This window comes from Crocinitomix algicola (assembly GCF_001661595.2).
Classification (GTDB): Bacteria; Bacteroidota; Bacteroidia; order Flavobacteriales_D; family Crocinitomicaceae; genus Crocinitomix; species Crocinitomix algicola.
On record NZ_LYPF02000007.1, the window covers coordinates 1 to 57,671 of the forward strand.

The following is a 57,671-nucleotide window of genomic DNA, read 5'->3' on the forward strand; positions in this document are numbered from 1 at the left end:
AAGTGACAGTACCTAGAGCGTCAGGAGTAAAAGCGACACCATCTGTCACGCCCATATCCCAAGTATAAGTTGCAGCACCTTCGCCAGCGAAAACAACAGATTCACCTAAACAAATTTCAGTATCAGAAACACCAGCAACAACATCAGGATATTCATTAACAAGTATCTCGATTTGAGCGCCGCAATCTTCTGGGTCAGCACTTGTAGCGTTAAAAGTATATAGTCCTGGAGCTCCAGGCGTAAACGGAACGTCATTAACTAAACCACCATCCCAAGTTACGGCAGCGCCACTTTCAGAAACTGCAGATGCAGTGAATGATTCACCAATACAAAGACCATAGTCTGAAACGGTTAAATCAAGCGCATTACACAATACGGTAATTATCACTTGACCATTTCCAGTGTTTCCAACAGTATTATCTTGGTCAGCTCCACTATTGAAGGAACCTCCGCCACCACCATTAGTAGGGCCGTGCCATGATCCTCCACCTCCTGAGTAGCCGCCGCCACCGCCGCCGCCCCAGTTGCCGCCGTTGCCTCCACCGCCGTAGCCACCGGGACCTCCAGAACACCCTGTTCCTCCAGCTCCACCAGCTAAGAATGACAGACCATTCCCACCGCAAGCTCCTCCTGAACCACTGGTGTAGAAGCCTCCTCCGTTACCAGCGTGACCGAAACCTAATGGTCCTGAGAGTGTGCTTCCATTTCCGTCAACACCGCCTACGCCATATCGGTCAGGTGATCCGCCGTGTAAACTGTAGCCATCGTTCCCGTTTGTTGTGGTGTTTGCATCAATACCTGGGAATGTAGGAGAACCTGAACCGTCCCAGGCGCGACCTCCACCACCTCCAGCGATAATAATGGGTTCATCATCGGCGTTTACAACAAATGAACCGCCGCCGCCGCCCACTTGATTGTCAGAATTTTTTCCTCCTGCTTGGCCAACTAAAATGGTTAGTACTTCTCCAGGATCAAATAAAAATGATCCGATCATAATGGCTCCTTCACCTCCGTCGTTACCACCTTGTGCTCCTCTGACTTCTATTTGTAATAACGGGGCATCAGCTGGAACAGTGTAATACTGAAGGTCGCCTGTGTAATCGAATGTCTCAACCTGGGCAAATAGATTTAAAGAACCCACAAAGAGACATGCTGCTATTAGTTTAGCATGTAAGTAATGTTTCATAGTGTAAGATGTATTTATTTATGTTATAAATATATGACGTATTAAGAGTATATTAATGGGTATCAATGTTTTATTTTAAATGAATAAACTTTGTTTTGTTAAATTATAGTTAAGCTTGCTTTCTGTTTGGGGGAAGTGTTTCGATTTGCCGTTCGTTTTTTTTTGCAAATTGATGAACAGTTTTCTCTCTAAAAGCGTTATATTATCAGTTACAAATAGTTAAATTTGTTCTTTAATCGTGATCGTATGGGAAAGTATACAGCGGGGGAATTTCTAAGCCAAATAGAGTTTCCAAGAGATTTGAGAGATAAATTTGAGGTAGAACAATTACCTCAGGTTGCTGATGAATTGAGACAATACATCGTTGATGTTATTTCGGAAATCGGTAATTCTCATTTTGGTGCAAGTCTAGGAGTGGTGGAGTTAACAGTGGCACTTCATTATGTTTTTAACACTCCAGATGATCAGCTAGTTTGGGATGTTGGACATCAAGCATATGGTCATAAAATATTGACGGGAAGAAGGAGTCAGTTTCACACAAACCGAATTAAAGGAGGTATTAGCGGATTCCCTAAAAGAAGTGAAAGTGAATACGATACTTTTGGTGTAGGACACTCTTCTACATCAATATCCGGAGCTCTCGGTATGGCAATAGCAAATGATTATCAAAAAATAGATAAACAGCACATTGCCGTAATTGGTGATGGTTCAATGACTGCTGGGTTAGCATTTGAAGGTCTAAATCATGGAGGGTCAACAGATACAAATTTACTTGTTGTTCTCAACGATAACTGTATGTCGATCGATCCAAATGTTGGGGCTTTAAGAGAGTATTTGACCGATATTACAACTTCTCATACGTATAATAAGGTAAAAGATGAAGTGTGGGGGTTGTTAGGTAAGATTTCAAAATTTGGTCCTAATGCTCAGGCGATTGCATCTAAGATTAGTAACTCTCTGAAAGGGAGTTTGTTGAATGATAGTAATTATTTCGAATCGCTGAACTTCAGGTATTTTGGTCCTATTGATGGTCATGATACGATTGGTTTGGTGAAAATCATGCAAGATCTAAAGGATATTCCTGGACCAAAAATCTTGCACGTTTTAACCACGAAAGGAAAAGGATATAAGCCGGCCGAAGAAGGGAATGCAACACAATGGCACGCTCCAGGAGTTTTCAATAAAGAGACAGGAGAGATTGTAAAAGTAATTCCGAGTTCTCCACAGCCACCAAAATTTCAAGAAGTTTTTGGTCATTCTATCGTTGAGCTTGCAGAGAAAAATGAAAAGATAATGGGGGTAACGCCGGCAATGCCTTCCGGTTGCTCACTCAATATAATGATGAAAGCGATGCCAAATCGTGCATTTGATGTCGGTATTGCTGAACAACATGCAGTGACGGTTTCAGCGGGAATGGCTACACAAGGTTTGGTGCCATTCTGTAATATATATTCTTCTTTCATGCAACGGGCTTACGATCAAGTGATTCATGATGTGGCGTTGCAAAATTTAAATGTTGTTTTTTGTTTGGATCGGGGCGGTCTCGTTGGTGCTGATGGAGCGACTCATCACGGAGCTTATGATTTAGCGTACATGAGATCAATTCCTAATATGGTTGTTGCATCTCCTATGAACGAGAGTGAATTGAGGAATTTAATGTTTACGGCTCAGTTAAAAGATCAAGGTCCATTTTCAATTCGTTACCCGCGTGGTAAAGGGGTGATGGCAAAATGGAAAACACCGTTCAAAGAATTAAAAGTGGGCTCAGGTCGTAAGTTAAAAACAGGGGAAGATATCGCCTTTTTGACAATTGGACCAATAGGAAATAAAACGACTGAGGCAATTGATGAACTTGAGAAAAATGGATTGTCTGTTGCACACTATGATATGCGTTTTGTTAAACCTCTTGACGAAATGTTATTGCATGAAGTGTTTTCTAAGTTTGACAAAGTAATTACTGTCGAAGATGGTTGCTTAATGGGGGGGATGGGTTCTGCAATTCTGGAGTTCATGGCTGATCATTCCTATTCTGCTAAAGTAGTTCGCCTAGGTATTCCTGATAAATTTATTCATCATGGCACTCAAGACGAATTATATCATGAATGTTTTTATGATAAAGATGCTATGATTAAATCAGCCGAAGAATTAATGAAAGGGAACGTGCTTAAAGCTTCTTCAATGGTCGGATAGAATATCGTTTTTATCCAAAACCAGATTTCTAGTTAATATTTTTAATACTCCAGTAACATGGCTTAACTCAAGATTAATTTGGGATTAATGCTTGCGTAATTATCTGCAAATACATTTGTTATAAATTGTATAAAAGATTAATTATGAAGAAGATTTACACGAGTATCTTGGCTGTTTTTGGCCTTGTAGCGTCTGCGTGGGGACAAAATCCCGGAATGTTAATTTCCGAATTCCACCAAAACCCGGGTGGTTTAGATTCACCATTTGAATATGTAGAATTGTTAGTTACTGATGATATTGACTTTTCAGTTACCCCATACACAGTTATTGTAGCAAATAATGGTACAGCAACTGTGGATGGTTGGATTGAGGGCGGATCAATTACGTATGCTTTCGAGATAAATACTGGAATTGTAAGTGTGGGAGATGTTGTTTATGTTGGGGGGACAGATATGGCTCCTACGGGAACTAAACTTAGAATGATTGATACAGGCGTAGATGGTGGAGACGGTAGTATAGGTAACAATAATACAGGTGGAGTTTTTGGGAATGGTGGCGGAAATGCAGATGGTATTGCTGTTTTTAATATGGATGTTGCGTCAATTACTTCATCAACTGTTCCTACTGACGCCTTGTTTTACGGTAGTGGAATTGGAGGAGCTGCAATTGATGGAGTTTCGGGTTATCAATTGCCTGTTAATGATCATTACGATGGAGGTAAACTTCTAGAAGAATCATTCTATGGAGCCGATGAGGATTTAACCGAACTAACCGGTGTTTATAATTTAGAAACATTTGAATTTGTTGAAGCAAGAACTTTTACCTCAGGTGAAGGGACTGACGGAGTTTCTTTAATCACTTTTGCTGATGAGGCACCAGCAAAAGTTAGTTTCGTAACAGAAGATATTACTTTAAATGAGAATGCAGGGACGGTAAGCTTTGACCTTGATTTGATAGATGCTAATGGTTCTGCTTCATCATGTGATATAAAAATTGTTTCGATCTCGTCTGCTACCAATGAGGCTGATTTTATTTTATTAGATACCACGGTTTCATTTACTGGTGATGTGGATGAAACAATGTCATTTTCTTTTGAAATTATCGATGATGGAGATGCAGAACAATCGGAGTATATTGTGGTTTCTGCAGAAAATTTCGTAAACGCAGAACTGTTTGACATCACTGAAATGTTTATTTATATAACTGATAATGATCGCGTGATTCCAACGGCAACAAACGAGTTAAATTTTGAATTACTAACAAGTTTCTCTAATGGAGAAGAAGGAGAGGCTTCTGCTGAAATAGTTGCGTTTGATGAAAGTTCAGATCGCTTGGTTATTGCTAATAGTGTGGCGAATGTTATTGATATAGTTGACTTTTCAGTACCTGAATCACCTGTGTTGTTAGAGTCTATAGGATTAGATTCTATTGGTGAAATCAATTCTATCGCGGTTTATGATGGCGTAATTGCAGCGGCTATCGCGGCACCAATACCTCAAGATCCTGGATTTGTCTCGTTTTTCTCAATCGATGGTGATTATTTGAATAGATTAACTGTTGGGGCATTACCTGATATGGTGACGTTTAATCATGCAGGTGATCTGGTTGCTGTTGCTTGTGAAGGTGAGCCAAATGATGATTACGATGTTGACCCATTGGGTGGTGTGTCTTTGATTGAAATTTCTGGTGCTATTGATGCTATCTCTCCAGCTGATGTTACAAATTTGGATTTTACAGCATTTGATGCTGATGCGGCTGATTTAATGGATGCGGGTCTTCGAGTTTTTGGCCCGGAATCTTCACTATCTCAAGATATCGAACCTGAATACGTAACGATTTTACCAGATGATATGACTGCACATGTAGTTTGCCAAGAAAATAATGCAATAGCAGTTGTTGATTTAATAGCTAAAGAGATTACGGAAATTCGCATTTTGGGTACAATTGATCACAGCTTGTTTGGTTTTGGATTGGATGCATCGAACAGAACGTCAGGTATTAATATTGCAAACTTTCCAATAAAAGGATTTTTTATGCCGGATGCAATTGATAATATAACCGTGGATGGAGCAACCTATTTAGTTACGGCGAATGAAGGTGATTCGCGCGATTATGATGGCTATAGCGAAGAAGAACGAATTGATGATTTAGAACTTGATGAAACCTTATTTCCTAACGCAGCATATTGGCAAAATGAATTATTGTTAGGACGTTTGAAAACAACATCAGCAAACGGTGATATTGATGGAGATGGTGATTTTGATGAGTTATATTCGTACGGAACTCGGTCATTTTCTATTTGGAATGAAGCGACGGGTGAGCTTGTATTTGATTCTGGGGACCTAATCGAGCAGATTATTGCGAATGATCCTGTATATGTCGATTTGTTTAATGCATCAAATGAGGACGAAGCTGAAGCTAAAAATAGAAGTGATGATAAAGGTCCGGAACCTGAGGGTGTTTTGGCTACTTTGATTGATGGAAATGCCTTTTTATTTGTTTCTTTAGAGCGAATAGGTGGAGCAATGGCGTTCAATATAAATGATCCAGAAAATCCAATCTATGTTGGTTACCATAACAATAGAGACGCTGAAACAAATGGCCCTGATAGAGGTGCAGAAGGTATGATTTTTATACCTGCTGAATTGTCTCCGAATGGGAATGGTATATTAGTACTGGCAAATGAAGTGTCAAGTAGCTTGTCGATCTATCAAATTAATTCTTGTGTTGAATTATCTGAATTGGAAATTACAACTATCGATGATCAAACAAGTTTTTGTGAGGGTGGTGAATTAGAATTATTTGCTACAGAAGATGAGGATTTGACTTATCAATGGTACTTGAATGAAGAAATGCTCGATGGCGCAATGGATCAATCTTTTATTGCTGAGACGGGCGGTGAGTATAAAGTATCAATTTACAATGCAGAGTATGCTTGTGAGGGAACATCTGAATTCATTGAGATTGAAGAGCTGGATGCTCCAATGCCAATTATTACTGTAACAGATGGTGAGCTTTTTACTGATTCTTATGAAACTTATCAATGGTATTTTGAAGGTGAATTAATCGATGGGGCAACCGAAATGTCGTATTTTCCAACCGAAGATGGCGCTTACACAGTTGTTGTTACAAATGAGGACGGATGTGTAGGTGAAGCTACTTATAATGTGGAATACACAGGTGTAAAGGAGCTTTCGTCAAATACCTTTAATATCTATCCAAACCCAACTAATGGAGTTATAACAATTGAGTTGGGAGAGGATATTAATCAAAATACGGATATTTTAATCTATGATATCGCAGGTCATGTAGCTTATCAAGGACAGGTTAATGGTTATTCTCAGCATATTGATTTGACCGATTTGTCGTCGGGGGTTTATTTTGTAAAAGTTGACTTTGCGACAAAATCCATCAGTAAAAAATTAATTATTAGGTAAGATTAATCACATTTCACTAAAAAAAGGGGCTTCAACCGAAGTCCCTTTTTTTATGTTCGATTTTAAGAGAATATGCGCTTAGTTATCCTTAATAATTCTAGTCGGAATGATTATATTTGTCGCCAATATACGGCTGTTTTAGCTGTGTTAATTCTTAAAAAATAAAAAATGGCAGCTCAAGAAGATAAATTAAAAGATATCATTGGTCACGCGAAAGAGTATGGATTTGTATTTCCGTCAAGTGAAATTTATGATGGACTAAGTGCAACTTATGATTATGGACAACTTGGGGCTGAGTTGAAAAATAATATTAAGAATTATTGGTGGAAATCAATGGTTCAAATGAATGAGAATATTGTTGGGTTAGATGCGGCGATATTCATGGCGCCTGACACTTGGAAGGCTTCAGGACATGTCGATGCTTTTAACGACCCGTTAATTGATAATAAAGATTCCAAAAAAAGATATAGAGCAGATGTTCTCATCGAAGAGCATATTGAGAAGATTCGAGCAAAAATAGATAAGGATGTAACCAAAGGCAAAAAAAAGTTTGGTGATGATTTTAATGAATCCGAATTTAGAGCTACCAATCCAAATGTATTGAGAAGAGAGGGAGAAATTAAAGGGATTGAAGATCGAATGAGAAATGCGTTAAACAACGAGGATTTAGCCGACTTAAAATCACTTATAGAGGATTTAGGTATTGCTTGTCCCTTGAGTGGTTCAAAAAATTGGACCGATGTTAAACAATTTAACCTAATGTTTTCAACTGAGTTAGGATCTGTCTCTGGTGAGTCTGCTAAAATTTATTTAAGACCAGAAACGGCGCAAGGTATCTTTGTTAACTTTCTTAATGTTCAAAAGTCTGGTAGAATGAAAATTCCTTTTGGAATTGCGCAAATTGGTAAAGCTTTTAGGAATGAAATTGTAGCGCGTCAATTTATATTTAGAATGCGTGAGTTTGAACAGATGGAAATGCAGTTTTTTGTGCGTCCAGGTGAAGAAATGAAATGGTACGAGTATTGGAAAGAATACCGAATTAAATGGCATAAAGCACTAGGTTTTGACGATACAGCTTATCGTTTTCATGATCATATCAAATTAGCACACTACGCAAATGCGGCTGCCGATATTGAGTTTAACTTCCCAATGGGGTTTAAGGAGCTTGAAGGAATACATTCGCGGACAGATTTTGATTTAAAACAGCATGAAGAGCATTCTGGTAAAAAATTACGTTATTTTGATCCTGAAATAAATGATTCTTATATTCCTTATGTGGTTGAAACGTCCATAGGGTTAGATAGAATGTTTTTAGCAGTTTTGTCACAGTCTTATAAAGAAGAAACCCTTGATGATGGTTCTACACGAAAAGTAATGTCTATTCCACCTGCTCTTGCACCTTATAAAGTGGCGGTTTTACCTCTTATGAAAAAAGAAGGTATGCCTGAGTTAGCGCGCGAAATTATTGACGGATTAAAAATTGATTTTAATTGTCAATATGATGAAAAAGATAATATTGGAAAACGTTATCGTCGTCAGGATGCAATTGGAACTCCGTTTGCTGTTACAGTTGATCATGAGTCGTTAACGGATCGAACAGTTACAATACGGGACAGAGATACGATGAAACAAGAGCGCGTTTCTATTGCTGATTTACATGCGATCATCGAAAAGAAAGTAAGCCTTAGAAACTTATTGTCATAATTCGAGCTAATTTGATTAGCGCACCAAAATAGGGGTTTGTAAAATTGATATGGCTAGATTTTTCGCTGAGAACTGGGAGGATTATGAGTTGATTGACGCTGGTAATAATCAGAAATTAGAGCGATGGGGAAATGTGGTAACTATTCGGCCCGAGAGAAATGCTTATTTTACCCCTGTTTTAAGTTTAAAAGAATGGAAAAAGGAGGCTGATTTTATCTTTAATGAGGTTTCGCATACAAAGGGTGATTGGAAGGTGTTGAATGCAAATGCTCCAACAGAATGGAAGATATCTTATAAAAATTTGATTTTTAACCTTAAACTTACAAAGTTTAAACATGTTGGTTTGTTTCCAGAACAGGTGTTTAATTGGGATTTTATATCGTCAAAACTAAGTACATCAAGTCGTTTTTTAAATTTGTTTGGATATACTGGAGGTGCTTCTCTTATGGCTAGAAAGTCGGGAGCTGAAGTTTATCATTGTGATTCTGTTCGACAAATAAATGCTTGGGCAAAAACGAATATGGAGGACTCTTCTTTAGATCACATTCGTTGGGTTTTGGATGATGCGCTAAAATTTGCTCAACGTGAATTAAAGAGGGGTAATAAGTATGACGGTATCATAATGGACCCGCCGGCTTTTGGAATTGGGGCGAAAAAAGAACGGTGGAAAATTGAGGATAAATTTCCAGAACTTCTTGAAACAACAACTGGACTGCTCGTGAATAACGGTTTTTTAATTGCGAACACTTATTCACCGCGATTAGATGCGAAAAAAATTAAGGCATATACTTCGTCCGTTGTTAAAGGTAAAACAATAGAAATTGGCACCTTGTCAAGAAAAACCACTACAGGAAAAATATTGGAGTACGGAGAGTTAACTCGAATCTATTAATCTCTTTCTATTTGCGGATTATAATTTTTTCTGTGTTGCGCATATCTCCAGCTTGTACCGTTATTAAATACATTCCATCACTATATTTTTCCAATTCTAATGAATATTCAAAATCTTTTTGATTATCCAAATTGATGTGGCTTATATGTTCAATGATTTGACCAGTTGGTGAATAAATAGTTAAGTTGGCCGGATATTCGTATGGTAAAGACACTTCTATGTTGCCATTGGTATTGAATGGATTAACTAAAATGCTGATAACAATTTCTTCTTTTTTATAATCAGCCTCAACTTCAAAAGTTTCAGTTGTAATACAACCGTTGTTGTCCTTTACGCGGATGGAGTAAATACCTGGACATAAGTCATTTTTATGCGATGGGTCATTGAAGTCTAAATCACCCCAATCATAGCTATACGGTGCAGTACCTCCATCAGGGACAATGTTGGCTGATGCTTTACATAGCTTGTTATTAACTACATGAGTATTGGCAATTAAACTATCAGGTTGCTCAATTGTAATGGTCTCATTGTGTATACAGTTGTTTGCATCAACTGCGAAGACATTATAATTGCCTGCCTCTAAATTATCATGAAAGGCTTCGTTAACACCGTCGTGCCAAAAATAAATATAAGGCGCTGTCCCTCCTTCTATACTCAAAGTGGACGCTGCGTCTGAAAAACCAGAGCAAGTGACATGTTTGGTGGTAGCTTCTAAATGAAAAGGATCAGGTTCAGTTAAAATTATCGTTTCCGATTGAGATGTGCATCCATTGGCATCCCGTATTGTAACAGAGTACTCTCCTTTTGGTAAGTTTATTTGAGTAGAACCAGTTTCACCGTTCGACCATGTATACGTGTAAGGTGGTGTTCCGTGTAAACCTTTGATTGTAATTAATCCAGTTGAATCGCCTGGACATGTCGGTTCTTGGATATTATCTTTAGCCAACCCTACGGCATTTGACGGTTGATCAATTTTTATAACATTAGATGATTTTGAACATCCATAAGAATCTGTAACGATGACATAATATTCTCCTGATGGTAAATCAGATTGTTCAATTCCAGATGCTCCGTTGGACCATTCAAATGTATAACCAGGGGTACCACCAAGAACAGAGGCTCTTGCAAATCCATCAAATCCATCTTTACAAGTCACATCTGTTTTATTAATAATAACTCGATCAATTCCATCTACACGCGCTTTCGTTATGGTGTTAGAATATACCCATGGATCATGAGAAAACTCTCTACATCCTCTTCTGAAATGTGTAGTGACTAAAATTGTTCCGGGATTAAAGGATAATGAGTTAGCTCCTGGAATAACAATCCAATCACCGCCTGAAACGCGCTTTTCCCAACGAACTTGCAGTAATTCAACAAAAGTTCCACTAGGTGACTCGGTATTGATTATAGTAGATCCACTGGACGGATTACACAACGTTTCATCCCCAAGTATTTTACCGCCAGATTCCACCCTACCATCGTTGTCACCATCTTCTTCATTGTCTATACCACCACTGTTTCCAATTTGAGGTGCTGCAGGGTTTATTGCGAAGCTCACCTGGTGAGATAAGCACCCAGTTATTAATAAAATATAGAATAAACTAAATAGTTGCGGTTTCATGACAAAGTTTACGAAACCAAGATAGTACTAATTTTTAATGTAGCGAAATAAAATTTCTTAAAATATGTGTAAATCAATACTTTTAAAGGGATTTCTGCCTAGAAATCCCAATTGTGTACCTCTTTGAATAAGCGATGTATTAAGGAGATGGTTCCTTCATGCTCAATTTCTTCAATAACTTCACCAATAAATGCTGCTACAAGTAATTTTTTAGCATTTTCTTTGGCAATTCCTCTTGCTTGAAGATAAAAAATAGCGTTTTCATCTAATTGTCCAGTGGTCGAACCATGTGAACATTTAACATCGTCAGCGTAAATTTCTAATTCCGGTTTCGAATTAATTGATGCATGGTCTGATAGCAAAATATTACCATTGTTTTGATACGCATTAATTACTTGGGCATCTTGACGAACAACAACTCTTCCATTGAATACGCCTGTAGCTTTACCTTCCAACACATACTTGTAATTTTCATTACTAAAACAGTTCGAAACCTTATGGTCTACAAAAGTGTGATTATCTATATGTTGTTTTTCTTTCGTTACAATGGCTCCATTCATGTGTGTTTCACAATTTTGGCCATTAACAGCAATGTTGATGTTGTTACGAACTAAGGCACCTTTTAATGTCACGGTGTTGATTTTGAACGTAGAATTTTGGTCTTGTTCAATTTCTTCGGTACTGATGTTGTAGTTTGACGGGTTACCAGCCTGAATTTTATTAATGGTTAAGTGCGCGTTTTCAGCTACATCAACTGTCATTACATGGTTATTGAAACTTTCTTTTCCCTCGTTCCCAATATTTGTAATTACTATTGTTGATTTCGAACTTTTTTCAGCGTTAATCTCAAGTTGTGTGTTGGAGATAATTCGATCACTATGATTGAGGTAAACGATCTGTAAAGGTGTGTCAATTACTTTGTTTGCACCAATTGTGATTTTAACATTGTGTATTGCAGCAGCACGATTAATTGTACTGAAAATATCAGAGGAATTAACTTTAAGTGTTTTTGGTGAGGATGCGTCAGAGATTTCAATCTTGTAATCTTTTTGATATTGGCTGATATCTTCTCTTACAATTCCGTTTTCAATTACAATAAACTCGTTGGAAACCAACTGGTCTTCAATGTCAAGCTTCTCTTTTTGTTCAAAACTATCGGTAAAAGCACCCTTACTTATTTTACTAAGTCGAGTATATTTCCAGTATTCATCTCTTGTTGTAGGAAAATCAAGCTGCAATGCGCGTTCAGCAGCGGCCAATTGAAAAGAATTTTCTGGGATTGATAATTGGCTTAAAAAATGATCTGTTTTTTCTGAAATAACTGTAGTCATAATTTAAAGCGTTTTTACATCGGTCAACCAATCATATCCTTTTTCTTCAAGTTCTAAGGCTAAAGATTTATCCCCTGTCTTAACGATTTTACCATCCGCTAAAACATGTACAAAGTCAGGAACAATATAATCAAGCAAACGTTGGTAATGTGTGATTAAAATAACAGCATTGTTTTCGTTTTTAAGTTTGTTAACACCTGCAGCAACAATTCTTAATGCATCAATGTCCAAACCAGAATCAGTTTCATCCAAAATAGCCACCTTCGGTTCTAACATCGCCATTTGAAATATTTCATTTCTTTTCTTTTCACCACCAGAAAAACCTTCGTTCACAGAGCGGGATGCAAGTTTTGCATCGAGTTCAACTAAGGCCGATTTTTCACGAACCAATGCCATGAAGTCTTTTGCTGATATTGGTTCTTCCTTACGGTACTCCTTTATTTCATTTAGGGAAGTTCTCAAAAAGTTTATATTCGAAACACCAGGGATTTCAACAGGGTATTGAAAAGCTAAAAATAACCCTTCTTTCGCTCTTTCATCAGGATCAAGGTCCAATAAATCTTTGCCTTCCATCTCAATTGCACCTTCAGTTACTTCGTAACCATCTTTTCCCGCTACGACTGAAGCTAATGTAGATTTACCTGCTCCGTTTGGTCCCATTATCGCGTGTACTTCACCAGCGTTTACTTTAAGATTTAATCCTTTTAGAATCGCTTTTCCTTCATCTTCAATTTCAGCGTGAAGATTTTTGATGTCTAATAACGTTTTACCCATGTTTATTTGTTTATGCTATCTCATGACTTGCTTTAAAGTGCAAGTACGATATTTTCTACTTTTAGTATAATTAATTATTGAGTTGATTATCCAACACTGTTTTCCAACGATATTGCAAGTAGTTTCTGTGCTTCTACCGCAAATTCCATTGGTAATTTGTTTAGGACTTCTTTTACGTATCCATTTACGATTAATCCTATAGCTTTTTCTTCGGATAATCCCCTTTGTTGACAATAAAAGATTTGGTCTTCTCCAATTTTTGAAGTCGTTGCTTCATGTTCAAGTTTTGCCGAATTATTCGCGCATTCAATGTAAGGGAACGTGTGAGCTCCACAACGATCTGTCATTAACAAACTGTCACACTGTGTGAAATTTCTGGCGTTTTCCGCTTTTTTAGCAATTTGGATTAATCCCCTGTACGAGTTTTGTGATTGTCCCGCCGAAATACCTTTTGAAATTACTGTACTTTTTGTGTTTTTTCCAAGGTGAATCATTTTTGTGCCGGTGTCTGCTTGTTGGTAATTATTGGTTACTGCAACTGAATAAAATTCACCGATCGAATTATCACCTTTTAAAATACAAGAGGGGTATTTCCAAGTTACGGCAGATCCCGTTTCGACTTGAGTCCATGAAATTTTCGAATTCGTATGACACATTCCCCGTTTGGTTACAAAGTTGAAAATTCCACCTTTTCCATCTTTGTCTCCTGGAAACCAGTTTTGGACAGTTGAGTATTTAATTTCAGCATTATCCAAGGCGATTAATTCAACTACGGCTGCATGCAATTGATTCTCATCTCGCATTGGAGCAGTACATCCTTCCAAATAAGAGACATAACTACCTTCATCAGCCACTACTAAGGTTCTTTCGAACTGTCCTGTTCCTGATTCATTTATTCTGAAGTATGTTGATAATTCCATGGGGCATTTTACACCTTTTGGAATATAACAAAACGATCCATCTGAAAAAACGGCAGAATTCAGAGCAGCATAGAAGTTGTCTTGCGTAGGAACAACTGTACCTAGGTATTTACGCACTAATTCAGGGTGGTTTTGAACTGCTTCACTGAAGGAAGAGAAAATAATCCCTAATTCACTTAACTTTTCTTTAAAAGAGGTTGCAACAGAAACCGAGTCCATCACAAAATCAACCGCTACTCCAGTTAATTTTTTCTGCTCATCCAAAGAAATTCCCAATTTGTCCATTGTGGCTTTCATTTCTGGATCAACATCTTCCCAAGATTCATACTGCTTTTTAGGCGCGGAAAAATAACTGATATTTTGAAAGTCAGGTTTTTCATATTTGACATGCGCCCATTCAGGTTCGGTCATTTCCATCCAAACTCTTAATGCATTTAGTCGATATTCTAAAAGCCATTCAGGTTCGTTTTTCTTTGCCGAAATCATTCGAACAACTTCTTCGCTTAAACCTGCTGGAATTTTCTCGGATTCGATATCAGTCGTAAAACCAAATTTATATTCTTGGTCTTTTAACTCTTCTTTTAACTCTTCCTCTGTATACCCGCTCATCTGATCGTATATTGTTTTAGTTGAATTTTAAATTTTGATTAGAGTGAAAATGACTCGCCACATCCACAGGTTCTAGAAGCATTAGGGTTGGAGAAAATGAATCCTTTTCCGTTCAAACCTCCACTGTAATCTAGTGTAGTTCCAGCTAAGTACAAAACACTTTTCTTGTTCATCACGATTTTAATCCCATTGTGCTCAAACTCTTTGTCATCTTCATTGATTTGATTATCGAACTTGAGTTGATACATCAAACCAGAACATCCGCCTCCCTCAACACCAACACGGATGAAAAAACCTTCGTTGTTTTCTTCTCGCATCATACGTAGAGCGGTTTCTTTAGCTATATCTGTAACCGTTATCATATTGTCTTTGTTTAGATTTATTTTAAATAAGGATAAATCACGGTGCAAAAATACCGTTTTTGTGGTATTGCAACAAATATTTCAGCTGAAATTTCAAAGCTTATTTATAGCGGTTATCTTAAACCCTTGATTAGGCAAGGGGTTGGAGTGGTTTTTATTTAGAATCATTCTAAACAGAACTTAACGAATTGATATAAAACCTAATTTTTTGTGATAAATTAAAAACACGATTAATTTTGTATTCGTATAGATGATTATTAAAATATAAATCGAACAAAAAGTTTGTCAAACTGTTGGAATTTAAAACAGTCTTTTGACAAGTTTAAAGATTAAAGAACAACACATGAAAACATCAATTGCTAGAAAAGTATTAATGGCATTATCAGGTTTTTTTCTGATCGTATTTTTACTGCAACATTTCATTATTAATTTTACTTCGGTGTTTGGTCACGGAGAAACCTTCAATTCGCTTTCGCATTTTATGGGAACTTCACCGATGGTTCAGTTTGTCGCGCAGCCTATTTTGATTTTTGGCGTAATTTTTCACCTCGCTATGGGGATGTATTTAGAAGCACAAAATAATAAGGCACGAAATGTAAAGTATGTTATGAATAAGCCTGGAGAAAACGCTTCTTGGATGTCGCGTAATATGATTATTACAGGGGTGATGATTTTACTTTTCCTAGGTTTACATTTTTATGATTTTTGGATTCCAGAAATAAAAACAAAATTCATTGATGGCGATATGTCTGGTGCATTGAATGGAGTGGAAGGAACAAGGTATTTTCATGAATTACAACATAAATTTGTGGATGTTTGGAGAGTAATCATTTACTGTCTTTCATTCGTGTTTTTATCATTGCATTTATTACATGGTTTTCAATCAGCTTTCCAATCAGTTGGATTCAGAAATCATAAATATTTACCTACCATTAAAAAATTAGGAAACCTCTATGCAGTATTAATTCCCGCTGGATTTATTTTTATTGCATTGTTCCATTATTTAACTCAATTATAAAAAATTAGAGATGTCAGTTTTAAACGCAAAAATACCAGAAGGTCCTATTAAAGATAAATGGACAAATCACAAGAATAAAATTAACTTGGTGAATCCTGCGAATAAACGATTGATTGATGTAATTGTCGTAGGAACGGGATTAGCAGGAGGTTCAGCTGCAGCTTCTCTCGCAGAAATGGGGTATAAAGTAAAAGCTTTTGCTTTTCAAGATTCGCCAAGAAGAGCGCATTCAATTGCGGCTCAAGGAGGAATTAATGCAGCAAAGAATTATCAAAATGACGGTGATTCAGTTTACCGACTTTTTTATGATACAGTTAAAGGAGGTGATTATCGTGGTCGTGAGGCAAATGTTTATCGATTAGCAGAAGTTTCAGCAAATATTATCGATCAGTGTGTTGCTCAGGGTGTACCGTTTGCTAGAGAGTATGGAGGATTATTAGATAACCGTTCGTTCGGTGGTGTATTAGTCTCTCGTACGTTTTATGCTAAAGGACAAACGGGACAACAATTATTACTCGGAGCTTATTCGGCGATGAATCGTCAAATTGGTAAAGGGAAAATTCAAATGTATAACCGTCATGAAATGCTAGAATTGGTAATTGTTGATGGTAAAGCAAGAGGTATTATTGTCAGAAACCTTGTAACAGGGGCAATTGAACGACATTCTGCGCATGCCGTGGTGCTAGCAACTGGAGGATATGGAAATGTGTTCTTCTTGTCAACTAATGCGATGGGGTCTAACGTTACAGCGGCTTGGAGAGCACATAAAAAAGGGGCTTTCTTTGCAAACCCTTGTTATACTCAAATTCACCCTACTTGTATTCCACGATCGGGTGATTATCAATCTAAACTGACCTTGATGTCAGAGTCATTAAGAAATGATGGACGTATTTGGGTACCGAAGAAAATGGAAGATGTTGAAGCAATTCGAGCAGGTAGAAAGAAACCTACTGATTTGTCAGAAGATGAACGAGACTATTATTTAGAGAGAAGGTATCCGGCTTTCGGAAACCTTGTTCCTAGAGATGTCGCTTCTCGTGCGGCTAAGGAACGTTGTGATGCCGGTTTTGGTGTGAATCAGACAGGTGAAGCTGTTTACCTTGATTTTAAATCCGCGATTGAACGTTATGGTAAAGAACAAGCAACTGTAAGAGGGGAGAAAAATCCTTCAAAAGAACGCATCATAGAATTGGGCGAAGAGGTCGTTAGAACGAAGTATGGTAACCTATTCCAGATGTATGAAAAAATCGTTGATGAAAATCCGTATAAAACGCCAATGATGATTTATCCAGCTGTACACTATACGATGGGTGGTTTATGGGTAGATTATAATTTGATGACAACGATACCTGGTTGTTATGCTGCTGGTGAAGCAAATTTCTCTGATCATGGAGCGAATAGGTTAGGGGCCTCCGCCTTGATGCAAGGTTTGGCTGATGGATATTTTGTACTTCCTTATACTATTGGAGATTATTTAGCAGACGAAATCAGAACTGGACCAATTTCTACTGATACACCGGAATTTGATGAAGCGGAAAAATCAGTAGTTGAACGTATTGATACCTTGATGAACATTAATGGTTCTCAGTCCGTTGATTCGTTCCATAAAAGATTAGGTATGGTGATGTGGAATAAAGTAGGGATGTCTAGAAATGCAAAAGGATTAGAAGAGGCAATTCAAGAGATTAGAACGATTCGTGAAGAGTTTTGGAAGGATGTACGAATTCCAGGTTCTAAAAATGAATTTAATACAGAACTCGCAAAAGCGATGCGTGTAGCAGATTTTCTTGAGTTAGGCGAGCTATTTGCAAAAGATGCACTACATAGAAATGAGTCTTGCGGTGGGCACTTTAGAGAAGAGTCAGTAGAGTTAGATGGAGAACAAAAAGGCGAAGCTAAGCGTGATGATGTTAACTTTAAATATGTAGCAGCTTGGGAATGGAATGGAGATCCTGGAGCAGCAAACTTGCATAAAGAAGACCTTGAATTTAAAGATATTGAGTTAAAACAACGTTCGTACAAGTAAATTTAGTGACGGATTTAGCAATAATGAGGAATTGTTTGAAGAGAGGTCTTTGCTAAAATCTGAATTACGAACAACTAAAAATAACTATAGACTAACAACTATATAATATGTCAGATAAAACAATGAATTTAACACTCAAAATTTGGCGTCAGAAAGATGCTAAATCGAAAGGAAAAATGGAAACTTATCCAGTGACTGGAATATCAGAACACATGTCCTTTTTGGAGATGTTAGATGTTTTGAACGAACAGCTAGTGGTTGAAGGAAAAGAGCCTGTAGAGTTTGATCACGATTGTAGAGAGGGGATTTGCGGAATGTGCTCATTACATATAAACGGCGAAGCTCATGGTCCTGACCGTAGAGTGACAACTTGTCAATTGCACATGCGAATGTTTAAAGATGGGGAAACCATATATATTGAACCATTCCGGGCAAAAGGATTTCCAGTTGTCAAAGACTTAGTAGTGGATCGATCTGCCTTTGATCGTATTCAACATGCAGGAGGATTTGTTTCGGTAAATACTTCTGGTAACACGATTGACGCAAATGCTATTCCTGTTCCTAAAGATGACGCAGATGAAGCATTTAACGCAGCAACATGTATCGGATGTGGTGCTTGTGTTGCCTCATGTAAAAACGCTTCGGCTATGTTGTTCGTTTCTGCTAAAGTTTCACAATTCTCGCTTTTACCACAAGGGAAAGTTGAAGCAAAGGATCGTGTGATGAAAATGGTGAAACAAATGGATTTGGAAGGTTTTGGGAATTGTACGAATACTGGAGCTTGTGAAGTTGAATGTCCTAAAGGTATTTCCTTAGATAATATTGCTCGAATGAATAGAGAATATTTAAAAGCATCGCTCAAATAATTGAGTAGAGAATGTTTTAAAATCCTGCTTTGGTGAATCTTCCATAGCAGGATTTTTTTTGCAAAAAAAAACTGCCCCATAGGAGGGACAGTTCTTAATTATCAAATCTAAATCTAATTTAAAATTAACCGTTGTGCAAACGAACTTGTTGAGTTGTTAATCACAATGTTGTATACTCCTTTTGATAATTGTTCGTCTAATTCAATTGTAGATTGATTCATGCCAGAATTAGCCTGTATTTGATTCGTGTAAACCAAATTGCCTAACATATCATATATCATTATGTCTAATTCATTTTCCTGAATAGAATAGTACGATAAATTAAGTGTACTACTCGGAGTAGTTGGATTTGGGTAAATTGATATTTGCTGCAAACTTTCTTGATTTTTACCGTTTGATAAAACACCAGCAATATTAAAATCATCGATTAAAAAGTTATTGGAAAAATCTTCGGCAGTTAACTCGATTTTAAATCTAACATTTGATGCGGTGGCACTTGGAGGTAGAGGTATTGAAACAAGTTGCCAAGCCTCTTCATTATTTGGGAAGAACCCCGTAGCTTTATGACCTACACAGTTGATGTCATTATTGGATAGTATCTCTAAAGTAGTCCATGATGATTCACATTCTTTCCAAAATGACACTTTAAGATTAATTTGTTCAGCACTATATACTCCGGCATTAATAGTGGCGTAGATATACTTAAACGACAAAACTGGAGCGCTTGTATTTGACAGATTAAAAGAGGGACTTATCAGGATGTCTTTCGTTCCACCAATTTGCTCGTAATAGTGCGGTTGAATAATTGGATCAGGATCCCCAATAAAATATTTTAATCCTATTGCTTTATTACCAGTAGCCCCTGCAAACTCAATCTCTTCCCATTTTACAGCATTATGTTCTGGATTAATTACTATCCATTCATCTTCAGTAAATCCTTCGCCTTCAAAACTCTCTGAGTATGGTCCTTCATGTTCCCAATAATTGCCTAATGCATGAACAATTTCGTTTTTAACAATAGTTTCTGATCCAGCCTCATTTGAAACTGTAAGCTCCACATTGTAATTTCCAGCAGTATTGTAGGTCACGATTGGAGATGTTTCACTCGAATATTCAGGCGTTCCTCCAGGGAAATGCCAGCTGTATTCGTTTACTGTTGCCCTCGATATGCTTGGAAAAAATTGGATTGAATTACCTGCACAAAAGATGTCTTTATCCATGAAAAAATCTGGTGATGGTGTGCAAGTTACAACTTCATCACCATCAATACCTGCATTTATTGCGCTCTCCTCTGTGACAAGATTATTACGTTGCGATAAATCATTTGCTAATGCAGTGTTCATTACCGCGCTTTGATCTGCGGTGAACATTTTTGAACAATAAGAATATTCCATGTAATTTTGAATGTTCTCGGCAATTCCTTCATTACAATTATCGGTGTCCACTAGTATACATGAACTGTGACCTGCTGTTTCAGGTGTGTCTTCAATTCCATCATCGCCACAAGCAACTTCTGGACTGTTCGTACTTCCCCAGGTGTGAGGAAGGCCTAACCAATGTCCTATTTCATGAGTTAAAGCTCTTGAGTTAGTGCTGTTTGAAGTTCCAATGCTACCGATGTAATTGTGGCGAATTATAATTCCATCTGCATATTTTAATCCTGTAGAAACTGCAGAAGGATAGTAAGCATATCCAGCTACACCACCTTCCATTGATTTTACGACCCACACGTTTAAGTAACGTCCTCTTGGCCATTGATTTAATTTTGAATAATCGTCGCCAATAGTTGTTTCATGACTAAAAATTCGGTCGATTCCGTTTGTACAATTGCCAAAAGGGTCTTTGTTTGCAAGTTTAAATTCAATTCGTGTATCGGTAGCAATTGTTTTAAACTCATCCATAATGTCTACAGTATCCGCATTTAATTTACGGTAATCTCGATTTAGGATGGCCATTTGATCAAATATCTGTTCGTCAGAAATGTTCTCCACACCATTGTCATGGATAATATGAAAAACAACGGGGATGACTAAAACTTCTCCATCGCGATCGTGAGAATAAGTTTTACTTCTTTCAATAAGTTCTTGTTGGTCTCTTTCAAGGTTGGGATAAGCTTCATAAAGTCCTTCCATCTTTTCTGGAAGACCACAATTAAATTGATCTTGACTAAAGGATTGATGCGCAAACATACAACCTGTAATTAAGCCAAGCATTAGGTTTAGCTTTTTCATAATGTAAGCATTTAATTTGTAAATATTTTTCATTTGCAATTTACGGGGGTGCCACTGGAATAACAATTCATACGATATCTCGATTAAACCGTTGAGTCAATGGGGTGTGAGAATAGATGGGTATAAAAATGAACAAATCTGTTGAACTTCTTTTCTTTCCAAGAATTAAAGTAGTTTTGTGGTGGATGGTTAATCAACTTAAAGATATCACAAATCAAAAAATTCTTCTTAGCGCTTTGGATTGGGGAATGGGGCATTTGACCCGCTCAACTGCATTAATGGCGATTTTATTGCATCAAGGAAATGAATTGATTTTTGCCGGAAACAAAAAACAATGTGAATTTATACTGGGCGAATTTCCAAATTTGAAAACGCAGCTAATTCCCGGATATGAAATTCGATTAGACAGCAAAAAGAGTACTTTCCTACAATTGACGATACAGTTTCCACGCATTAAAAAAGTGATGAAGACTGAACAGAATTGGGTCGAATCATTTCTTAAAAATGAACAGGTTGATCTTATAATATCTGATAATCGATATGGTTTTTATAGCAAAAAGGTAAAATCAATCATTTTAACGCATCAAATTAATTTGCAAATACCCAGATTTAAAAAAAGGGTGAACGCTACCCTAAGCAAATGGTTGGATCAATTTAATGAGATTTGGGTACCTGATTATTATAATCGTAAATTAACCGGTGCCTTATCCGCACCAAATAAGCATCAGTGTCTTCGATATATTGGGCCATTATGTCGTTTTAAAAAATTGGAACAGCCAATAAAATATGATTATTTGATTATTTTATCCGGACCAGAGCCTGAAAGAACTAGCTTTCTTGCGCGTATGAAAGAACAATTCCTGAATCGTGATGTTGAAGTTGCTTTTGTTGGGGCTGCGGTAACAAATTGTGACTCTTACCCTAATCCGTCAACTCAAAAATTAAACGAATTGATTGCCCAAAGTAGATGTATTATTTCTAGAGCTGGGTATACAACAATTATGGAAATGGTTACCTTGAAGAAAAAATCGATTTTATATCCAACTAAAGGGCAGTTTGAACAAGAATACTTGGCCAATACAATTCGCAATGAGTGGGTGGAATTTCAAAATTGATACCTAGTATGCACAATCACAACTTTTGTCAAATTCAATTTTCACCCAAGAAAGTCTGTTGTTCCAAGCCCCCTGAAATTTATCATTGAAATTCATACCCCTTAGGTCAAGGTGTTCTAGTTTTTTCAAATGCATTAATTCATCTGGTAAATCAACCAAAACATTTAGCCAAACATCTAAAACAATTAATTCGGACAAGTCACCAATGCACGCAGGAATTTTAGCGATTTCATTTCTCCCTATAAATAGTTGCTTTAATTCAGTGAGCTTACAAATTTCATCTGGAAAAGAAGTGAATTTATTTTTTTCAAGATTTAAGGTCGTGAGCTCATTGAAATGAAAAGACTCCGGAAGGTCGGTGAGTTTGTTTTTGGCTAAATTTAGGTGTTGAAGTTTTTTAAATTGCAAAATTTCAAGAGGTATTTGCTTTAGACGTTGTCCACTCAAATCAAGATTAATTACAGAATCTATAGGTGCTTGTTTGGCTTCTTCTATTGATTTGAAAATCTTATTAGTTTGTGAAAATCCACTAACCATTAACAGGTAAGTCCAAAACAGAAAGACATGTTTTTTTATCATTGTTTAGTTGTGATTTAAGACTTTCTAAAGAATCAAAACTTTTTTCAGATCTAATTCGTTTCACGATAAATATACGAATTGATTTTCCATATAAATCATCTTCAAAATCAAATAAATGCACTTCAATTCTTTTTTCTTGAGTGTCTGAGATTGTTGGTCGCGTGCCGATATTCATCATGCCTTTAAATGAACCAGTTCGAAGTTCAACATTTACAGCGTAAACACCATTAATAGGCGAAATCAAATAAGGTTCTTTAAGGTTTATATTTGCAGTTGGATAGCCCAGTGTTGTTCCAATTTTGTCACCTTCTATCACAGTTCCTTCAAAGTTGAAAATACTGCCAAGGTATTTGTTTGCTTTTTCAATTTCTCCCGCTTGAATAGCCGCTCTAATTTTAGTTGAAGAGATATTGATGTCTTCATCTTGAAAAGCAGGTATTTCTTGGACGTCAAATTCATAAGTTTCACCCAATTGTTTGAGTAAATCTAAATTTCCAGTCCTATTTCTACCAAAATGATGATTGTAGCCAATGGTCATTAATTTGACGTTTACTTTATTGACTAGGATCTCTCTAACAAAATCAACCGCAGTCATTCTTGAAAATTCTTTGGTAAAAGGAAATAGGATTAAATGGTCAATACCAAAGGAGGCAAGTTTGTCAATTCGAGCATCAATGGATTGGATCATTTCAAGTCCATGGTCATTTGGGTGAAGTACCATTCTCGGATGAGGATGAAAAGTAAAAAGCACAGTTTCACCGTCTATTTTTTCAGCACTTTCTTTTAAAAAACGAATGACTTTTTGATGGCCTAAATGAACACCATCAAAAGTGCCAAGTGTGAGAACTGGATTTTTTATTGGAGGAACTTCGTCAATCGAATAATAAACTTTCATTAATCTTTAAAATCTAATTATCTTGATTTTTATCAATGTTCTAAGGGGTTAGGGGGATGTCTTAATGGTGATTTATCCTCAAATGAACTCCTTTTTTTTATCAAAGTTATAGAAAAATCCATCAACAATACTGGTCAAAGAATAAAAAGAACTAAATTTGCACCACGAAATTTTAATATTTATACTAAAAACTAAGGTAATGTCTACTATCAAAGGTAAGATATCAAGGGTAATCGGTCCAGTAATTGACGTGAGTTTTGATAACGGAGTCGAACTTCCTGAAATCATGGGTGCATTAGAAGTTGTAAAAGAAGACGGAACAAAAGTAGTCTTGGAAGTACAACAGCACATCGGAAACGACGCTGTTCGTAGTATCGCAATGGATTCATCTGATGGATTCAAAAGAGGGATGGAAGTAATCGTTACAGGTTCTCCTATTCTTATGCCAAAAGGTGAAGCAGTTAAAGGGCGACTATTCAACGTAACTGGAGATTCTATCGATGGTATCGGAGAAGTATCTAAAGAAAATGGTCTTCCTATTCATAAAGAAGCACCAAAATTCGAAGATTTATCAACTTCTACAGAGGTACTATTTACAGGAATTAAAGTGATTGACCTTATTGAGCCTTATGCTAAAGGTGGTAAGATTGGTTTGTTCGGTGGTGCAGGTGTAGGTAAAACAGTATTGATTCAGGAATTAATTAACAATATCGCTAAAGCATATTCTGGATTATCTGTGTTTGCAGGTGTTGGTGAAAGAACAAGAGAGGGGAATGACCTTTTGAGAGAGATGCTAGAGTCAGGAATTATCAATTATGGTGAAGATTTCTTGCATGATATGGAAAAAGGCGGATGGGACCTTACGAAAGTAGATACTGAAAAATTAAAAGAATCTAAAGCAACGTTTGTTTTCGGACAAATGAATGAGCCTCCTGGAGCAAGAGCAAGAGTTGCATTGTCAGGATTGACTTTAGCTGAATATTATAGAGATGGTGAAGGTGATGGTAAAGGAGCAGATATTCTTTTCTTCGTTGATAATATCTTCCGTTTTACCCAAGCTGGTTCAGAGGTGTCTGCACTATTAGGTCGTATGCCTTCTGCTGTGGGTTACCAACCAACGTTGGCAACAGAAATGGGGGCAATGCAAGAGCGTATTACTTCAACTACTAACGGGTCAATTACTTCTGTACAGGCAGTATATGTTCCTGCGGATGACTTAACAGATCCAGCACCGGCAACAACCTTTGCTCACCTTGATGCACAAACTGTATTGTCGCGTAAGATTGCTGAGTTAGGAATTTACCCTGCGGTAGATCCTCTAGAGTCAACATCTAGAATTTTAACGCCTGCAATTGTTGGACAAGAGCACTATGATTGCGCTCAACGTGTAAAATCAACATTGCAACGTTATAAAGAATTACAAGATATTATTGCAATTCTTGGTATGGATGAATTATCCGAAGAAGATAAATTGGTGGTTCATAGAGCAAGACGTGTTCAACGTTTCTTATCACAACCATTCCACGTAGCTGAGCAATTTACTGGTTTAAAAGGTGTGTTAGTTGATATTAAAGAAACAATTAAAGCGTTCAATATGATTATGGACGGTGAATTAGATCAATATCCTGAAGCAGCATTTAACCTTAAAGGTGGACTTCAAGATGTGATTGAAGCCGGTGAAAAAATGATCGCAGCGAACTAAAAAATTAGCGCAAATGTTATTAGAAGTTATCACGCCAGACGAAACTTTATTTAAAGGAAATGTGTCACATGTAGTTTTACCAGGAATCGATGGTTCATTCGGTATTCTGAAAGGGCATGCTCCTATGATTTCAGCATTAACAGCTGGAAATGTTAAAGTGGATCAAATCGTTGCTGAAAATAATAGCGACGAGCTAGAAGGAAAATACAATATCGAATTTAAAGATCAAACTTCGTTCTCGTTTGAGATTAATGGAGGAGTTATTGAAGTTAAAGCCGATAAGGTAATCGTACTAGCAGAATAAGGTTTGGTACTGAATTATATTTAAAAGGGATCCCTTGCATGGCGATCCCTTTTTGCATTCAAAACACTGTAAGGATCCTGAGTAGTTTCCTGTTAAGCTTTGTTAATAAAACAATTTAATCAATATAAACACGTTTAGTTTTCGTTGATTTGTGAAAAAAATCTTGCAAATTTGTTCTCCTTTTGAAAATGAACTATAAAGAGAATTTAGATACTAGTAATATTCCTGAACATGTGGCTATTATCATGGATGGTAATGGTCGTTGGGCGAAGGAAAAAGGCCAAATGCGTCTAGTAGGCCATGCAACCGGTGTGGAATCTGTTCGTGAAGCATTAACAGCCGCTTCTGAAATTAATGTAAAATACCTCACATTATACGCGTTTTCAACGGAAAATTGGAATCGGCCTAAATCTGAAGTAGACGGTTTAATGGATCTGCTTGTAACGACTATTGCGAATGAGCTGGAGTCTTTAAATAATAACGATGTTCGATTAATGACCATCGGTAATACAGATGATTTACCTGACGGATGTAGAAATGAATTGTTAAAGGCGATAGAAAAGACAGCTAACAACAAAGGGACAGTTTTAATTTTAGCCTTGAATTATAGTGCTAAACTTGAAATAAAAGAGGCAATTAAACGTATTGCAAAAGAATATAAAGAAGGAAATATCGGATTAGAAGATGTAAACGATGAACTTGTTTCAAATCATTTATATACGGCTGGTATTCCTGATCCGGAGTTGATGATAAGAACAAGTGGTGAAATACGAATTAGTAACTTCTTGTTGTGGCAACTAGCGTATAGCGAATTGCATTTTACACCAATTTATTGGCCCGATTTTAAAAAAGAAGACTTTTACAAGGCTATCTATGAATACCAAAATAGAGAAAGACGTTTCGGTAGAATTGGAGAGCAGTTGAATGAATTAGATAAGAATGATTAAATACCTCGCACTTCTCATAGCAACAATTGCTGTTGTAAACGTTAACGCTCAAATTTTAGGTGATCAAATTGTAGGTGGTGACAACTCTTTTTTGAGTCCTCAAAAATATACAATTGCGGCAGTTAGAGTGGAAGGAGTCGATGAGCTTGGTATTGATGATGTTGTGCGGTTGGTTTCTGGACTGAATGTCGGTAAGCAAATCACGGTTCCCGGTCAAGATATATCAAAGGCTATTCAAACGCTTTGGGAATATGACATGTTTTCAGATGTCCAAATATTAGCAGATGATGTTAAGAATGGAGAGATCTTTTTGACGATTAAATTAAAAGGTAGACCAAAGCTAGGCGGATATCGATTTGTTGGAATTCGAAATGGAGAAGAAGATAAATTGAGGGATATAATCAGTCTTAGAAAAGGTCAAAATATAACAGAATCATTAAAATCAAATACCGAAAATATCATTCGAAACTATTATAAAGACAAAGGTTTTTATAAAGCGAAAGTGGATATTGTTGAAGAGTTTGATACCATGTCGGGAATAAATTTTAGAGGTTTTGTTATTAATATCGAAAAGAATGACCGAATAAAAATCAAACACATTCAGATTACTGGAAATGAGGTTGAACCAAATGAGGATGCTAGCCTTTTTAAAAAAGTAAATACGAAGTTTTCTTATTCGAATTCTGGGATAAAACGGAGCATGAAGGATACCAAAGAGAAGGGTATCATGCGTATTTTTAAACGCTCAAAGTTTAATAGAACGGCTTACGAACGCGATAAAGCAGCAATCATCGAAAAGTATAATGCTATTGGATTAAGAGATGCTGCCATTATTAGAGATACGGTTTATCAAATTGATAAAAAACATTTAGGTATTGAACTCGTAATTGATAAAGGTGATGAATACTATTTTGGAGAAATTACTTGGATAGGCAATACGAAATACCGTTCTGGTCAGTTGGACACTTTAATGGGGATAGAGAATGGCGATGTTTATAATAAAGCTCTGCTCGAACAAAGACTATATTCTAGCCCTGATGGTAGGGATGTAACTTCTTTGTATATGGATAAAGGTTATTTGTTTTTTAATGTTGTTCCTGTTGAAATGAATATTACAGCTGATAATCGTATTAATTATGAGATGCGAATAACAGAAGGGAAAGAAGCTAGAATTAGAAATATAATTATCAAAGGAAATACGAAAACAAATGATCATGTCATCTTACGTGAAATTAGGACTAAACCAGGTGACTTATTCAATAGGAATGATATTATGCGAACCCAAAGGGAATTGGCAAACTTAGGTTATTTTGATCCTGAGCAATTTGGCGTAAATCCAGTTCCTAACCCAATGGATGGAACAGTAGATATCGAATATACGGTGGTTGAAAAATCCTCAGATCAAATTGAGCTTTCGGGCGGTTTCGGTGGCGGTCGATTGATTGGTACACTTGGATTGTCATTTACGAACTTTTCAACAAAAAATTTCTTTAAAAAAGGGGCTTGGCAACCATTACCAGCCGGAGACGGACAAAGTTTAAGTTTAAGAGGACAAACTTATGGGCGTGGTTACCAATCGTATAACCTCTCTTTTACAGAACCTTGGCTAGGTGGTAAAAAACCAACCTCACTTACCGTTTTTAGTTCTTATTCTTTATTGACCAATAGTTTGGACCGCGATGATGCGAGTTATAGTCAAACGTCAATCACTTCAGTTGGTGTTGGTTTAGGATCTCGCTTAAAATGGCCGGATGATTATTTCCAAATTTATGGAGAATTTAATTATCAATATTACGATTTACAGCAGTCTCAATATTTTATTTTTACAGACGGGTATTCAAATAATATTTCGTTGAAAGGGGTGTTAACAAGAACTTCTGTGAGTGAACCAATTTATCCACGCTCAGGTTCAAAATTTACCTTAACAGCAAAAGCTACATTGCCATACTCTTCATTCGACGGAATTGATGATGCTGCCTACGCAGGTCTATCCGCTCAGGAAAGATATAAATTTGCTGAATATTATAAGTTGAAATTTACGGGTGAATGGTATGCGCCTTTAACGAAAGATAAAAAACTTGTCTTAAGGCCTAAATTTGGATTTGGTTTCCTAGGAGCATATAATTCTGCCAAAGGTTATTCGCCATTTGAAAGATTTTATTTAGGTGGTAGTGGATTGAATGGAACTTGGCAGTTCGATGGACGTGAAATTATTTCTTTAAGAGGTTATACAGGTCAAACGCCAGTATCGTCTGAAACAGGAGGAACTGTAATTGCCAAATATTCAATGGAACTTCGTTACCCAATATCGCTTAACCCTCAAGCAACTATTTATGGATTGCTATTTACCGAAGCCGGAAATACATGGGATTCTTTCAATAAATTTGATCCTTTTGACGTTAAACGTTCTGCCGGATTTGGTGTAAGACTGTTCTTACCAATGTTCGGAATGCTAGGGGTTGACTTCGCATGGGGATTCGATCCTTTAGATGATGGGGCCGCTGGATTTGGTAGCGGAGATTCTGATCCAGGTGCTAATGTTAAAGGGTACACTTTTGGATTCTTCCCAATCATTGGTATGAATATTGGAGACTTATAAATAAAATTGTAAATTCGCCCCTTGTTCGTTCGGCACAAACTTTGCTAGTTGTGTAATGTAAGTAGGAAGCGGCGATTAATTGATGATTAATTTTTTAGACAAATGAAAAAAGTACTGCTGATTTTATTCGTATTTTTTGGATTGGTTAATAGTGCAACAGCACAGCGTTATGCCTTTGTTGATTCGCAATATATCCTAGATCAAATGCCTGAATATGCCGAAGCACAAGCAGAATTAGATAAAGCTTCTGAGGATTGGCAAAAAGAAATTGAACAGTTGTTTTTAGATGTTGAGCGAAAAAGAAAAGAGTATGCAGAAGAAGCCATTCTTTTACCTGCCGAGATAAAGAAGCAGCGTGAAAAAGAAATTGAAGCGGCTGAGCAAAAAGCAAAAGAAATGCAAAAACAAAGGTTTGGAGTAGGTGGAGACTTATTTGCTAAGCGTGCGGAACTTATAAAACCTATTCAAGATAAGATTTTTAATGCAATTCAAGCAGTTGCATCAAGTAGTAATTTAGCTTTTGTTTTTGACAAAGCAAATCAATCCAACTTGTTATATGCTGATCAAAAATATAACATCAGTGATCGAGTGTTAGCAGAGATGGACATAAAACCTAAAAATTAATTAGAAGTACTAACAAGGTAATAAATTTAAGAATGAAAAAAATAGTTTTAATTGTAGTCGCAATGTTTTCAATTGGTATGTATTCTGCTTCAGCGCAGAAGTTTGCTCATATCAGCTATGAAAGTGTAATGGATACTTTGGCAACCTATAAAAAGGCCATGAAGATGCAAGAGGAGTTTGAAGGAAATGCACAAACTACTGCTCAAATTCTACAGAAAAAAATGCAAGAAAAATACATGGAGCTCGAGAATGGTAGAAATACACTTTCTTCTATCGAACTTGATATCTTGCAAAATGAGTTCGAAGATTTACAAATGCGTTTACAAGGGGTGGAGCAAGAGTATCAAAAAAATATGCAAATCATCCAAGAGCGTTATGTCGTTAAAATTGATAAATGGTTGAAAGAAGCCGTTGACGCCGTAGGAAAGGAAAAAGGGGTTGATTACATTTTATACCACAGTGCTGAAGGTGGTTTCTTTTGGGTAAATCCAAATAAAGGTGTGGATTTAACAAATGCTGTAATTACAAAGATGTTAGAGCTAGAGAAAATTGATCCGGTCAAAGAGCCTGGTAAATAATCAGCCAATCGGCACAAATAATTAAGTAATTTTATAAAAAGGTTGTGGTGGATTTTCATCACAACCTTTTTTTATATTTTAGCACAGTGGAAAAACCAATAGGCATATTTGATTCTGGTATAGGTGGACTAACGGTGGCAAAAGCAGTTTCTAAAATATTGCCAAATGAACGTTTTATTTATTTTGGTGACACAGCTCATTTGCCTTATGGCGATAAATCTAAAGAAGCGATTCAACGTTACTCTAAAGCGATTACTAAATTTTTACTGGCAAATAACTGTAAAGCAATTGTTATCGCTTGTAATACGGCCTCAGCTGTATCGTACAAATACTTGAGGGATAAATATCAGGGAACAATTCCTATAATTAATGTAATCGACCCTATTATTGAAGAGGTTGTTCGTTTTGGTGACCACAAAAAAGTAGGGCTCATAGCAACCCGAACAACTGTTGCTTCTGGGGTTTATCAAGAAAAGATGAGTCGAAGAAACCCTTTGGTAGAAATGGCTGTTTTACCAACACCCCTTCTGGCTCCAATGATAGAAGAAGGATTCAGCAAGGATAAAATTAGTAAATCAGTGATCGAAAATTATTTAAGTAATCCGATTTTTGAAGGAATTGATGGTCTCATTCTTGGTTGTACTCATTATGTGCTAATTAAAGAGGAAATAAATGAGTTTTTTAATGGACGAATCAAGTTATACGACTCGACGGATATCGTCGCCCTTAAAATGAAGCAAATTTTTGAAAAGGAAGAAATGCTTTGTGATAGTAAACAAGGAGTAAACCACTTTTATGTGTCGGATATTACGGAAGGATTTCAAGATTCTACACTTCGTTTTTACGGAGATAATCTAAAACTTGAATTGCTAAAACTTTAATTGCTATGGCCGGTTGTAAAGGTGTGCATTTGTACCTTAAAAATACTGACGATGTTAATTGTGAACTGATTCCCTATGTCCAAGCGCTGCGGGTACCAGCTTCGATTTCGAAAAAGGATTATCACTCAATTTTAGATAAAAACAGACAAAATATCCCTGTTTTACTAATTGAAGAAAATATAAAGTTTCTTAATCAACACACGAAAGACGTCTTTTATTTGAATCCAGAGGCTGCTTTAAGCAATTTTAATTCAAAATCAAACTCAATTATCGGGGGCTTAGCCAAAACCTATGCTGATGCAAAAAATTGGGAACGATGGAATATTGACTTTATTGATTTTAATCCTCAGCCGAAAACCATAGAAAATTCAATATTAGGGAGTGAAGGCTGGAACTTTATTCCATCTAAAAACGAATTGTATGGATGGATGATAACTAGTCTTACTGTTCCTGTTTTCTTTCATTGTCCAAGAGCGTTAAGTGAAATTCAGGAGGTTATCCAAGAAGTCGACTTGAAAGGGGTTTATATCGGAGAGAATTACAATTGGTCTTCGAATAAATTAACTGAATTAAAAACAATTATTGACTGGTTAGGGTAGTTTTTAAAATGGCAGTGTAAATCAAAATAAATTCGTTCTGAATTCATTCTTTCTTCTCACATAATTTGCCTAACTTAGATAAGATTAATTAAATTTGTGTCGTCTCTAAGGGGTGTCCGTTTGTAAATGGACTGAGATTATACCCATTGACCTGATCAGGTTAGAACCTGCGTAGGGAAGGTGACTTTTAAAAGACATATCTATGTCGAGCAAATTTCGAATCAAGAATTTGCCCCTTGTTTTTGCGTCGAGTGGAAGGATGCCTCGAATAGCAAAGTAAAAGGCGTTTTTCAAAAATAGTATAGGATGAAGATTGAACTGAATAATACGGTGCACGAAGTAAATGAGGAAACAACTGTTCAACAAGTGCTTGAGAAAGAAGGGTTTTTAAATAGGACAGGAATCGCTGCTGCTGTTAATCAAGAAATTATTTCTAAAACAAATTGGGCAACTCATCAGTTAAAAGAGAACGATAAAATATTAATAATAACAGCAACTGCTGGTGGATAAAGATCAAAGAATAAATTAGAGGATATGAGCAAAAAGGAAATTAAAATACCTAATGCGGGATCGCAAATAACACGTGACCCATTTCCGGCATCGGAAAAAATTTACGTAAAAGGAGAAATCCACGAAGATGTAAACGTAGCGATGCGTCAAATTTCATTGACCGATTCGAAAGCGATGTTTACAAAAGGACAATTTGTAAAAGATAAAAATGAACCAGTTGTGGTTTACGATACTTCTGGACCATTTACAGATCCTAGTGTGGAAATAGACGTGAAAAAAGGAATTCCAGCAATTCGTCAAAAGTGGATTGAAGGTAGAAATGATGTCGAACAATTGGACGAAATATCTTCTGACTTTGGTAAAGAACGACTCTATAACTCAGATTTAGATCACTTAAGGTTTGAACATTTAAAAAAGCCTTTGCGTGCGAAAAAAGGACATAATGTGAGTCAAATGCATTATGCGAAAAAAGGAATTATTACACCCGAAATGGAGTATGTAGCAATTCGAGAAAACCAAAAAATCCAAGAGATTAAAGAAATCGCTCCGCAACACCCCGGAAATTCTTTCGGTGCTAATACACCTAAAATTATAACACCAGAATTTGTAAGGGATGAAATCGCTGCAGGACGCGCAATCCTTCCAAATAATATCAATCACCCTGAAAGTGAACCGATGATAATTGGCCGTAACTTTTTGGTCAAAATTAATGCGAATATTGGTAATTCAGCTTTGTCATCTTCTATTGAAGAAGAAGTAGAGAAAATGGTTTGGGGAATTCGCTGGGGAGCAGATACAATTATGGATTTGTCAACAGGTAAAAATATTCATGAAACACGTGAATGGATTATAAGAAATGCTCCAGTTCCTGTTGGTACTGTTCCAATTTATCAAGCGCTTGAAAAAGTTAATGGTAAAGCTGAAGACCTTACATGGGAATTATTTAGAGATACTTTGATTGAACAAGCTGAACAAGGGGTGGATTACTTTACAATTCACGCGGGTGTTCTTCTTCGTTACGTGCCAATGACAGCGAATCGTTTAACGGGTATTGTCTCTCGTGGTGGATCTATTATGGCAAAATGGTGCTTGGCTCATCACAAAGAAAATTTCTTGTACACACATTTCGAGGAAATTTGTGAAATTATGAAAGCTTATGATGTTGCTTTCTCTCTTGGTGATGGCTTACGTCCAGGGTCAATTGCGGATGCAAATGATAGGGCACAATTTGCAGAATTAGAAACCTTAGGTGAGTTGACAAAAATTGCTTGGGAACATGATGTTCAGGTGATGATTGAAGGTCCAGGTCATGTTCCAATGCACATGATTAAAGAAAATATGGATAAAGAGCTGCGCGATTGTTTTGAAGCTCCATTCTATACTTTAGGGCCATTGACAACGGATATTGCACCTGGCTATGATCATATTACATCGGCCATAGGAGCCGCTCAAATAGGGTGGTATGGCACGGCAATGTTGTGTTATGTAACACCAAAAGAACATTTAGGTTTACCTAATCGTGATGATGTTAAAGAAGGGGTGATTACTTATAAACTTGCTGCTCATGCGGCGGATTTAGCAAAAGGTCATCCAGGCGCCCAACATCGGGATAATGCAATGTCTAAAGCAAGATTTGAGTTTAGATGGGAGGATCAATTTAATTTATCTCTTGATCCTGATACGGCTCGAGCATACCACGATGAAACCTTACCGAGTGATAATGCCAAAGTTGCTCACTTTTGTTCAATGTGTGGCCCTCACTTCTGCTCTATGAAGATAACTCAGGATGTTCGTGATTATGCAGCAGAACACGGTTTAGACGGCGAAAAAGCAATTGAAGAAGGAATGAAGGATATGGCTGAAACTTTCAAAAATAATGGAAGTGAAGTCTATGTAGAACCAGAAAAGTTAGGAGAATAAATAAACAGATTGATATTCTTTACAAGAGGTGATTAAAATTTTGTTTACATATCCGGAAACCTTACCGCATGAAACGTTGCTCATAAAAAACCTAATGGTTGATGATTGGGATTTTCTACACGTGCGAAAACCGGATTATGATATAAATGAAATGATAAATTTTCTTGAATTGATACCAGAATTTCACCATAAAATTGTTCTTCATTCTCATTACGAATTGATTAAGAAGTTTGATTTAGCGGGTATAAATCTTAACCGCAAAGCTTTAGCAAATATCTGTTTTGAAGATGAGTTAACAAGTAGCTGTGACATTCGTGAACTTAGCGTCGATAAAGGTAGGTTAAGTGTACTGGGCTCAAGGCCAGACCTTATCTCTTATTCGGCGCATAGTTTTTCAGAAGTTTTGAATTTGCCATTGGATACGGATTATGTTTTTTTAAGTCCCATTTTTGATAGCTTTTCTAAAGAGAATTATCAATCGGCTTTTGAGGATCATGACATACTTAAATCGTTCCTCAAAGATGTCGATGACAAAATAATTGCACTGGGAGGAATTAACGAAGACCGTGTAAAATTATGTAAAAATTTAGGTTTTGATGGTTATGCCGTTTTAGGTGATATTTGGAATCGTTATTTCACTTTTGTTGAAACAATTCAATGAAGAAGAGGAAAAGAATATTGATTATTGCTGGCTTTGATCCTTGCGGTGGTGCCGGTGTTTTAGCTGATACGAAAACAATCCAAAAATTGGGACAAGAGTCAATGGGAGTAATTACAGCTAATACGATTCAAACAGAAGATTGTTTTGTTGATGTAAATTGGATTGATGAAGGGGTGATAATGAAACAATTGGAAAATTTGCTCGATAAGTACTCATTTGATGGACTTAAAATTGGTCTAGTTTCATCGTTTGAATTTTTGAATTTGATGCTTGTCAAAATTAAAAGTGTTAATCCAAAAATTATGACGGTTTGGGACCCAGTTTTAAAGTCGAGCAGCGGATTTGACTTTGAACATAATTTGACAGCATTAAAGAACGTATTGTTAAATGTGGATTGGGTTACTCCAAATTGGAATGAAATTAAAATTTTAGGAGGTGAAACGGAAGGATTGGTGGCGGCGGAACGGTTAATGCAAGAAGCAAATGTTTACCTGAAAGGCGGTCATAACTCCAATAATATCGGTAAAGATTATTTGTTTTTTAAAGGGCGTCAAATTAGCTTAAATCCGAAAAAGGGGATTTATTATGAGAAGCATGGGAGTGGCTGCGTTTTCTCATCGGCATTTTTAACATATTTGTTACAGGGTTATACTCCCCATAAAGCTGGCCTTAAGGCTAAACGATACATTGAAATGTTTCTTAAAAGTGATAATGGTTTATTAGGGAAACACTAGCTATGAAAACAGGAAAGGTTTTACTACATATCATGAATGGTTTAAATGCTTTAGCGCTTTTCGTATTGGTGTTTAAATCGGTTTTTTTTGTGCCGTGGTTATACGATGTGAGTTTTTACCATGTATTACTTGTTTTAGCTGCATTATATGGGATTAAAACTTGGGTGCAAATCAAATTTGAGGTTGATGATCCAATTCGAATAAATAAGATTTCTAATGTGTTTTTTCATGGAGGAATGGTTATGATACTGCTTGGAATAGTCATGCGTGTAATGCATTGGCCTTTTAGTTTTTTGCCCATTTTAGCTGGAGCCCTAGGAGTTTTTGTCGCCTTTATTTTATCAATGGTTTTATCACCTAGCGTTGAAAGATCAACTAACCCAGATATATTAGATGATTTATAGTTGAAATGGAATTACACAAACTACAATATATAACCAATGGTGCTTCTCATCAAGAAATTATTGATGAGGTAAAAGCAGTTCTTAATGCAGGTTGCAAATGGATTCAGCTTAGAATTAAGCAAGATGAATTAGATATTGAAACGATTGCTAAAGAGGTTCAACTGCTTTGTGCCAATACGGCTGTTTTTTTGATTAATGATCGGGTCGAATTAGCCAAAAAATTAAATGCGGATGGTGTGCATCTTGGATTAGAGGATATGCCTATTTCTCAAGCTCGTCATTTATTAGGTGAAGGTAAAATTATTGGTGGTACAGCAAATCAATTAAAAGACTGTTTAAAGCATCAACTTGCAGGAGCTAATTATATTGGTCTAGGACCATTTAGAACAACAAATACTAAAAAGAAACTAAGTCCAATTCTCGGTTTGAAGGGGTATAATCACATCGTACCAAAATCTGATTGTACTTTAAGGATACCTGTTTTTGCAATAGGTGGCTTAACGTTAGAGGATATTAAACTTTTAAAAAAAGAAACTGGAATTACAGGCGTCGCTGTTTCAGGTTTGGTTAGAACAGCATCAAACAAAAAAGACTTGGTGGAACGAATCAATAAAATTTTGAATTAAATGAATGCGGATAAATTAAGAATTGGAGATAAAACGTTTAATTCACGTTTGTTTACAGGTACAGGTAAATTTCGATCAAACAAAGAAATGGAAGATGCTTTGACGGTCTCTGGATCTGAACTTGTAACAATGGCTTTGAAACGGGTGGATGTAGATAATAGTGAAGATGATATCCTAGTTCACCTACCAAAAGCAAAGTTTAATTGGTTGCCTAATACTTCAGGTGTAAGAACGGCTAAAGAAGCTGTTTTTGCGGCGGAATTAGCGCGTGAGGCTTTGGATACCAACTGGATTAAACTTGAAATTCATCCTGACCCGAAATATTTAATGCCCGATCCAATTGAAACATTATTGGCTGCTGAAGAATTAGTTAAAAAGGGATTTGTTGTGTTGCCCTATATTCATGCTGACCCTGTACTAGCAAGAAGGTTGCAAGATGTAGGTGTTCAGGCAGTAATGCCACTGGGTTCACCAATAGGCAGTAATAAAGGATTAAGGACAGATGATTTTTTAAGAATAATAATAGAACAAGCCGATGTGCCTGTTGTTGTAGATGCAGGAATTGGGGCGCCTTCACACGCGGCTTATGCAATGGAGTTAGGTGCCGATGCAGTTTTGGTTAATACGGCGATAGCAGTGGCAAAAGATCCTGTGCAGATGGCAAACGCTTTTCGTATAGCTGTTGATGCTGGTCGAATGGCATATCATGCCAAACTTGGAGTAGCTTCCAGTCAGGCAAATGCGAGCAGTCCATTAACTGCATTTTTGGATTAATTTTAATTTGAAGCGATTGATAAGATGAGTTTTACAGAGGAAATAGAAAATTATAGCTGGTCAACTGTTAAAGAGCAAATCTATAGCAAAACGGCTGATGATGTGCGGAAAGCATTGAGTAGCAATCAGCCTAATTTAGAAGATTTTCAAGCGTTGATTTCTCCGGCTGCAGCGCCATTTTTGGAAGAAATGGCGCAAAAAAGTCAGGCCTTAACACTGCAGCGATTTGGTAAGACCATTCAAATGTATGCACCACTTTATTTATCGAATGAATGTCAAAATATTTGCACTTATTGTGGTTTTAGTTTAGATGTGAAGATTGATCGAAAAACATTGTCGGATGAAGAAATCTTAAACGAGGTTAGTGTGCTTAAATCATATGGTTATGATCATGTGTTAATAGTAACCGGTGAGGCTAACCGGACGGTCGGTGTTGATTATTTTAAGAATGCGATTCGTTTACTTAAACCTCATTTTTCGCACATTGCCATGGAAGTGCAACCATTAGATGAGACTGATTACCGCGAACTTATAGAGGAAGGATTGAATACAGTTTTGGTTTATCAAGAAACTTACCATAAGGAGAACTATAAAAAGCATCACCCAAAAGGAAAAAAATCAAATTTTAATTACCGTTTGGATACACATGATAGAATGGGTAGAGCCGGTATTCATAAAATGGGTGTAGGGGTATTAATTGGTTTGGAAGATTGGCGAACAGATTCGTTTTATGCTGCAGCGCATTTAGATTATTTGGAGAAAAAATATTGGCAAGCTAATTACTCGATTTCATTTCCGCGTCTAAGACCATGTGCTGGAGGGGTGGAACTTAAATCAATAATGTCTGACCGTGAACTAGTGCAGCTTATTTGTGCTTACCGTATTTTTAATCAGGAGGTAGAATTGTCAATGTCCACGCGTGAATCTGAATCGTTTAGAAATAATATTATTAAACTAGGTATCACATCAATTAGTGCCGATTCTAAGACAGATCCAGGTGGATATGCTAATCCTAACGTAAATTTGGAACAATTTGAAATCCATGATAAGCGCTCAACAGCGTCTTTCATTCAAGCAATCAAAGATCAAGGTTATGAACCCGTTTTTAAAGGTTGGGACAAAGTTTTACAATAATTACCGTATCACAACCCTCTTAACTTGAATTATATCATTAAAATACATCTTAACTAGGTAAACTCCCGGTTGTAGATTTAAATCAATCGAAATAACTGCTTGCGTACTTTTATTTTGATATACAGTTTGACCTAATTCATTAACAATTTCATATTGGAATTGAGTCGGTTTTAATGAAGAAGGAAGTTCAATTAGAAATGCTCCATTAGTGGGGTTAGGGTAAATTTTGAATGTATTGAGTTCGTTTTTTTCGGTCGACAGTCCTTCTACGATTACGCATTCAGAAGTGTCCTGGCATGCGCCATCTGTTATAATTACTGCAAAATTACCGTTATAAGGAGCCTTCATACTTCTTTCAGTTTGTTCAATTAACCATTCGTCAGTATTGCAATCTATCCATTGGAAGGTAGTGGATAATATAGCTGGATCTCCTGCTGTTAAGTGATCAAAATCTTGATTGATATCTGTGTTTATAGCTGGCAGGATGTATAAATCAGTAATGATGATACTATCGCACGCCGTGTAAGAAACCAATGTATCATAAAAAATTCCAGTATTCGTGTAAAAGTTTTCACCTACTTCAACACCTTCTCCATAACAAAGAATGAAGTTTTGGGTGCGTAGGTTTTGTGCTTCAATAGTTAAGTTTGTGATAACAGTGCTATCACATCCTTCAGGTGTTGAGAGGTAATTTGTATAGGTTCCTGATACGGTGTAAATAGAATCATCGACACTAAAACTTTCACCATAACACCTATAAATATCTTGAGAATAAACGATTGGAGGTGTGACCGTGAGCTCTGTAATTACAATACTATCGCAGCCAGTTGCCGCAACTAATGAGTCAATATAGACTCCAGTTTCGTTGTAACTTTCATCTCCAACTTCAAATGAAACACCCGAACAAATTGTCGGATATTGATTAAAGTATATAGGTTCTATAATCGTTAATTCTGTTATAATAATGCTGTCGCAACCTGTAGTTAACGCAGTGAGTGTATCATAATACGTTCCGTTTTCGTCGTAAACACTCAAACCTGTTTCAAAAGTATCGCCCGCACAAATCGAAGGTGTTTGTGAAAAATAAATGGGCTCTGTAACAGTTAGGTTTGTGATAATTATACTATCGCAAGCATTGACCGTTTTTAGAGAATCAGTGTATGTACCTGTTTCGTTATAACTATTACCGGCAACATTGTAAAATTCATCGTAACAAATTGTGATGTCGTTTTCTTGTGTATAAGGTTCACAGACTAGTGAACTGTAGATATAAGCGGCACCGGCATCTTCAATTGCATCCTCACCATTTTCATTCAAGTCTTGTTGCCAAGCTCCTACAATAACAGAGTGACCTGAAACGCCAACAGACCATCCAAAATAATCTTCAGCCTGTCTATCTCCCGCATCTATTTTTTGGATTTCAATCCAATCGCCATCTTCATCTTTTTCGAAGATATAAGCTCCTCCTGCATTGAATAATTCTGGATCAGCTAGTTCGGCAGCTAAATCTTCTTGCTCTGCACCAATAACTAAATAATTGTTTTCAATTGAAACGGATTGACCAAAATGGTCTCCAGTTGTTCGATCACTGGCGTCTAATTTTTGTTGTTGAATCCAATCACCATCTGCATCACGCTCAAAAATATAAGCGCCACCTGCGTTCATTAAGGAGGCTCCTTCAAATTCACTTTCATCCTCAGTAGGGACACCTATTACAGCTATATTCGAATCAAGATCTACAGCCCAACCAAAGCGATCCCACGCTGTTTGTATGTTGGCTTGTATTTTTTGAACTTCACTCCAGGTCCCATCACTACGTTCAAATATGTATGCCGCACCTTGATTCCAACGAAAACCAGTTCCAACACCTCCCAAACCATAATCATGCATGTGTGAGCCTGCTATTAAATAATCTCCCCAGATGGCAACCGAACCACCAAATAAATCGGATAAATCTTCCTCATCTGGCCGACCATTTGGATAATGATGATCGTCGCTTCGATGTGAAGCCACAATCTTTTGTGTTTCAATCCAATCACCATCACTATTCTTGTCAAAAATATAAACGGAACCTGCATGATATTCATACGCTCCTCCGCTAACATTGTGTCCCTCGTGATGCGCCCCAACAACAATGGTTGAGTCGTAAATGTCTACCGACCAACCAAATTCATCATCTTCTTGTCTATCACTGGCCACAATTTTCGCTTCTTCCTCCCATGAACCTACTTCATTACGTTTGAAGATATACACCGAACCTGCTGAAGCGAGGTAATTGTCATCATCGATGTCATGATCTTCCGCATACGCACCAATAACGGCATATTCGCCGAATAATGCTACTGACCAGCCAAATCGATCGTAATCATCTTGGTCAGAATTAGAAATTTTTTGCACAAACTCCCAATTGTCATAACCTGTTTTTTCAAAAATATAAGCGGATCCCATATTGGGGTTGCTACCACCAAAATCGTCTCCATAAGCACCTACAATTGCATAGTTTTCCGAGATGTCAACGGAATAGCCTAAACGGTCTTCAGCTGCACGATCAAAGGCTACTGTTTTAAAAACCTCCTCATAGGTTTGTCCAAAGGAGATAGATCCGAATACGCAGCTTAAAATAATATTTGCTATTCTAAAATTCATTTTACCCAATTCACTGATTTATATGTGGGAACATTTTTTTCAATTATGCAAAACTAAATAATCTTGCTGTCAATTTCTTATGGTGTTAATTAGTTAAGCATGATTTATTTGGTGAGAATTATTTTTCTGGTTTCTGTGGATCCTTCAAGCTGCAAAAAATAGATTCCTTCACCAATACCTTCGAGGTTAAAACTACTTTGATTACTTGTAAATCTATCTGTTATTATTGTTTCACCCAACACGTTGTATATTCTATAGTTTAAGCCTTCTAATTTCGTTCCATTAATCATGAATACTCCTTGGCTCGGATTGGGGTATATTTTTATGTCTTCAATTGTGTTTTCGTTTTCAATACCTACCCCAATTATTAGTATACAACCAGTTGTATCGTGGCAATCGTCATTCGTAATTATTAAACTGTAATTACCATTTTCAGTTGCAGTAAAGGTATTTTCAGTAGCCCCGTCGATTATAGTTTCAGTATCACAATTATACCATTGATAAGTCAATCCAACTGTTGGGGAGGTTATGGTTAATCCACTAACTGATAGACTCGTATTAATTTCATCTGCAACAGTTATTATCGATGTTATAACGCTGTCACATCCATTGATGGCTGTTAAGATATCAGTGTATGTTCCACTGGTCGTATAGGTATTTTCTCCAACTGTGATTGATTCACCATAGCATAAGCTGTGTGACATTTCAGAGCTTATTTCATCTCCTATTGTAAGGTGACTGACCACTGTGCTATCGCACCCGCTCTCACCGACTAAAATGGTGGTGTAAGTGCCACTTTCTGTATAAGTTGCATCACCAATTTCATAACTGGTTCCGAAACATATTTCCACATCTTCTTCATTGAAATATTCTTCAAGTACAGTAAGTTCTGTAGTAACAATACTATCGCAGCCTAATGCATTTGTAAGTGTGTTTGTATATGTTCCTGAGGATGAATAGACACTGTCTCCAATTTCATAGGATGTATCAAAGCAAATTGTTATACTTTGTTCATGCGTTACAGTTAAGCAACCGTCTCCAGGGTCATCAGGATCATTCGTATAAAAATATGCTGCACCTGCATCTTCAAGATAATCTCCACCTCCAGGTATTTCGTCTTGCTGAAAAGCTCCGGCAATTATTGTGTTACCGTGAATAGCAACGCATATCCCTAATTCATCTTCAGCATGTCTATCCGAAGCATCAAGCTTTTTTATTTCAAGGAATGATTCATCTTCTTGTCTTTCAAATAAGTAAAGTGAACCTGCGTCTGGTTGCACATCTTCATCAAATTCATCGTGGTCATCACTGTGTGTACCAACAACGACAAAGTCTTCAAATATAGAAACACTACTGCCAAAATGATCACCTGCATGGCGGTCACCAGGTGTTATTTTTTGATGAAGAATCCAAAATTCAGGCGCAACTCTTTTATAGATTATAGCTGCTCCTGCATTTGTAAGTTCGGCCTCTCCATCAGCGTCTAAATCTTCGGTTTGGGCACCAATTACAATGGTTGTAGAATCAATTGCTACACTAATACCTGCCCGATCAATAAAGTTTATACCAGGATAGGTAAGGTTAGAAGCATGCGACCAAAATCCTCCAGATCGTTCAAAAACATAAGCTTTCGTCGCAAATGGAGCTCCAACGACAAGATAATCATTCCAAATGCCCAAAGAATACCCAAAGCGATCATTCCAGTCTTCATGCCCTTCTTCATAAACTGTTCCTTCAGACCGGTCAGGTGCTACTATTTTTTGGCTTTGACTCCAAACCCCATCAATAGCTCTGTCGAATATATAAACTGAACCTGCATGATAGAGTGGGTCACCACCCAATTCATCTTTATCATCAATATGCGCTCCAACCACAATGGTATTTCCATGAATTTCAACAGCAAATCCAAATTCATCACCAGCAGCTCGATCGGCAGCAACAATTTTCTGAATTTCAGTATAAAGGCCATCATCGCCTCGTTCAAAAATATATGCTGATCCCGCTTTAGACATTGTGTTTTCACCGATTTCATCGTCGTCTTCACCATAAGCACCAACAACAATATAGTCGCCATCTATCGCTACGGACCAACCAAATCGGTCATAATCTTCTTGGTCGGAGTTGATGAGTTTTTGAATTTGAATCCATTCACCTCCTGTTTTTTCATAAACATAAACGGAGCCCATGTTTGGGTCTAAATCTCCAAAATCATCGCCATAGGCACCGACAACAGCTACATCTTCATGAATATCGACGGCCCAACCGAATCTATCTACTGCTCCTCGATCTGCAGCGACAACTTTCATTAATTCATCAAATACTTGAGAAAATAGCCCAATATTGAAAGAAAAACTAAAAATGAGTAAGACGAAATGCTTCATAAGAATAGTTTAAAAAGATTCAATTAAAATTTGTTTGATTACGATGTGTTCACTGTTTGTTGTACCTATTAAAACGTATAAGCCAGGCGCAAGGTTGTTGAAATTTACAGAATATGGGAGTTTTTTTATTTCTATTTTCTCAATAATTTCTCCCAAAGGATTAATCAGTTGCCAGTACGATTTGAAGAGTTCATCTTGAGGTCCATCAATCCAAAAGCTTCCATTATTTGGATTAGGATAACATGTTATCTTTGAAGAGATATTGTCGTTAATATCAAGTTGATCGACGTAGAGACATGCGGACGTATCCGTGCAGAATTCTTCGGTTACAATGACAGCATATTTACCAGTTGTAGGAGCCCAGTATTCCCTTGTCGTTGCTCCTTCAATAATTTCAAAAGGATCACATTTTGCCCATTGATAAGTGGCACTTTCACTACCCGCAGTCAAGACGTTTAGCGTTTGCGAAAGAGAATTGTCTACGGGTAATTGAACGTTTAAAATTGTCGTGATAATACTGTCGCAAAGATCATGAGAAGTTAATACATCGATGTAAGTGCCAGGCTCGGTATAGGTTGATGCCCCAATCTTGAAACTTTCGCCCCAACAGATGGTGATTTCTTGAGTTACTGTATTTTCTGGCTTGATGGTTAAGTTGGTGTAAACGATACTGTCACAACCACTGAATGTTGATACTGTGTCGATATATTCACCAGTTTCACTGTGTGATGTTCCTGCAATGTCATATGCATAACCGTAACAGAGTTCAACTGTTTGCGAATATGTTGGTGCAGGCATTACTGTCAGGTTCGTTGTGATGATGCTATCACATCCTGATTCATTTAAAAGAATGTCTTCATATTCTCCTGTTTCGCTATAAGTATTTGGACCTACTGAAACTGTTTGACCGGCGCAGAGTGTTATTGTTTGACTGCTTGAAGATGGTGTGCAATAGGTTCTTGAATAAAAATAGGCTGATCCAGATTCACTTTCATAATTGTCACCTTCCAGATCATAGCTGTGTTGATAGGCGCCCATTAATATTGCATCTCCATAGACTGACACTGTACCGCCCAGTAAATCAAAAGCTTGGCGGTCTGAAGCGTCTATTTTTTGATTTTCAATCCAAGTTGAGGTTTCTTCGTCATATATAAAAACATATCCAGCACCTGCGTCAGTTAGTGACTCTTCATCGTTCTCGTTAGTGCTGCATTCTATAGCTCCAACAATTATAGTTGAATCGGCAATGTCAACTGACCATCCAAATCGGTCACCTACACTTCTGTCAGAAGCAACAATTTTTTGACTTTCAATCCATTCACCGTCTGGATTTCGCGCAAAGATATAACATGATCCCGCATTGTTCATTGTGTTTGCATCAGAGGCATCTTCGTCTTCTGAATACGCAGCGACAATCGCAAATTCTTCGGATATGGCAACATCATATCCAAATTGATCTTCTTCAGCGCGGTCAGCATTCACTAAAATTGCTGTTTCTACCCATGTTGGACCAATCTTTTCAAAAATATAAGCTTTGCCCGCTTGTGATATCGGGTCGCCTCCTTCAGCATTTAAATCTTGTTGATATGCCCCTACAATGAGATAATTGTTGTACACATGTACGGATCCTCCGAAATGATCGGAATTATCACCCATTGAGCCGTCAGGAGATGTGATATCGGGTGCACGGTCTGATCCTACTATTTTTTGGGATTGAAGCCATTCACCCTCTTCATCTCGTTCAAATATATAGGCTGCGCCCGCATGGTGAATATAATTGTCTCCAACTTCATCTCGACTCTGTGTTAGTGCTCCAACGATAATTGTTTCATTGTGAATGGCAACATCCCATCCAAACTGATCATTTTCTTCACGGTCCGAGGCCACAATTTTTTGGACTTGATTCCAAACACCATCTTCCCCTTTTTCATAAATATAGGCGGATCCTGCCCTGGATAGCTCATTATCGCCGTTTTCATCATGATCTTCAGCGTATGCTCCAACAACAATGAAATTTTCATGAACGGCTACTGAATTTCCAAATCGATCATATAAGTCATAATCTTCAGGAGTTAATTTTTGAGTAAAAGACCAGTCACTAACGCCCACCTTTTCATACACGTAAACTGCGCCAGTATTTGGTTCTGGTGGAGTGATATCATCAGTATATGCTCCAATTACGGCAACATTATTATCTAATGAAACGGCATATCCAAAACGGTCTCCTTCATCTCTGTCAAATCCAACTGCCTTAACCACTTCCGAAAATAATTGACTATTGGAAGTAAAGGAAATGCCTACTAATATGATAAGAAAATAAAGCTTCATGTTTTGGGCTAGTTTTTAATGATTTTTATTTTTTCGTTTTCGGTTGTGGTTATAAAATAAATTCCTCTTTCCAAGGGACTGATGTCTATGGATTGAGTCGAGTTGTACGCAGCAATCAATCTACCATTCAAATCAAAAAGTTGGAATGAAACAGGTTTGTTGAAGTTTACATATGAACTTGATGGGTTAGGATAGGCTTTTAAATCTGTAAGTATTACTATTTGTTCCTCTACACTCGAGTAGTTATTGTTTTGTAAAGGTGTTGGGTAAGTGAAATTGGCAAACGTTTCAGATCCATTAGGGTAACGGCCAAAAGAATTATCTGTAGGAGTTACCTTGTAAATTAGCTGATCCATTTCGACGCCATTGGGGTCACACAAGAATACAGTATCTACGCCATTATTTAATTTAAAATTGACATGATTTGGTCCTTGGTATAAATCTTTATCATGCCAAAAAAGTTGATAACCATTCGCTGGTATGCTAAAATCATTAGGTATAACCCACGATATTCCGTCTTTCTTAAGTGTTGATCCTGATAAATTAACGGTATAATTGTTAGGATTGTATAATTCCAACCAGTCATCGTATTCTCCAAAATTATCTGTCAAATAAGTATCGTTCGAGAGCATTAATTCATTAATTCTAATAGGTTTGAAGGACGGGTCAGGTTCGAATAGAGCGGTGAATGTGGTGTCTCCTGATGCTAACCAAAATAAAGTGTCGTTGGTAATTCCTGTACCAACCCATTCTACAAATCGGTAACCAGGTAGAGGAACAGCTATTAAGGGAGTCTCGACATCATCTATATAGTCTCCCGTCCAGGGGTATAACTCGGCACTTGTTCCAGGTAGGTTTTTGTTTATTAAAATGGAATTTACTTGAACCCTCCCCATCTCTATATCGTTCACACTGACTGTAAGCTTATTGGTGTCGGCGAACCCCCATCTTAGCATAAAATGTTCTCTTATTTTACGTTGTCGACGTGACGCAAAAATGTGCAGTAAATCGAACAATTCATTCCAGCGGTCTATACTTGGTACTTCGTCATAACGCTCTTCAAGAGTATTTGCGAAGGCGGGATACCTCCATCGAACCGCATTTTCGTATATTTCAGGGGTGATCATGTTGTAAATTGAATCAATTTTGTCATGCATTACACTGCTCTTAAACCAAGAATTAGTTAAGTCACTCATTCGATTTATGAACATGAAACGAAACTTATCACTTTCTAATAAACCTCTGAAAAAGCGAGAGTAAGAAGAAAATACGCCTTCCTCAACTGTCGCAGCCGCTAGGGTGTTGACAGTATAATAGGCTTGGTCGCATGAACCGCCAAAAGCGCCGTCCAAATCATATAGTGCCCAGCGAAATTTGCCATCATGTCCTCTTCCTAAAGCTGGGTTATAATCTCCTGTTCTTTTCCAAATATTTACGTTGGAATACACCCAATCTTCATTACTTAAAAATATTTCGGCGCACATATAATCAATGTAGTTAGCAATGTCTATACGATGATCAACGTACTTAAAATTATTAGGGTCGTTCATGTCATTGGCAATAATAAAATTTTCAAGATTTTTTAATTTCGCACTGTCAGCTGCATTGCCACCTCCTTGTAAGTCATATTCTTGATCTAATAAAGTAATGTCGTTGTCGTCAATTCCATATAGATTTTGGATGAAATACTGATCTAATCTTTCTTTAATGGAATGAATTCCCCAATATTCACCGTTTATAAAAACAATTACATGCCTAAAGTGTTGTTTTTCAACGTTGAGTCCTTCCGTTAACATGTTGGCTAAATCATCTCTCGGAAAACAATCAGGTCGATGACCTCCGGCTTTTAATAATATACGTTTGAATTTTGCTTGGTCAGTATCTGTGAAAAATGGTATTTTGAAGTTTGTAAACTCACCCGTTTCAGCATAAACTCTAAATGTTTTTTTCGGAGCATGTCTACTTCCTCCTCCGTGTATTCTCGTTCGACAATCTTGCGATAATGTTAATGTTCCGTCTTTTTCAAAAAATTCAAGACTCATTATTCGTTCCCAATCTCTACCTTTTTGCTCGTAGTTTCCATCGGGATGGTTTCCGTACACATAAATGCCTTCTTCATCAGAAAAAATATCATCGTAATCCATGGCAATTGAGAGAATGGGAATACTGAAGCGATTTGTGCCTAATGGATCTACCATGAAGGTTTTTGTCTGTGTTGGACTTGGGGCATACCCAGGTTTGAAAGCTTTGTATCGAAGAATATTGACCTTATAGCTATTGGCGAAGGGCGTTACCCATCCTCTGCTTGCAGCCCGACCTGCACTGTAGGTGCCGTATGGGTATGTCAAAGCTGGATTTGTAGGAATCGTTGTAAATATGTCGACTTCTTCAGTGCGCTCGCCAAGTAGAATGGGTCCACTATAAATATTGTCTGCTACAGTGGGCTCACTTCCGTCCAAAGTGTAAAAAATAGTTACTCCAGGTTCTGGATGGTAGAGCTCTACTGAGATAGGATCAGTGTAAATTCCTGCTTCAGCATTTGTTATCGGAGGTGTGAGTACCTGACTGAATACTGGAACTATAATAAAGGCGGCGATATAGCTTAAAATCAATTTCATTTTCATTCGTTTACATAGTTCAACATAGCTTCATTGATGTCGAGTAAAAAATCTGTATCTTCTTCAATTCTGTTTCCAATTACAACCAAATCAGCCCCCCCTTGGAAAGCGGCTTTTATTTGTTCTTTGGAACGAATTCCCCCTCCTATAATTAATGGTATATCAATATTCTGTTTAACCGCTTTAATCATTTCAGATGTAACCGAGTTTTTAGCGCCACTTCCTGCATCCATGAAGATGCATTTTAAGCCAAGTGTTTCTCCAGCTATGGCTGTTTTAATGGCAATCCCTTGTTGGTCAGCAGGTATTGGAGTGGTTTGGCTAACATAAGAAACTGTCGTTGTTTTTCCGCCATCAATCAATATATAACCGGTAGGTATGGTTTGAACGTTCATCTTTTTTAATTGATGAGCCGATTCAATCTGATGGCCAATTAAAAAATCAGGATTTCTACCGGAAATTAAGGAAAGAAATAGTATCCCATCAGCTTTGTCACTAATTTGGTGATGTGCGCCCGGGAAAATAATTACAGGAATAGTGCTGTTGTTCTTAGTTAATTTTACGACGCGTTGAAATAGTTTTGCTTCTACCGTACTCCCGCCAATAAAAATGAAACTAGGTGAGAGGAAATTTATTTTTTCTAATAATTCAATGAGTTCTTCGTCTGAATTGACCTTGTCTGGGTCAATTAGAATTGCAATCTTCTTTTTACCATTATTTAATATTTGATATAAATCTTGCATTATTGAAGAACAATTTTTTGGTGTTGTATGAGACTATTGTCCCGTTTAACTTGAACGGTATATACACCTTTACTTAAGTTAGATAAATTAATTTTTTCTGGATTTTTTTGTATGCTTTTACTTACAACGACTTCTCCTTTTAAATTAATTATTTCAAGTTGATAATTGCTTTTTTCAATTCCATTTTGTTCAAGGGATATGTTTAAAATATCGGTAGTCGGATTGGGGTATATTTGAAAATTTTTTAATGTTTCGTTGTCCACAGATAGTGCAGGTGAAAAGGCCCAGGTATCTTTGAAATTTGTTCCATCGGTGCCGCCAATGACATAAGGTGTATTGTTAATAGTGAAAGTGGCAGCATACCTTCGTTTTTCACCAAGGAAATCTGCTATTTGCGTCCAAGTATCTGTTTCGAAATCATATTCCCAAATATCTCTGAAGTCATTACCGATATTGTCATTACCTAATCCAATATAACCTTTGTTGTCAATGCAGAATCCTGTTGCGTCTTGTCGTATAGATCCACCGACATTACTTAAAGTTGTCCAGGTGTCTGATTCCGGATGATAGGCGTAAAAATCATTTAAAGCCTCGCCGACTTTGTGACCTGTGCCAACATAGCCAACATTATTGTATGTGAATGAAACCGCTGCATTTCTTGGTTCGCCAGGCATACTTGCAATGGTGTCCCATTCATTTATTTCAGGATCATAAACATAAAAATCACTGTGATAGCCTAGTAAAGACTGTCCAGTACCATAATAACCTTTGTTGTTAATGGAAAATGCAACACCACCACGTCTTGGTTCAGCTGGTAAATCTGCTATTGGATACCAGGTGTTTATTGCTGGTATGTATTTCCAAAAGTCGTTTGTGTAATTAGAATAGTGATCTTCACCCCCGCCAACATAGGCAATACCATCGATGGTAAATGCACTTGAGTGGTATCGAAGACCTCCACCAAAATCAGCAATCTGCGTCCATGTGTTTGTTGCAGGGTCATATTCCCAATAATCCTTGTAAGTGATGACGGTTCCTGAATTAACATGACCACCACCATAATACCCTTTGTTTCCAATAGAAAATGCAGTGCAACGATGACGAGCATCACCACCAACATTTGACTTTTTGTACCAAGTCCTTCCTCCAGCTAAACAAATTGTTGCAAGAAAAAGCAAAATTGCTAATGGTAGTAATTGTCTATTCATCCTTAAACAGGTTGGTTTTCTATCTAAAATACGAAAATCATACCGAATGGTTTGATTTCTGAATCTTGTAATCGGCAAAATTAAAGAATTATTCGATGGACGACTGAATTTCTTTCAGTATAATGTCTTGTTCGCAGTAGGTTAAAATAAAATCGTTAAAAACAAGTCGTTTAAATGGGTAGGTTTTATTTTGTTTTAAATAGTTTAGTTCTACCTTATTGTTAGAGCCTACTTGAATAATTTTGAGATGCTCTTTGAAAATGAGTCCAGGAATATTTAAAACTTTATACATTGCCTCTTTAATGCTCCATAAGGTTGTAATAGTTGGAGGGTCATTTAAATCAAACTTTTCTATTTCATAGGTGGATAAAAATTTTCGAGCTATTTTTTTGATTTTTGGATTAAAATGTTCGATGTCAATACCAATATGATAAATTGGTGAATATGCAATTGCAATTGTTTTTTTGGAGTGTGATATACTGATATGTCCGTTTTCAATGTGAGGCTTACCAGTTCCTTCATAAGTTATAGGTTCAAATTCAGAAAAACGACTCCATAAAAAACGTGTAAAGTAAAACTCTAATTTTCTTTTGTCGGATTTGAAACTATAAAGTCTCTTGAGTTCTTCTTTGGTAAGAATTGAAAAATTTAAATCCTCCAAACGACAATGATTATAGCTTAATAATTTGATTGTCGCGTTTTTGGAGTTTAAGATATGGTTGATTTGAAATTTCAATGCTTTTACTTTATATGGTGCAAATTAGAAACTTGTTTTGTACTTTTGCATTATCATTCAAAGAAAAATTGAAAAAAATGAGTAATACACAAGAACAAGTGAAGTACAAAGTTAAAGATATTAGCCTAGCAGATTGGGGTAGAAAAGAAATTCGTTTAGCAGAAGCTGAGATGCCTGGTCTAATGGCGTTGAGGGAAGAGTATGGAGCGTCTAAGCCATTAGCTGGAGCAAGAATTGCAGGATGTCTGCACATGACAATTCAAACTGCGGTATTAATTGAAACATTAGTGGAGTTAGGTGCTGAGGTTACTTGGTCATCTTGTAATATTTTCTCAACTCAAGATCAAGCTGCTGCGGCAATTGCAGCTGCGGGTATTCCAGTTTTTGCATGGAAAGGTATGAATGAAGAAGAGTTTGATTGGTGTATCGAACAAACATTACATGCTTTTGAAGGAGGAAAACCATTAAATATGATTTTAGATGATGGTGGAGACTTAACAAATATGGTTTTCGATCGATTCCCTGAGTTAACTAAAGATATTAAAGGTTTATCTGAGGAAACAACGACTGGAGTTCATCGTTTATATGAACGAGTTAAGAATGGCACATTAGTAATGCCAGCGATCAATGTGAACGATTCTGTTACCAAATCTAAGTTTGATAATAAATATGGTTGTAAAGAGTCTTTAGTTGATGCAATAAGAAGAGCAACTGATGTAATGATGGCTGGGAAAGTTGCCGTTGTTGCTGGGTATGGAGATGTAGGTAAAGGTTCTGCAGCGTCTTTAAGAGGTGCTGGAGCTCGAGTAATCGTTACTGAAATTGATCCAATTTGTGCATTGCAAGCCGCTATGGATGGTTTTGCGGTTAAAACAATGGATAATGCAGTTGCTGAAGCAGATATCGTTGTGACAACTACGGGTAACAAAGATATTATCGTAGGGCGTCATTTCGAAAAGATGAAGGATAAAGCTATCGTTTGTAATATCGGACATTTTGATAATGAAATTGATGTAGCTTGGTTAGATAATAACTATGGTGAATCAAAAACAGAGATTAAGCCGCAAGTGGATCTTTATAATGTAAAAGGTAATGATATTATTCTTTTAGCAGAAGGAAGACTAGTTAATTTAGGTTGTGCAACAGGACACCCTTCTTTTGTAATGTCAAATTCTTTCACAAACCAAACGTTGGCTCAGATTGAATTGTGGAACAATTCAGATAATTATGAGAATGACGTGTATATGTTGCCAAAGCACTTAGATGAAAAAGTTGCAAAACTTCACCTTGCAAAAATTGGAGTTGAACTAGAGACTTTATCTGAGGATCAAGCTAAATATATTGGAGTAGAAGTAGAAGGTCCATTTAAACCGGAGCACTATAGATATTAATCGAATAGAAACTTTTATAGAAAAAGGCTTCACGTTATGTGAGGCCTTTTTTAATTATAAACACTAACGGTATAGGCTCCATCCCAATAGGTATTATATCTTCTCAAACCATGTTGAGCAGGTCCTTTAATGACAACACCGCTAATGATGCTATATTTTGATTCTGAACAACTATCTAGTAGCTCAAAATTATTGTCCGGATTTACCGATACAATTGCACATTCTTTTTCAGGCTCATAAGTGGAGTGACGATCAAGTGCAATAAAACTGTCAAAATTGCGATATATAATAATACCGCGAGAGCCGCCTTCTACATATACCCAGCCACCTGGAGCATTTAATGCATTGTAGGACGGTAAGTCCAGGTTAATGTACAGGTTAACCGGAACGTTAGGTATTGGATATTCCTTTTCTTTACACGATGTCAAAAAGAAAGTTGTTAAAATTGAACCAATTAATAAGTATCTTAAATATATTTGTTGCATGCAGAAAAGATTCTATACTCTTATAACGAAGTTATTTATAATTATTGCATCAGTCATTTTTGTTCCTTTTAATGGTTTTGTGCAAGATAAAGGTGCAAAAAGTGTCAAGTCCGGTAAAAAGTCTTCTATAGGAAAACGTGTTAAAAGTACGTATAAAAAACAAAAACGAACACGTAAAAAACATTGGAAAAATCAAGACAAAGAGACACGTAAACGTATGAAACGTGCTGCTAAAAACGCTAGAAGGAGACAAAAAGGAAAACCAATGAAAAATAATAGACTGGTATAATTTGAATTAAATTGTGCTTTCCTGTTCTTTCCATTTCTCGAATTCAACTTTAAATTTGTAATTGGCTTACGCTCGTTAAATTTTTGTTATTTATTTTTTGGCTGTTGAATTATAATTTACCTATATTTACGGGCTATTGTATTTTAAGATTTTTTAACAAACACGCTTACTTATGCTTAAAAAACTAAACTTTTTATGCGCAATCCTCTTTCTTTCAGGAAGTTTAGGTTTTGCTCAGGTTGGAACCGGTTCCATTAAAGGTACGGTCACTGACAAAAACACAGGGGAAGCCTTGCCTTTCGTTAAGGTTGTCGCACTGAATGGAGGTCAACAACAGGGGTTCGCATCCACCGATTTCGATGGTAAGTTTTTAGTGAGTTCTCTAGCACCTGGTGAATATACAATTGAAGTGAGATTTGTTGGGTACAACACAGTTCAATTAGAAGGTGTAGTAGTTAACTCGGATAAATTAACTCAGCTTGATGTAGAATTGAGTACTTCAGAGGAGATGCTAGATGTCGTTGAGGTGGTTGAATATACAGTTCCACTTATCGATAAAGATGGGGGAGCTTCTGGTGCTACGGTTACAAGAGATGATATTTCAAAAATGCCTACGCGTTCAGCAACTGGAATTGCAGCAACAGTTGGTGGTGTATATAATCAAGAAGGTTCTGATGGTTTGAGTGTGCGTGGTGCGCGTTCAGATGCGACTTATTATTATATAGATGGTATTAAGGTTAGAGGTTCTTCTTCATTACCTAAGTCCGCAATTCAAGAGGTAGCCGTTATTACAGGTGGTGTTCCAGCAAATTACGGAGATGTGACTGGGGGGATTGTTTCGATTACAACCCGTGGTCCTTCAGCAAAATACTTTGGGTCATTCGAAGGGGTGACTTCTGGTTTCTATTTTAATGGTAAAGATCCATTGGGCTATGATGGTAAAGTTTTTGGATTGGATAAATATGCTTATAACTTATTTGAAGGAATGATTTCGGGACCTTTGTTGATGCAAAAGGATTCCTCAGGTAAACCAACTTCGAAACCAATCTTAGGCTTCTTTTTATCTGCGAATTATACAGATGTTTTGGATGCGCGACCGTTAGCTAATGGAGGGGCGTACCGAATTAAGAAGGAAGTGCGAGATTCATTGTTGGATCCAAGTAAATTAGGTCCACTTAGACCTTCAGGACAAGGAACGGGTGCGTATTATAATACAGAATTTTTAAGACATTCGGATGATGAGTCGTTGTCTGCATTTGAGCAAGTTCCTTGGAGAATGAATGCGCGTAGTCGTGCCTTCTCTGCTGCTGGAAAATTAGATGTTAACGCAGGGCCAAATATTAACTTGACCTTTGGTGGTAACATGGCTTACTCTCAGGGTGCTAATTATAGTTATTCGAATTCACTTTATAATTTCGAAAATTTTGGAGAGTCAAGATCTTACGATTGGAGAGTGTATGGTCGATTCACACAACGTTTTAATAATAATGAAGAAGGGTCAACTTCGAAAATTAAGAGTGCGTATTATTCATTAATGATTGATTACTCTCAGAACCACGGTCGTACATGGGATGCAACTCATGAAGATCGAATTTTTAATTATGGTTATGTTGGTAAGTTTGAAACTTTCAGAGAAACAACATATGAATTCAATCAAGCAGGAGATAGTTTGATCCATAATGGATTCAGAGATACTCTGGTTAGGTTTACACCTTCTACCACTAACGAAGCTTTTGCTGCGATAACTAGTCAGTACTATGATATCTATGCTGGTGATCCCGTTGGACACTATGAAAACTTATTTCAAATTCAGCAAGGAAATGGTTTAAGAAATGGTGATGTTCCTCAAAACGTTTACGGAATTTGGGAAAATATGGGGACACCTTTCAATAGTTATGGTTATAGCCAAGCAGATCAGTTTAGAGTTACCGGTTCGGGAACTGTGAATCTAAATGATCACGCTATATCATTAGGATTTGAATATGAGCAACGTTGGGATAGAAGTTTTGGTGGTGCACCAATTGGATTATGGACAATTGCTCGTCAGTATATGAATAACCATATTTTGGAATTAGACAGAAGTAATGTAGCTTTTGATTATTATGGTACTTATCCAAGAGTTACTTACAGCCGATTAAATGCTTCGGAAGGTGCGTACACTGGGCAAGAGTTTGGTGATGCTCAATATTTTTTCGATTATAATGTGAGAAAGAAATTAGGATTGGATACTGACGGAACCGATTTTGTCGATATTGATAATATTGATCCAGACTTTTTTACATTAGATATGTTTAATGCCGATGAGTTATTGAATTCTGGTAATTCTTATTTCACTTGGTTTGGATATGATCATACTGGTGAGAAAGTGAGAGGGAATACAGATATTAACAAATACTTTACAGAGTTTGATGAGAATGGTAACTATAAAAGACATATTGGAGCTTTCCAGCCGATTTATATGTCTGGATATATAATGGATAAGTTTGCATTCGATGATATTATCTTCAATGTTGGGGTTCGTGTCGATGTGTATGATGCTAACCAACCAGTGTTAAAAGACCCTTATTTATTGTATGAAGCTAAAACTGTTCGAGAGGCTACTGCATTCGAAAACGGAACAGAAATAGTGCACCCGGATAATATTGGTGATGATTATGTTGTATACGTGAATGACGTATCGAACCCAACAGCAATTAACGGATATAGAAATGGTGATACATGGTATGACGCATCAGGGGTTGAGATTTCTGATCCTACCTTACTTGAAGGCGCGAACGGAATAGCACCTTGGTTACAAAATGATACTTTAACATCTCCTACTGCAGATTCATTTAAAGATTACGACGCGCAAATTAACTTCATGCCTCGTGTTGCATTCTCATTCCCAATTTCTGATGAAGCATCATTTTTTGCTCATTATGATATCTTAACTAAACGTCCTACGACAGGTAATAGATTTAATCCAACAGATTATCAGTTTTTACAAGCTAGAAGTGTAATTATTAATAATCCAGATTTGAAACCAGAACGGACAATTGATTACGAATTAGGGTTCCAACAAGTATTATCAAAAACTTCATCAATTAAAATATCTGCATTCTACAAAGAGCAAAGGGATCAGGTGCAATTGATTAATGTTTTCTCTGCTTATCCAGTGCAATATAGAACTTATGGTAACCGAGATTTCGGAACTGTGAAAGGTTTAACAGTTTCTTACGACTTAAGAAGAACAGGTAATGTAAGAATGACTGCGGCGTATACGTTACAATTTGCGAATGGTACGGGATCTGATCCAAATTCTGCTCTAACTTTAATTAATTCAGGTGAGGCTAATTTAAGAACAATCTTCCCATACACATATGATCAAAGACACGGTTTCAATATTGTATTTGATTATAGATATGGTGGAGGAAAAGATTATAATGGTCCAGTAATTAACGATTTTGCAGTTTTAGAGAATACGGGTATGAACATCGTTACACAAATTGGTTCTGGTACACCATATTCAGCATATAATAGAGCTGCTGGAGAAGCGTTATTGTCTGCAGGTTCTGCACAATTGGATGGTTCATTGAATGGATCGCGTAAACCATGGCAATATCGTGTTGACTTCCAGATTGACCGTAATTTTGATTTAGAATTTGGTAGTGATGAAGATAAAAAGAAAGCAGCCTACCTTAATGTTTATTTACGTGTGACTAACTTATTTAATATTATCAATGTATTAAATGTATACCGTGCAACTGGTAACCCAGATGATGATGGTTATTTAGCAGCTTCTCAGTTCCAAAGTTCGATTCAGAATCAATTGGATGAGCAAGCTTATAGAGAGTTATATATGTTAAAGGTTCAAAATCCTTATAACTACGGTATCCCAAGAACGATTCGATTAGGTGTGAAATTCGACTTTTAATAATTTACAATTTGAAAGTTAATTTAGAAATTATGAAAAAATTATTGTTAAGTATTTGTGTTTTAAGTCTGGGACATATGTCGTTGGCTTATATTGGAGAGGGCTACCTACGTTCAAGTGGAGTAGATGATTCTCGTGCGGCTGGATGTGCTCCTGCAACTGAGCGATTGTTCATGG

The 57,671-nt window shown here is 36.9% G+C and carries 44 protein-coding genes, 1 pseudogene and 1 riboswitch (1 of these 46 running past the window's edge); of the genes and pseudogenes, 28 read left to right on the forward strand and 17 right to left on the reverse strand.

All coding sequences use genetic code 11. The annotated features are described in order from the left end of the window. Positions 1 to 1,186: pseudogene (locus tag A8143_RS17285) on the reverse strand (hypothetical protein); the annotation flags it as partial. Between the two features lie 246 nt (positions 1,187 to 1,432). Here A8143_RS17285 and dxs point away from each other — a divergent pair. From dxs to A8143_RS04335, 4 genes are all read left to right on the forward strand, one after another. Next, a complete protein-coding gene (gene dxs, locus A8143_RS04320) occupies positions 1,433 to 3,376 on the forward strand; it encodes a 1-deoxy-D-xylulose-5-phosphate synthase (RefSeq protein WP_070137459.1) in 1,944 nt (647 codons plus the stop codon). A gap of 143 nt (positions 3,377 to 3,519) precedes the next feature. Next, positions 3,520 to 6,813 (forward strand): choice-of-anchor I family protein, encoded by a 3,294-nt coding sequence (locus tag A8143_RS04325; RefSeq protein WP_070137461.1) that lies wholly within the window; start codon positions 3,520 to 3,522, stop codon positions 6,811 to 6,813. A 168-nt stretch (positions 6,814 to 6,981) separates the two neighbouring features. Next, positions 6,982 to 8,517 carry a glycine--tRNA ligase gene (locus A8143_RS04330; RefSeq protein WP_070137463.1) on the forward strand — a complete coding sequence of 512 codons (1,536 nt, stop codon included), beginning with the start codon at positions 6,982 to 6,984 and terminating at the stop codon, positions 8,515 to 8,517. A 49-nt stretch (positions 8,518 to 8,566) separates the two neighbouring features. Continuing rightward, complete coding sequence (locus A8143_RS04335; RefSeq protein ID WP_070137464.1) at positions 8,567 to 9,409, forward strand: class I SAM-dependent methyltransferase; 843 nt, start codon at positions 8,567 to 8,569, stop codon at positions 9,407 to 9,409. Positions 9,410 to 9,416: 7 nt separating this feature from the next. Here the strand turns inward: A8143_RS04335 and A8143_RS04340 are convergent, their stop codons facing one another. The 5 genes from A8143_RS04340 to A8143_RS04360 all read right to left on the reverse strand — a co-directional run bounded on the left by A8143_RS04340 (position 9,417) and on the right by A8143_RS04360 (position 15,029). After that, complete coding sequence (locus A8143_RS04340) at positions 9,417 to 11,033, reverse strand: T9SS type A sorting domain-containing protein (RefSeq protein WP_070137465.1); 1,617 nt, start codon at positions 11,031 to 11,033, stop codon at positions 9,417 to 9,419. A 98-nt stretch (positions 11,034 to 11,131) separates the two neighbouring features. After that, the gene (gene sufD, locus A8143_RS04345) at positions 11,132 to 12,364 is read right to left on the reverse strand and encodes a Fe-S cluster assembly protein SufD (protein WP_070137466.1); all 1,233 of its coding nucleotides are present in this window, start codon (positions 12,362 to 12,364) and stop codon (positions 11,132 to 11,134) included. Between the two features lie 3 nt (positions 12,365 to 12,367). Further along, the gene (sufC, locus tag A8143_RS04350; RefSeq protein ID WP_070137467.1) at positions 12,368 to 13,138 is read right to left on the reverse strand and encodes a Fe-S cluster assembly ATPase SufC; all 771 of its coding nucleotides are present in this window, start codon (positions 13,136 to 13,138) and stop codon (positions 12,368 to 12,370) included. Between the two features lie 86 nt (positions 13,139 to 13,224). Continuing rightward, on the reverse strand, positions 13,225 to 14,667 hold the full coding sequence (gene sufB, locus A8143_RS04355; RefSeq protein ID WP_070137468.1) for a Fe-S cluster assembly protein SufB: 1,443 nt from the start codon (positions 14,665 to 14,667) through the stop codon (positions 13,225 to 13,227). Positions 14,668 to 14,705: 38 nt separating this feature from the next. Next, positions 14,706 to 15,029, reverse strand: coding sequence for a HesB/IscA family protein (locus A8143_RS04360; RefSeq protein WP_070137469.1), 324 nt, complete (start codon positions 15,027 to 15,029; stop codon positions 14,706 to 14,708). A gap of 343 nt (positions 15,030 to 15,372) precedes the next feature. Here A8143_RS04360 and A8143_RS04365 point away from each other — a divergent pair, with 343 nt between their 5' ends. The 3 genes from A8143_RS04365 to A8143_RS04375 all read left to right on the forward strand — a co-directional run bounded on the left by A8143_RS04365 (position 15,373) and on the right by A8143_RS04375 (position 18,939). After that, a complete protein-coding gene (locus A8143_RS04365) occupies positions 15,373 to 16,047 on the forward strand; it encodes a succinate dehydrogenase cytochrome b subunit (RefSeq protein ID WP_070137471.1) in 675 nt (224 codons plus the stop codon). 10 nt (positions 16,048 to 16,057) lie between these two features. Next, complete coding sequence (locus A8143_RS04370; protein ID WP_070137474.1) at positions 16,058 to 18,073, forward strand: fumarate reductase/succinate dehydrogenase flavoprotein subunit; 2,016 nt, start codon at positions 16,058 to 16,060, stop codon at positions 18,071 to 18,073. A gap of 122 nt (positions 18,074 to 18,195) precedes the next feature. Beyond that, a complete protein-coding gene (locus tag A8143_RS04375; protein ID WP_070137820.1) occupies positions 18,196 to 18,939 on the forward strand; it encodes a succinate dehydrogenase/fumarate reductase iron-sulfur subunit in 744 nt (247 codons plus the stop codon). A gap of 113 nt (positions 18,940 to 19,052) precedes the next feature. Here A8143_RS04375 and A8143_RS04380 read toward each other — a convergent pair whose 3' ends face one another. Next, complete coding sequence (locus A8143_RS04380; protein ID WP_175437482.1) at positions 19,053 to 21,170, reverse strand: M43 family zinc metalloprotease; 2,118 nt, start codon at positions 21,168 to 21,170, stop codon at positions 19,053 to 19,055. A 128-nt stretch (positions 21,171 to 21,298) separates the two neighbouring features. Between A8143_RS04380 and A8143_RS04385 the strand changes: the two genes are divergently transcribed. Beyond that, positions 21,299 to 22,285 (forward strand): glycosyltransferase, encoded by a 987-nt coding sequence (locus A8143_RS04385; protein ID WP_175437483.1) that lies wholly within the window; start codon positions 21,299 to 21,301, stop codon positions 22,283 to 22,285. Between the two features lie 3 nt (positions 22,286 to 22,288). Here the strand turns inward: A8143_RS04385 and A8143_RS04390 are convergent, their stop codons facing one another. Further along, a complete protein-coding gene (locus tag A8143_RS04390) occupies positions 22,289 to 22,864 on the reverse strand; it encodes a leucine-rich repeat domain-containing protein (protein ID WP_139134264.1) in 576 nt (191 codons plus the stop codon). After that, positions 22,815 to 23,759, reverse strand: a complete 945-nt coding sequence (locus tag A8143_RS04395; protein ID WP_070137481.1) for a bifunctional riboflavin kinase/FAD synthetase — start codon at positions 23,757 to 23,759, stop codon at positions 22,815 to 22,817. The genes A8143_RS04390 and A8143_RS04395 overlap by 50 nt, the downstream gene beginning before the upstream one ends. Before the next feature lie 199 nt (positions 23,760 to 23,958). On the opposite strand from A8143_RS04395, the gene atpD reads away from it, so the two are divergent. From atpD to thiH, 16 genes are all read left to right on the forward strand, one after another. Next, positions 23,959 to 25,461 carry a F0F1 ATP synthase subunit beta gene (gene atpD, locus A8143_RS04400; protein ID WP_070137483.1) on the forward strand — a complete coding sequence of 501 codons (1,503 nt, stop codon included), beginning with the start codon at positions 23,959 to 23,961 and terminating at the stop codon, positions 25,459 to 25,461. A gap of 13 nt (positions 25,462 to 25,474) precedes the next feature. After that, the gene (locus tag A8143_RS04405; RefSeq protein ID WP_070137485.1) at positions 25,475 to 25,765 is read left to right on the forward strand and encodes a F0F1 ATP synthase subunit epsilon; all 291 of its coding nucleotides are present in this window, start codon (positions 25,475 to 25,477) and stop codon (positions 25,763 to 25,765) included. Between the two features lie 188 nt (positions 25,766 to 25,953). Further along, entirely contained in the window at positions 25,954 to 26,712 is a 759-nt protein-coding gene (locus tag A8143_RS04410; protein WP_070137486.1) for an isoprenyl transferase, read from the forward strand. Next, positions 26,705 to 29,311, forward strand: a complete 2,607-nt coding sequence (locus A8143_RS04415) for a BamA/OMP85 family outer membrane protein (RefSeq protein ID WP_070137488.1) — start codon at positions 26,705 to 26,707, stop codon at positions 29,309 to 29,311. The genes A8143_RS04410 and A8143_RS04415 overlap by 8 nt, the downstream gene beginning before the upstream one ends. Positions 29,312 to 29,413: 102 nt before the next feature. Then, on the forward strand, positions 29,414 to 29,935 hold the full coding sequence (locus tag A8143_RS04420; RefSeq protein ID WP_070137490.1) for an OmpH family outer membrane protein: 522 nt from the start codon (positions 29,414 to 29,416) through the stop codon (positions 29,933 to 29,935). A 32-nt stretch (positions 29,936 to 29,967) separates the two neighbouring features. Beyond that, positions 29,968 to 30,513 carry an OmpH family outer membrane protein gene (locus A8143_RS04425; RefSeq protein ID WP_070137492.1) on the forward strand — a complete coding sequence of 182 codons (546 nt, stop codon included), beginning with the start codon at positions 29,968 to 29,970 and terminating at the stop codon, positions 30,511 to 30,513. An 86-nt stretch (positions 30,514 to 30,599) separates the two neighbouring features. Next, positions 30,600 to 31,394: a glutamate racemase gene (gene murI, locus A8143_RS04430; protein WP_083261215.1), complete on the forward strand. Its 795-nt coding sequence runs from the start codon at positions 30,600 to 30,602 to the stop codon at positions 31,392 to 31,394. Between the two features lie 5 nt (positions 31,395 to 31,399). Continuing rightward, positions 31,400 to 31,993: a hypothetical protein gene (locus tag A8143_RS04435; RefSeq protein ID WP_070137496.1), complete on the forward strand. Its 594-nt coding sequence runs from the start codon at positions 31,400 to 31,402 to the stop codon at positions 31,991 to 31,993. A gap of 98 nt (positions 31,994 to 32,091) precedes the next feature. Further along, positions 32,092 to 32,188: riboswitch (TPP riboswitch) on the forward strand. Positions 32,189 to 32,299: 111 nt separating this feature from the next. Next, complete coding sequence (gene thiS, locus A8143_RS04440) at positions 32,300 to 32,503, forward strand: sulfur carrier protein ThiS (RefSeq protein ID WP_070137498.1); 204 nt, start codon at positions 32,300 to 32,302, stop codon at positions 32,501 to 32,503. Positions 32,504 to 32,527: 24 nt separating this feature from the next. Then, positions 32,528 to 34,423, forward strand: a complete 1,896-nt coding sequence (gene thiC / locus A8143_RS04445) for a phosphomethylpyrimidine synthase ThiC (RefSeq protein ID WP_070137500.1) — start codon at positions 32,528 to 32,530, stop codon at positions 34,421 to 34,423. A gap of 40 nt (positions 34,424 to 34,463) precedes the next feature. Next, positions 34,464 to 35,084 carry a thiamine phosphate synthase gene (locus A8143_RS04450; RefSeq protein ID WP_139134265.1) on the forward strand — a complete coding sequence of 207 codons (621 nt, stop codon included), beginning with the start codon at positions 34,464 to 34,466 and terminating at the stop codon, positions 35,082 to 35,084. Further along, positions 35,081 to 35,818: a bifunctional hydroxymethylpyrimidine kinase/phosphomethylpyrimidine kinase gene (locus A8143_RS04455; protein WP_070137503.1), complete on the forward strand. Its 738-nt coding sequence runs from the start codon at positions 35,081 to 35,083 to the stop codon at positions 35,816 to 35,818. Before A8143_RS04450 ends, A8143_RS04455 begins: the two co-directional genes overlap by 4 nt. A gap of 2 nt (positions 35,819 to 35,820) precedes the next feature. Next, positions 35,821 to 36,222, forward strand: a complete 402-nt coding sequence (locus tag A8143_RS04460; protein ID WP_070137505.1) for a hypothetical protein — start codon at positions 35,821 to 35,823, stop codon at positions 36,220 to 36,222. 5 nt (positions 36,223 to 36,227) lie between these two features. Beyond that, positions 36,228 to 36,848: a thiamine phosphate synthase gene (locus A8143_RS04465; protein ID WP_070137507.1), complete on the forward strand. Its 621-nt coding sequence runs from the start codon at positions 36,228 to 36,230 to the stop codon at positions 36,846 to 36,848. After that, the gene (locus A8143_RS04470) at positions 36,849 to 37,622 is read left to right on the forward strand and encodes a thiazole synthase (protein ID WP_070137509.1); all 774 of its coding nucleotides are present in this window, start codon (positions 36,849 to 36,851) and stop codon (positions 37,620 to 37,622) included. Between the two features lie 24 nt (positions 37,623 to 37,646). Beyond that, a complete protein-coding gene (thiH, locus tag A8143_RS04475; protein WP_070137511.1) occupies positions 37,647 to 38,756 on the forward strand; it encodes a 2-iminoacetate synthase ThiH in 1,110 nt (369 codons plus the stop codon). Here the strand turns inward: thiH and A8143_RS04480 are convergent, their stop codons facing one another. The 7 genes from A8143_RS04480 to A8143_RS04510 all read right to left on the reverse strand — a co-directional run bounded on the left by A8143_RS04480 (position 38,757) and on the right by A8143_RS04510 (position 51,416). Continuing rightward, positions 38,757 to 41,402 (reverse strand): T9SS type A sorting domain-containing protein, encoded by a 2,646-nt coding sequence (locus tag A8143_RS04480; protein ID WP_070137513.1) that lies wholly within the window; start codon positions 41,400 to 41,402, stop codon positions 38,757 to 38,759. It lies immediately after the preceding gene. Between the two features lie 104 nt (positions 41,403 to 41,506). Next, on the reverse strand, positions 41,507 to 43,783 hold the full coding sequence (locus A8143_RS04485) for a T9SS type A sorting domain-containing protein (protein ID WP_070137515.1): 2,277 nt from the start codon (positions 43,781 to 43,783) through the stop codon (positions 41,507 to 41,509). A 9-nt stretch (positions 43,784 to 43,792) separates the two neighbouring features. After that, the gene (locus A8143_RS04490) at positions 43,793 to 46,111 is read right to left on the reverse strand and encodes an FG-GAP repeat protein (protein WP_083261216.1); all 2,319 of its coding nucleotides are present in this window, start codon (positions 46,109 to 46,111) and stop codon (positions 43,793 to 43,795) included. Between the two features lie 8 nt (positions 46,112 to 46,119). Further along, entirely contained in the window at positions 46,120 to 48,729 is a 2,610-nt protein-coding gene (locus A8143_RS04495; RefSeq protein ID WP_175437484.1) for a CotH kinase family protein, read from the reverse strand. A gap of 2 nt (positions 48,730 to 48,731) precedes the next feature. Continuing rightward, positions 48,732 to 49,472, reverse strand: coding sequence for a geranylgeranylglyceryl/heptaprenylglyceryl phosphate synthase (locus A8143_RS04500; protein WP_070137520.1), 741 nt, complete (start codon positions 49,470 to 49,472; stop codon positions 48,732 to 48,734). Then, a complete protein-coding gene (locus A8143_RS04505) occupies positions 49,472 to 50,680 on the reverse strand; it encodes a Kelch repeat-containing protein (RefSeq protein ID WP_070137522.1) in 1,209 nt (402 codons plus the stop codon). Before A8143_RS04505 ends, A8143_RS04500 begins: the two co-directional genes overlap by 1 nt. Positions 50,681 to 50,768: 88 nt before the next feature. Next, positions 50,769 to 51,416, reverse strand: coding sequence for a 4'-phosphopantetheinyl transferase superfamily protein (locus A8143_RS04510; protein ID WP_070137524.1), 648 nt, complete (start codon positions 51,414 to 51,416; stop codon positions 50,769 to 50,771). A gap of 77 nt (positions 51,417 to 51,493) precedes the next feature. On the opposite strand from A8143_RS04510, the gene ahcY reads away from it, so the two are divergent. After that, positions 51,494 to 52,807: an adenosylhomocysteinase gene (gene ahcY, locus A8143_RS04515; protein ID WP_070137821.1), complete on the forward strand. Its 1,314-nt coding sequence runs from the start codon at positions 51,494 to 51,496 to the stop codon at positions 52,805 to 52,807. 50 nt (positions 52,808 to 52,857) lie between these two features. On the opposite strand, the gene A8143_RS04520 is transcribed toward ahcY, so the two are convergent. Continuing rightward, positions 52,858 to 53,292, reverse strand: coding sequence for a hypothetical protein (locus A8143_RS04520; RefSeq protein ID WP_070137526.1), 435 nt, complete (start codon positions 53,290 to 53,292; stop codon positions 52,858 to 52,860). On the opposite strand from A8143_RS04520, the gene A8143_RS04525 reads away from it, so the two are divergent. From A8143_RS04525 to A8143_RS04535, 3 genes are all read left to right on the forward strand, one after another. Then, positions 53,291 to 53,581 carry a hypothetical protein gene (locus A8143_RS04525; RefSeq protein ID WP_070137528.1) on the forward strand — a complete coding sequence of 97 codons (291 nt, stop codon included), beginning with the start codon at positions 53,291 to 53,293 and terminating at the stop codon, positions 53,579 to 53,581. The genes A8143_RS04520 and A8143_RS04525 overlap by 2 nt on opposite strands. Before the next feature lie 172 nt (positions 53,582 to 53,753). Next, positions 53,754 to 57,494, forward strand: a complete 3,741-nt coding sequence (locus tag A8143_RS04530; RefSeq protein WP_070137531.1) for a TonB-dependent receptor — start codon at positions 53,754 to 53,756, stop codon at positions 57,492 to 57,494. A gap of 32 nt (positions 57,495 to 57,526) precedes the next feature. Further along, on the forward strand, positions 57,527 to 57,671 hold the start of the coding sequence (locus A8143_RS04535; protein WP_139134266.1) for a T9SS type A sorting domain-containing protein. Its footprint extends 4,100 nt past the window's final position; 145 of the gene's 4,245 nt are visible here — the first part of the coding sequence; the start codon lies at positions 57,527 to 57,529; its stop codon lies off the right edge, out of view.

Coding starts and splice junctions, on each gene's coding strand:
- dxs (WP_070137459.1), top strand. CDS start 1,433: ATGGGAAAGTATACAGCGGGGGAATTTCTAAGCCAAATAGAGTTTCCA.
- A8143_RS04325 (WP_070137461.1), top strand. CDS start 3,520: ATGAAGAAGATTTACACGAGTATCTTGGCTGTTTTTGGCCTTGTAGCG.
- A8143_RS04330 (WP_070137463.1), top strand. CDS start 6,982: ATGGCAGCTCAAGAAGATAAATTAAAAGATATCATTGGTCACGCGAAA.
- A8143_RS04335 (WP_070137464.1), top strand. CDS start 8,567: ATGGCTAGATTTTTCGCTGAGAACTGGGAGGATTATGAGTTGATTGAC.
- A8143_RS04340 (WP_070137465.1), bottom strand. CDS start 11,033: ATGAAACCGCAACTATTTAGTTTATTCTATATTTTATTAATAACTGGG.
- sufD (WP_070137466.1), bottom strand. CDS start 12,364: ATGACTACAGTTATTTCAGAAAAAACAGATCATTTTTTAAGCCAATTA.
- sufC (WP_070137467.1), bottom strand. CDS start 13,138: ATGGGTAAAACGTTATTAGACATCAAAAATCTTCACGCTGAAATTGAA.
- sufB (WP_070137468.1), bottom strand. CDS start 14,667: ATGAGCGGGTATACAGAGGAAGAGTTAAAAGAAGAGTTAAAAGACCAA.
- A8143_RS04360 (WP_070137469.1), bottom strand. CDS start 15,029: ATGATAACGGTTACAGATATAGCTAAAGAAACCGCTCTACGTATGATG.
- A8143_RS04365 (WP_070137471.1), top strand. CDS start 15,373: ATGAAAACATCAATTGCTAGAAAAGTATTAATGGCATTATCAGGTTTT.
- A8143_RS04370 (WP_070137474.1), top strand. CDS start 16,058: ATGTCAGTTTTAAACGCAAAAATACCAGAAGGTCCTATTAAAGATAAA.
- A8143_RS04375 (WP_070137820.1), top strand. CDS start 18,196: ATGAATTTAACACTCAAAATTTGGCGTCAGAAAGATGCTAAATCGAAA.
- A8143_RS04380 (WP_175437482.1), bottom strand. CDS start 21,170: ATGAAAAAGCTAAACCTAATGCTTGGCTTAATTACAGGTTGTATGTTT.
- A8143_RS04385 (WP_175437483.1), top strand. CDS start 21,299: ATGAACAAATCTGTTGAACTTCTTTTCTTTCCAAGAATTAAAGTAGTT.
- A8143_RS04390 (WP_139134264.1), bottom strand. CDS start 22,864: ATGATAAAAAAACATGTCTTTCTGTTTTGGACTTACCTGTTAATGGTT.
- A8143_RS04395 (WP_070137481.1), bottom strand. CDS start 23,759: ATGAAAGTTTATTATTCGATTGACGAAGTTCCTCCAATAAAAAATCCA.
- atpD (WP_070137483.1), top strand. CDS start 23,959: ATGTCTACTATCAAAGGTAAGATATCAAGGGTAATCGGTCCAGTAATT.
- A8143_RS04405 (WP_070137485.1), top strand. CDS start 25,475: ATGTTATTAGAAGTTATCACGCCAGACGAAACTTTATTTAAAGGAAAT.
- A8143_RS04410 (WP_070137486.1), top strand. CDS start 25,954: ATGAACTATAAAGAGAATTTAGATACTAGTAATATTCCTGAACATGTG.
- A8143_RS04415 (WP_070137488.1), top strand. CDS start 26,705: ATGATTAAATACCTCGCACTTCTCATAGCAACAATTGCTGTTGTAAAC.
- A8143_RS04420 (WP_070137490.1), top strand. CDS start 29,414: ATGAAAAAAGTACTGCTGATTTTATTCGTATTTTTTGGATTGGTTAAT.
- A8143_RS04425 (WP_070137492.1), top strand. CDS start 29,968: ATGAAAAAAATAGTTTTAATTGTAGTCGCAATGTTTTCAATTGGTATG.
- A8143_RS04435 (WP_070137496.1), top strand. CDS start 31,400: ATGGCCGGTTGTAAAGGTGTGCATTTGTACCTTAAAAATACTGACGAT.
- thiS (WP_070137498.1), top strand. CDS start 32,300: ATGAAGATTGAACTGAATAATACGGTGCACGAAGTAAATGAGGAAACA.
- thiC (WP_070137500.1), top strand. CDS start 32,528: ATGAGCAAAAAGGAAATTAAAATACCTAATGCGGGATCGCAAATAACA.
- A8143_RS04455 (WP_070137503.1), top strand. CDS start 35,081: ATGAAGAAGAGGAAAAGAATATTGATTATTGCTGGCTTTGATCCTTGC.
- A8143_RS04460 (WP_070137505.1), top strand. CDS start 35,821: ATGAAAACAGGAAAGGTTTTACTACATATCATGAATGGTTTAAATGCT.
- A8143_RS04465 (WP_070137507.1), top strand. CDS start 36,228: ATGGAATTACACAAACTACAATATATAACCAATGGTGCTTCTCATCAA.
- A8143_RS04470 (WP_070137509.1), top strand. CDS start 36,849: ATGAATGCGGATAAATTAAGAATTGGAGATAAAACGTTTAATTCACGT.
- thiH (WP_070137511.1), top strand. CDS start 37,647: ATGAGTTTTACAGAGGAAATAGAAAATTATAGCTGGTCAACTGTTAAA.
- A8143_RS04480 (WP_070137513.1), bottom strand. CDS start 41,402: ATGAATTTTAGAATAGCAAATATTATTTTAAGCTGCGTATTCGGATCT.
- A8143_RS04485 (WP_070137515.1), bottom strand. CDS start 43,783: ATGAAGCATTTCGTCTTACTCATTTTTAGTTTTTCTTTCAATATTGGG.
- A8143_RS04490 (WP_083261216.1), bottom strand. CDS start 46,111: ATGAAGCTTTATTTTCTTATCATATTAGTAGGCATTTCCTTTACTTCC.
- A8143_RS04495 (WP_175437484.1), bottom strand. CDS start 48,729: ATGAAATTGATTTTAAGCTATATCGCCGCCTTTATTATAGTTCCAGTA.
- A8143_RS04500 (WP_070137520.1), bottom strand. CDS start 49,472: ATGCAAGATTTATATCAAATATTAAATAATGGTAAAAAGAAGATTGCA.
- A8143_RS04505 (WP_070137522.1), bottom strand. CDS start 50,680: ATGAATAGACAATTACTACCATTAGCAATTTTGCTTTTTCTTGCAACA.
- ahcY (WP_070137821.1), top strand. CDS start 51,494: ATGAGTAATACACAAGAACAAGTGAAGTACAAAGTTAAAGATATTAGC.
- A8143_RS04525 (WP_070137528.1), top strand. CDS start 53,291: ATGCAGAAAAGATTCTATACTCTTATAACGAAGTTATTTATAATTATT.
- A8143_RS04520 (WP_070137526.1), bottom strand. CDS start 53,292: ATGCAACAAATATATTTAAGATACTTATTAATTGGTTCAATTTTAACA.
- A8143_RS04530 (WP_070137531.1), top strand. CDS start 53,754: ATGCTTAAAAAACTAAACTTTTTATGCGCAATCCTCTTTCTTTCAGGA.